The following is a 57,671-nucleotide window of genomic DNA, read 5'->3' as shown; positions in this document are numbered from 1 at the left end:
CCGCGGGAACGAATGCGGCCGAAGAGCCAGATGATCAATTAATACAAGTTCGTTTTGCTGCTGGAGTTACGGTTCCAATTAATGTGAAGGCAGAGGATCTTTTTGGTTCGAATGGCGATGCGGATAATTTATTTAAAGTGTTGAAGGACATAAAAAATGCATTAACTCCTGCCGGGAATATGGCGAATTTACAGACTGCGTATCAAAATCTTAGTACAAGATATGATAAGATTATTAATCTTCGCTCAGAGGTAGGGGCAAGAGTAAACCGCGTTGATCTCATTGACCAGCGGTTACAGGATTTGAATTTTAATCTTACGTCTCTTCAGAGTAAAACGGAAGATACGGATATGGCGGAAACAATCATGAAATATAATCAGGAAGAGGCAGTGTATCAGGCTTCTTTGTCTACAGGAGCCAAAATTATTTCTCCAACCCTTATTGATTACTTGAGATAGGGGGTGCACATTTGAACAACTTGCGGTTATCAATTCACCAAACTTTTGCTTCGATTGGAATCGATGCGGAGCCTGCAACACAGGAGATGAGGCTTCCGAGAGGTGAACAACTGATTGAGCAACCAGCAGCCAAGATGAACTTTGAATCAACCAATTCGCAGTTATCAATAGATTCCTCTCAGGCATGGCATGCGTTAGGTAAAGGGCCAAATTTAGAGTGGAGTAGTGCAATTTATAGTCAAATGAAATCGGTGTTTTTACAGAACCTTGCTCGCCAAGTAGAGGAAGGCAAACGAATGTCTAACATTACAAATCCTCGAAGCGCGTTTGCTGATTTGGCTCAAGATGCACTTTTCCGTGACAATTTGGTTGATTATCAGGTTGCTGAACCTAGTTATAATAATGTGAAACTGGAGTTTGCCCCAGGAGATGTTAGCACTGACATTGAAGCCTCGCCTGTAGTTATAGAATATACTCCCCATAAGGCGGAGATCGAGGCTTACCGAGGCAAATTGGATATTTACCTGAGACAAAGGAATTCGATATCTATAGAAGTATCTACGTATGACTTGTATAAATAATAATGCTATAGCGAAAGCTATAGCATTATTATTTATACAGTTAAAAAGAGTGCCACATGTGATTGGAGGCTTCACACGATGATCCACCAAGCATTACAAAATATGAGAATTGATTTGGCCAACAGTATAATTGGATTTGAACATTTGAAGTATTTCAAGCTAGAGGGGATTAATGAAGAAAGTCCTTACGCGATGTTAAATAGTGATGAGGACGAAGGGATCGGCTTTGTTGTTGTATCTCCTTTCGATACATACCCTGAATACGAATTCAGGATTAATGATGAAGTGTTAGAAAATTTGAATATTAAGCAACCTGAAGATGTAGCCGTATATTCAATCGTTACTGTTAAACAGCCCTTTTCGAAATCAACAATGAATTTAGTCGCACCAATTGTTATTAATGTGTCTCGAGGGGAAGGGAGACAGGTGATATTAAACCATACCGATTACAAAATTAATGCAGAGCTTTTCCCCCTAAGAAACGGAGAGGAAAAAACGTGCTAATTCTAAGTCGTAAGCGTGGTCAATCCATTGTGATTAATCAGAATATCGAAATATTCGTTACAGCCATAGAAGGCGAACAAGTGAAGATTGGGATATCAGCTCCAAAAGAGTATAGTATTGTTCGAAAAGAAGTTGTGGAAGACGTAAAGCAATCCAATAAGAATGCGGTTTCGACAAAAGATGACATAAGTCGTTTGAAAAATTGGGTAGAAAGTCATAAGTTTGATTAAAATTTCGGGAAAATAATTCGATTATCTATAAACTTAATCGAAGGACACGCCGATATAGTATTTGTAGGGTAGAAATCCTGCTCCACATGGAAGTGGACAATACAAATCAGGGAGGAAACAAACAATGATTATCAACCACAATCTTAACGCAATGAACTCACACCGCAACTTGGTACTTAACAACATCCAACAAGGCAAGTCGAGCGAAAAGCTTTCTTCCGGCTACCGCATCAACCGCGCTGCTGACGACGCTGCAGGCCTCTCGATCTCCGAGAAAATGCGCGCTCAAATCAAATCGATGAACCAAGGTATGCGCAACGCGCAAGATGGTATTTCGATGGTACAAGCGGCTGAGGGCGCTATGAACGAAGTATCCGACATGCTGACTCGCATGAAAGAACTTTCGGTTCAAGCAGCAAACGGCACGTATAACTCCACGGACATCGCTGCTATGGACTCCGAGTACCAAAAACTTAACACTGCAATCAGTGACATCGCTACTAACTTCCAATTCAACGGTATCACGCTGTTGGGTGGCGCTAGCAATGTAACGATTCAAACGGGTGGCGGCGCAGCTGATCAAGTTGTAGTTGACTTCACGAACGCTAACATCTCGAGCCTTGGTTTGACGGGCTTGACGGACAATGCTCAAGCAGTAACTGAAGGCGCATTGATCGATACGGCTATCGAGACTGTTAATACAGCTCGTTCGACGCTGGGCGCATTCCAAAACCAACTGGAGCATGTATACAACAACGTAGGCGTAAATGCTGAGAACCTCCAGGCGGCAGAATCCCGTATCCGTGACACGGACATGGCTGCTGAAATGATGAAGTACACGAAATTCAACATCTTGCAACAAGCATCGACTGCGATGCTCGCACAAGCAAACCAAGCGCCACAAGGCGTTCTGCAATTGCTGCGTTAATTTACAAAAAAAAGAAGAGGCCCACATTATGTGTGGGTCTCTTCTTTTTGTAAGGAGTGTTACTCTGTGAAAATCAGCGTCTGTATGATTGTTAAAAATGAACAGGAACAAATCGAACGTGCTCTTGCCAGCATTCCTGATCATTATGAGATTATTGTTATCGACACAGGCTCGACGGATCGTACGATTGAAATTGCTTTGAAGTATCATGCTGTAGTACATAGGTTGGAGTGGAAAAATCATTTTGCGGAAGCAAGAAATTTCTCCATTAGTAAAGCTACAGGTGAGTATATATTTATTTTGGATGCCGATGAAGAGATGGATTCGGATACACAACAAAATATAGAACGGTTTATCGAACTCCATAAGGGCCGGGCGGCCTCTGTTATGATACATAATGAATCGGAAACCGAGCCAACGAGACACCGGGCTGTGCGATTATTTCCGAATAATTCAAACTATAAGTTTGCAGGTTCAGTGCATGAGCAATTAACCAATCAGGGAAAACAAGTTGAGTATTTGAACAGCTCAATTACGATAAAGCACTATGGTTATTTGAAACAATCATATGATGATAAAAAGAAGTTTGAAAGGTATGTAAAGCTGTACGAGGAATCTTTGCGTAATAATGAAAATGATGGTTATATGCTGTATCAACTTGGGAAGTTATATTATTCGACGGGAAAATATCGCGAAGCATATGATCCACTCATGAAGGCGGTTAACCTTCAGCAACTCGACAAAATGTATTATCCTCCGCTTTTAGTAATGTTCGGATACACGCTCAAAGAACTGGGTATGGCTAAGAACGCTTACGAGTTTGTTTCTTCCGTTAGTGAACGTTATTCACAATACCCGGATCTTGCTTTCTTGAAGGGAATTCTTGCGATGGAGGCTGGGTTTTTCGATCAGATTGAACCTGCTTACAAGAAGGCGTTAGAGATCGGTGACACTGATATTTATACGACAGTCGTAGGATGCGGCACTTATAGGGCAGCTCATAATTTAGCTGTTTTTTATGAAGTTACAAACAACTTAGACTCCGCTAAATACTGGTATAGTGAAGCAATTCGTTACGATTTTGAGCCTTCCGTTAAAAGGCTAATGGAACTTTCAAAAAAGACTAAATAAAGGCAATATATAATTCGATATATATTATATATAGTAAATTCAGAGGGAGTGGGACGAATATGCCAATGAGACTGACAGGTCTAACCTCAGGACTCGATACAGAATCGATGGTTCGAGAATTAATTAAAGCTGAAAAGATGCCGGTAGATAAACTGTTGCAGAAGAAGCAAACGATTCAATGGAAAATGGATGATTATAAGTCAATGAATCTGAAGTTATCTTCATTCAGGGATTCGTTGTCTACGGCAAGGTTTTCAGGTGATTGGTCTAAATCTTCATCCGGAGTTCCTTTAACTGACGATGAGATTGTTGCAAAAGTAAAAGAAATGGCTAGTAAATACAACGATATGGTTTCCTCACTCAATACGGAATTGGATGAAGAGAAGTATCGAGATTACCAACCGCTTACTTCAGATCAAAAGGCTGCCATGAGTGAATCGGATATTAGCAATTGGGAAGCGAAAGCAAAGAGTGGTTCGTTGCGCAATGATGATGTGTTGGGCCGCGCAGTCAAAGATCTTCGAGGTTTAACATCTACTAAGCTTATCGGCAGCGACGTTAACACAAGCTTCGACACGTTGACGGAGATTGGCATCACTACTCCAGCCTATATGAAAGGGTCTGCTGACAACGGCAAGCTAATCGTGAACGAGACCAAGCTAAGGGCGGCACTTGCCACTAATCGTGACGATGTAATTGCTATGTTCTCCCGTCAAGATGCAGGGGCTGAGAGTGGAAAAGGGATTTTCCAACGTGCATATGAGATTGCAGACAAGGCAATCACCTCGATTACGCGTAAGCTCTATGGCGGTCTTACGACGGCAGAAAGCCTTTCACAACAAATCGGAAAGATTGACAGTAAGGTTACAGATATGAATGAGCGGATTTCAAAGCGTGAAGATTATTACTATAGAATGTTCTCAAACATGGAGAAGGCGATTGCGAATAGCAATGCCCAAATCTCGTGGCTTCAAAGCCAATTAGGGTAAAGATCCCAAGAAAGTAGAATTGGAGATGAGAAGGGGTATGGAGATAACTCAGAAGAGTCCCTCCGCGATCAGTACGACAAATCAAGAATCCAGACCTTATATTCAGGTAGCAGGGGCATACAACGAACTGAAAGAAAAGAGCAAATCCCAACTTCTGACCGTAAGCGAAAAAGCATTGGTTAGTGCAATTGACAAAGCCAATAAAGCGGTAAGCGGGACACCTCATGAGTTCAACTACAAGTATCACGAGGGTTCCGGTCATGTTATCGTACAAATTTTGAATAAAGAAACGCATGAAATTATTCATGAAATCCCATCAGAAAAGTTTATTGAACTCGTTGAAAAACTTCAAGAGCTGACAGTAGGTGCAATAATCGACGAGAAGAGGTGACATGCCGTAATGCTACAAGCACAAGCGAATTATGCAAATACACAAATACAGACGGCATCTCCTGGGGAATTAACATTACTATTGTACAACGGTTGCATTAAATTTATTAAAAAAGCACTTCAATCCATGGAGAATCAGAATGTTCATGGAAAGCATGAAAACTTCATTAAGGCACAAAACATTATTGATGAGCTTCAGTCGACTTTGAACATGGAATATGAGCTGTCGAACGGTTTGTTTCAGTTATACACGTATATTCAGGAGAAACTGTCATTTGCCAACGTAAAGATGGATCGGGCAGCTGCTGAGGAATGTATCCAGTTAATATCTGAATTAAGGGATACATGGTTAGAAGCGTTAAAGAGTTTGAAGCGCGGGGGAATAACAACATCATGAGCACTGAACATTCTATGAGAAATCATTTTACCCGATTGCAAGAAATGATCGACATCATTCATACGCTAAATCTAGAAGAAGAAGCAGACGTTAGTTTGCTTCTTTCTCTTCAGTCTGAACAAAAAAAGTTACTCGAACAGATTGTGTTGCATTCTTTATCGGCATCAGAAATGGAAGTTTTGAAAGATCTATTAGAACAGGAACGTGAATTGAATGTTAGATTATCTAGTGAAATGAATAAACTTAATAATCATATGACATTAATTCGTAAAGCTAAACAATCCAAATCGGCTTATCAAAACGATTTTTCGACCTATATGGGAGCGTTTATAGATTCACAAGAATAAATTTAGTAAAATAGTAACAGATTTTTGTAGAAACAAATTGAAACTGCATTACTTTTTTCATATAATATAAGTAACAAAGGCACACTTCCATACATTTAAATACTTGGCAAAGCTATAGAAATATAGTGACGCAAAGCTATGGGTCTTCGCACATTTTAGTGAAAGATCGCCAGGTTGCCCATTACTGTGGTAACAAACAATAGTAATCTACTATTGTTTTTATTTTTGAAAATAGTATAGGAGGTCTAGTATGCGGACATTGAAAAGGTATTTTGCATTAATTGTCACCATGAGTCTAGTTCTCGGATTAATGGTACAAGCACCACTAGTAAATGCAGCTGTGAATGACTACGTATCGGTAACAAAAACTGTAAATCCAACAACGATTACGACGGAGGATGAAGCTGAAGTAACGCTTAATGTAACTGGTATTCCGCCAGCAAACGTTGTCGTGCCAAATGACGTTGTACTCATTATCGACAAATCAGGAAGTATGGCTCCGAGCTATAACAATGGCGAGGACAAAATGTTAAATGCAAAAGAAGCTGCCAAAGGATTTGTTGATCTGATGGATCTGACAAAACATCGCGTTGCTATAGTGGATTTCTCTTCCAGCAACATGATTGGCAATCTTCCGTTTACGACGAATCCGACAGAAGCGAAAAACTACATTGACACCATCAATGCAAATGGATCGACGGCAACAGGCGATGCGATCGACTCTGCTATTGCCTTGCTTGCTAACCACAGACCTGAAGCACAACCAGTCATTGTAATTATGACGGATGGAGATGCTACCCAGCCTTCAACGGATCCTTATGGATATGCGAAACAAAAAGCATTACTCGCAAAAGATAATGGAATTATTTTCTACACGATTGCATTGTTGAAATCGACTGACGATCCGGTAACTAGTGGCCCGAACATCTTGCTGAAAGAAATGGCTACTACTTCGGATCACCATCACTTCGTTCTAGGTTCCACTGGTTTGAGCCAAATTTACGCTGCCATTGTTAAAGAAATCGGTATGGCAAGCGCATACGACGTGACGGTAACGGACAACGTGGATCCAAACTTCGAGATCGTACCTGGCTCGTATGATAACAACATTCCTAAACCGACTGTTACAGGTAACACGTTAGTATGGGATTTCAATGAGTTGAAGAATAGTACGCTTTCTTTCAAGTACAAAATTCGTCCAGTAGATAAAACGAAATCGGGTACTTTCCCAGTTTCAACAGCAACATCTAAGATTACGTACAAAGATTATGCAGGGGGAGCTCGGTACAAACTGATTCCGAGTGTTAACCTTACAGTGAAACTGCCGGCTCCGCAGATCACATCAATTATCCAACCTTTCGGTCACCCAGATGGCGGAGAGACGGTTACAATTAACGGTAAAAACTTCTTTAATGGAGCTACTGTTACGTTTGGTACTGTTGCAGCTACGAACGTTTCGGTTGTAAACTCTACTACGATTACGGCAACGGTACCTGCTGGTAAGCAGGGAACTGTTGATGTAACTGTGAAAAATCCGGATACTCAAAAGGCAATCGGACAATACCAGTACAAAACTGATCCAATTGTAACGAGCATTACGCCAGCGAATGGTGCACTAGACGGCGGTAATACAGTCATCATACAAGGTAACTATATGATGAAAGGTTTGACCGTTAAGTTCGGTGATAATACTGCAGCCGTTACGATGTATTCCAATCAAACGTATATTAAAGTAACGGCACCTAAGGGCGCAGCTGCTGGTCCGGTAGACGTAACGATCTTGAATCCTGATGAAACAAGCAAGATTGTTGATGACGGTTATACTTATAATGAACCGCCAAAAACAGACCCAGAAGTACTGTCAATTACACCTAATACAGGTGTAGTAACAGGTGGGGACATTGCTTATGTTGATGGGAAGAATTTCAAAAACGGGTTACAAGTACTCGTAGGCGGCAAGAGCGCAGCAACTACGTACGTTTCGACAACTCGATTGAAAGTGACGATTCCAGCTGGTGATCAAGCAGGTGCAGTTGACGTATCTGTCGTGGACGCTGAGGGTAAAACCTATACGCTGGCAGGAGCATACACGTATACAGCTATTGTTTATCCGATCCCTACTATCACAGCAGTAACGCCGAATACAGGACTTTTGGCTGGCGGCAATATCGTTTATGTAGATGGTGGCAACTTCACGAACATTACGAAAGTGTCGATCGGCGGTAAAGATGCTCCGACGACTTATGTAAGTGCAACGCGAGTTAAGGCGACGGTTCCAGCTGGCGACAATGTCGGCAAGGTTAATGTCAAAGTTACAACGGGAACAGCGGAGGCTGAACTTGCAGCAGCTTATGAGTATACTGTTCCAGTAATTGACCAGATTACAATAACGTCGTTAACACCAAACACTGGTTTGTTAGCTGGTGGCACAATTGTATATATCGATGGTGTTAATTTCAAATCGGGAGCTAAAGTAGCATTTGGCTCAAACATTGTAAGCAGCAGCTATGTTAGTTCTACGCGTATTAAAGTAACGACCCCGGCAGCTGTAACGCCTGGTAAAGTAGACGTAACAGTAACGAATACTGATGGCGGCACGGGTTCACTGGCTCAAGGTTTCGAATATACAGCAGCTTTACCTACGATTACGGGCATGACGCCAAACCATGCTAGCAAAGCTGGCGGGGACATTATCTATGTGGATGGTACCAACTTTGATAACACAGCTACGGTAACGATTAACGGCAATAGTGCGGCAGTTACATTGGTAAATGCAACTCGCTTGAAAGTTACAGTACCTGCAAACGCGACGATTGGTGATGTTCCTCTCGTTGTAACGTTATCCAATGGTTTGAGCGTGACGGCGACGTTTACGTATGACAATGGATTGGTGGCGCCTGCTCCGATACTGACTAGTATGACAGCTACTAGTGGTACTGCTGCTGGCGGTAATATTATTTATATTGATGGTAAGAACTTTGTTAATAAACCGAAAGTGTACTTCGGTTCCACGCAAGTGGTGACCGTGACATTTGTAAGTGCGACGAGGGTTAAAGTAACGGTTCCAGCTGGAGTATCGGGTCCAGTAGACGTGAAAGTAGTAAATCCTGATGGTCAAGAAAGCAATACGCTCACTTACACGTACAATTAATAGACAGTATTAGAACAAGAAGACGCCCACATCCGTTTGGATGGGGCGTCTTCTTGTTTCATTAAGATAACTTGTTGGGATAGAGAGTAGAGATATTCGGAAAAGTCTCAATGGGCATTTTATTGATTCGATCATGATATCTTGAGTTGTTGCAATGTTCTAACAAGAGACCGACCGCTCCTGAATTGGACTGCGACTCAATGATGATGCTTAGCATATCGAAAGCGTCATCTATATTGTCATGATGCAAGCCCCATTCCGCAAGGGTAAGGAGCGCGTCAGAATCTAGTGCCTGTTCTTCTAGCAAGAGAAGCAATAATTCTAGTGCATGTTCGATATGGCCGGAATTGTAAAGCAAGTTCGCCAGGGCATTTAGCACGGGTGAATTAGCAGTCTTCTGTAAAAGTTCGTAATAAACGTCATATTGTTGCATTTTCCAAAGTTGCAAGAGCAACTCTGCATACCATCCCTCTTGGCCTGGAAGTTTTGTCAAATCAATCGGTCTATTGCTTAAAAGTTGCTGTAGCTCTAAAACCCATGTTATAGCATCATCTGAAATGTAAGATGGATTTAAATATTGATTATCATTTAGTGTAATCGCAGCTAAAACAGCTATAGAAACCGGGATACTAGATTTAGAACCGCTGGTTTGAAGAGTTGAGGAAGAATCCGGAAAAAGAACGCGATCTAGAATTGCATCTTCTTCACTCCATTGAATAGGGAACGAACTAACATTTTTTCGATAGTAAGCCGCTATGTCTCTATTGCCGGTCTGTAATGCGATTTTGAAAAGCATAACCTGATTCAATGGAATCGAGTTAGGATAGATCAGACCCAAGTCCTCAATGATGTTGGTAATTGTCGCAATATGACCCCAATGTTCTAGACAGACCTTAAGTAGTGAGTAGTTGGCAGGCTGTTGCTGAAGTGCTTGTATCCAATAAGAAACAGCTTGTTCGAAGTTGCCTTGGCGTCTATAAATATCAGCTAGAGCTTGCATAGGAAGGGTTGTCCCAAACGACGGTTGGATGACCCAATAAGGGGTGTTACCGGCTTGTTTAAATATATCTAGGCATTTAGAAAAATGAAGGGCAGCTTCTTTTCTAAAGCCTAATTTTTCTAATAGGACTCCTCGAAGACAATGGTAATCCGCTTTTTGGGGATAGAGCTTAACACCTTGCTCGATATGGCGACTTGCTTCATTATATAGTTCCAGCTGTAATTCAGTTGCAATCAATCTATCGAGTAAATGGTTAAACCAGGTATCGGTCGTTTTTGTCCCTTCATAAGATACAATATAACATTGGTGAGCATTGTGATGTTCATGTATATTGGCATATTCATTGCCAAGAACGAAGTTATAATAGGGATCATTCTTTTTCTCAGCCTGAAGCTGCATCAATATGGACATGTTTCGTTCCGATTTATTTTTAGTTGTTACTGTCTGTTTTGTATATCCGGTATGGAAAATATGGAACGAGTATGAAACCCAGTTAATTGGAATATCAGTGGAAATTAATTGCTCGTGAATCGGTTCCACATAATGAATGCAAGGATGATTAACAAACAACCTAGCGCCTGTTGATTCCATGATTTGACTGAAATCTGTTTCGTTGCTCATGAAATTATTTATTGTTAGAACGATGCCCGCAGGTATACTTTTATCGAACTGAGACAGAAATGATTTTAATTTATCATGATCCTCGGATTGAATGTATTCATCGGCATCTAATACAAGGATCCAATCGCTTGTGGCGTGGCGTATAGATTCGTTTCTTGCCGCTGCAAAATTATTCATCCAAGTGAATGAAAAGACATTACTTGTATATTGAAGTGCAATGTCAATAGTATTATCGGTGGAACCAGTGTCGACAACTACGATTTCATCTACCAATCCTTTGACGCTGTCCAGGCAACGTTTTAAAGAAGGAGCTTCATTTTTGACTATCATACATAGGGAAATGGATGGCTGCATGGTTCCTCCGGTCATTAAATAAGTATGTTTATTTATATATATCGGATCAAATCTGTCATTCGATTAAACGAATTCGAGAGAGCGACCGATATTTTAATTAAGACACAACTTTGAATTAAGAGGAGTCGTAATTGATGATTGATGCTAAACAGGTACTTAGTCAAGCTGAGCAATTGCTAGGGAAGAACGATGTGCTCGCTGCTGAAAAATATATTCAAATAATAGGGCATCAAGATACTGCAGCGATAGCTTGTTTTCGATTGGGTGAAATATGTAATCGTATGGGGGATGCTCCTACATCATATGCTTATCACACAAAAGCTTTTCAATTAAATCCATCCTTCTCAAAACTTTTGGTTAAAGATGAACATCCATCACACAGTTATTCTTACAAAAAACCTGATAAGGAGATCGTTGTACCATTTTGCCCATTATGTGGAGGAGATGGCACCCCGCATTCGGCATACAATACGGTGACTTCACTGGATTATATTCCTGGCTTTGATCCTATTCGGCTCTGGATGCATTGTGAACAATGTCATCATCTTTATGCAAGTCGATATCCAGAAAATCTTGGTGAGCTACTGTCGGGATCTGCTTTTGAATTCAATTTGAATCCCAAAACACATTTACTCCCGACAATCGGTAATATCGTGATGAACTTGAGTCAACATGTACAAGGTCCTAGATTACTGGAGGTAGGAGTAGGCGCAGGGGAGTTTTCCGCTGTAGCTAAGGAGTATTTATTTGACGTAACGGGGTTGGATATTCGACCTAAGTACGCTCAAGCTGTTTCTGAAATGTTGAATATTCCCGTATATACGGATGATTTTCAACAATATCGAACAGATGATAAATATGACCTTATCGCTATGGGCGACGTTATCGAGCATATGAGTGATCCGGTGGGCGCAATAAGCAAAGCCCGAGAATTACTGTCTGATCACGGTGTATTATGGATTTCAACACCGAATTATGAAAGTGCATTCTCTATGATAAAGAAGGATTCCGATCCGATGTGGCGGATTATCGAGCATCTTAATTACTTTTCTTTCCGTTCATTGAGCATTACGCTCAACCGTCTGGGCTTTAAAGTTGTCCAGTATAGCATATCCGGGCATTATAATGGTTCGATGGAAGTCACGGCAATCAAAGAATAAAAGAAAAAAGCGACCTCATCGTATCAATGAGGTCGCTTATTTTCATTTAACCAATTATTGTACCGTTACATTCACAGTCGTGATCGTTTGGAATCCTACCGCATCAGTTGCTGTAATTTTAACAGTGTAGACTCCAGAAGTGGCGGCAACGTTTGTTGACTTTGTGCCGTTCCAAGTTATGGAGTAACTTCCCGAATCTTGTTGCACGTTCGATTGCAGTGTACGAACGAGTGCGTTAGCCGACGTATAGACAGCTATTGTTACTTTACTTGATTCGGAGACCGTGTATCCGATCGTTGTGCTGCCCCCAACTGCAATAGTAGAAGGGGATGTAGTGATACCCGTAATCGAAGGTGCCGTTTTGTCAGTTTCAATTGTACCACTCGCTTCTTCTGAAGCATGGCCTTCAACGTCAACTGCATTAATTTTGTACGTATAGATTCCATCCTCAACTACAACCCCAGCATCATTCTTGCCATTCCAAAGTACGGACTTAGCTCCTGCTGTCGTAGATGCATTGTACAGCGTACGTACGAGCGTATCCTCTGAATCATAGATCAGGACGGATACAATAGCATCCTCGGAAACAGTGTACTTGATCGTTGCATTCGTTGTGCCTGTCGCCTTCAGCACAGCTGGAGTACCGCTCACAGCGGTAAGGCGTGGGGCGCCAGTTTCGATGTCGAAAGCAGTCGATTGCGTTGAACTAAATCCTACAGCGTCAGTGGTGGTAACTTTCACTGTGTAGGAACCATCCGGTGCAAATGCCGTCGTGGAGATCTTTCCATCCCAATCGAGCGTTTGATTGCCAGATTCGGTTACTTTGCTGCTCCAAATCGTTTTAACCGCCACATTCTTGCTGTTCACAATAGTAACAGTTGTTTTGCCAGCCTCGGATAATGCAAAGTTAACGTGCAAATTGTTGCTTCCCGTTGGTGCGAAGACGGAAGGGGATGCAGCCAGACCGCTAATGACAGGTGTTGTTTTGTCTGTCACGATTGTACCGGTCGCTTCGGCTGTCAGTCCTGTGCCGTCCTCTACGAGAATCCGATACGTGTAGGTTCCATCCTCAACAAGCGCCCCGGCATCATTCTTACCATTCCAAGTGATAGATTTAGCGCCTGTCGTTTGTGATTGCGCATTCGCTAGCGTGCGAATCGTACTTCCGTTGCCGTCAACAATGACAATGGATGCTGTCACCGGTTCTGAATTCGTATATTTAATCGTTGCATTAGCTGTTCCTGTTACTTTGAAAGGATTAGGCGTTGCGCTGACGGCTGTAATCTTTGGAGCACCTGATTCCAATGTGAATGGCACGGTGCTCGTTGCAATAAGTCCGACGGCATCGGTCGTTGTTACCTTTAATGTATACGTTCCGTCTGGAGCGAATGCAGTTGCGGATGTTTTGCCGTCCCAAGTAACAGACTGACTGCCAGCCGTAGTTGCGATATTACTTGCGAATGTTTTAATCGTTGCATTGCTGCTGTTGACAAGTGCAACTGTCGTTTTGCCTGCTTCAGACAATGAGTAATTAAATGTAATCGTGTTATTTCCGTTAGGCTCGAATAATGAAGTCGATGCTGTTAGTCCGTTGATAACAGGCGCAGTCGTGTCGACCGTTACAGTTCCTGATGCTTCGTTATGGAAACCTATGCCCTCTGCAATCTCGATGTCAGCGGATATGCGATAGCTGTAGACGCCGTCAGGGACGATAGCGCCGTTATCATTCTTACCGTTCCATGCTACTGACTTAGCTCCCATCGTTTGAGCTTGTTTGTTGACGATTGTCCGGACGACGATACCGTTCGCGTCACGTACCTGAACAGTAACTGCGGCGTCATCGCCAAGCGTATATTTCAGAGCAGTAGTACTCGTGCCCGTCGGCTTGAAGGGGCTAACGGAAGCGCTGACGGCAGTCAGGTTTGGACCTGTATAGTTCACATAGCTAATTTGTTCGATTTTTGTCGTATGGCCTGCTGGATCTTTTGCCTCGAGGCGATAGATGTATTTACCCGGAATCCGGATGCCTAGATCAGTATCCATGTCGAGGAAGAGCAACGTATGATTGCCTGCCTGTTGAAGCTCATTCGATGTAAACGTGTATACAAGCTTGTTCAAGTTATTGTAGGCGGTTAGAGATACGTAGCTTTCTTCTGATAAGTCATAGGTATAGCCGTATTTGTGACCTTGGTCTAACGGGCCTGCAATTAAGTTGTTGAAAGCTGGCGCTTCGCGGTCGATAGTAATCGTTTCATAAGCTCGTTGGAAACCCAAACCTGTTGCACTTGCATCTAGTTCGATTTGGTATTCGCCGGAAGGTACGAGTTGGTTAGCCGTGTTTTTACCGTTCCAAGTGAACGTGTTTGTTCCTGCTTTTTTGGCGAGATTGGTCATGACGGTCTTCACGAGATTCATAGATGAATCATAAATGTTTACGGAAACGTTAGCTGCGACATCCAAAGAGAACGTAACAGTGGTGGTGTTGGAACCAGTAGGGCCAAATGGATCAGCCGAGACCTGATTCACACGCAGTCCCAGCGTATTAGCGTTTGGATCCGCATTTATGGCAGCATTGACGTCAATGAGCCCGTAACCGAAAGTGTTGTCGCGTCCTGCCGTTCCAAGATCGATAGTTGTCGTTTCTAAAAGTCGAGTCAATTCCGAAGTAGAAAGCTCCGGATGGCTGTTCCACACAAGTGCGGCGCCGCCAGCAACGACAGGCGAAGCCATAGACGTCCCCTGCTTATATTCATAGCCGCCGCCTGGGACAGTGCTAAGGATTTCGGTGCCTGGTGCGGAAATATCTACGGTCGTACCATAGTTGGAGAACGATGCCTTAGCATTATTCGTGTCCGTAGCTACGACGCTAAGGACGTTAGCGAGCGCAGCTGGGTAGCTTGCTGCCGAGGAATTGTTATTACCCGCAGCGGCAACAACTAGAACCCCCATGCTATTAGCGTAATTAACGGCATCTTGCATCGCTTGCGAGTAGCTTGAGAAGCCGAGGCTCATATTGATGATTTTGGCGCCGTGATCGGTTGCCCATTGAATGGCTTCGATAACATCAAGAGAAGAGCCAGTCCCTCCATCATTCATGGCTTTTAGCGGCATGATGGCGCTCGACGGGGCGATTCCCGAAATGCCTTGACCGTTGTTCATGGAGGCGGCGATAATTCCGGATACATGTGTGCCGTGACTATGGATGTCTTCTGTGTTGGTCGTATTGTCGATTGTGTTGTAACCAGGTATCAAGTTAGCAATTAGATCAGGATGATCGGAATCCACTCCTGTATCAATAACGGCAACGATCATGCCCGAACTTCCGGTTGTCGTGTTCCAAGCTTGATCTGCTTTAATTCGAGGCGCATACCATTGTTCGGCATATCTTGGATCGGAAGGTGTTTCAAGTATCGTTCCGATATAGTTCGGCTCTGCGTACTCAACGCGGTTGTCAGCCAGAAGCTTGGGCAGTTCTGATGCAACGGTAGCTCCCGGTGCCAGTTCGATTGTCGATACGTTAATTGAGTCAGAATCTGCTTCTGTTGAAACGTCGCCGTCGATGAGTTCGGCTACCGCATCAGGGTTAACGCCTTCTTTGAACTTAACGATCAACTCACCTTCTACATAAGGCTGGGTAGAAGCGAGAATATTTGCGGTGTTGTTCTCTAGTGCTTCACCGTACGCGGCTGGAGCGACAGCCATACATTGCGTTACTAGCAATGCGGCGAATGCTAGTTTCCAATGACGTGTCTTTAGACCCATGAATTAAACCCTCCTATATCGTAATGATAGGAATATCGGTTAATAGAGGGGATAAGTTGAGATAAGCTGGGAAAAACACTGAAGATAATTACTTCTAAAGTCCTAATAATTCTCAATGTATCCGTTTTCAAAAAAATGTTTGACAATTATATGAAGTCGCGTTATATTCGATTTGTGGGCCTTACTACAAGGCGATTCACAGCATTTGAAGATGAAGGGAATGTTATGCATGCAGGGTAAAGTAAAATGGTTTAACGCAGAAAAAGGATACGGTTTCATCGAGACGGAACAAGGTGGCGACGTATTCGTTCACTTCTCCGCTATCCAAGCTGATGGCTTCAAAACGCTGGAAGAAGGCCAAGCGGTCGAATTCGACATCGTCGAAGGCGCACGTGGTCCACAAGCTGCTAACGTTACTAAACTGTAATCATTCGGCTTAATTTGAAGCCAACATCATAGAAGGTGTCAACACCAGACATGAGACTAACCCCGGGAAACCGGGGTTTTTCATGTTTTAGATCGACTTGGGGTTCGACAAAAGTACGCGTTCTATTACAGTGATTACAGACAATTCTATTGATTTCAACAAAATATCAGAAAATTCACAAATAACTGAAAATAAAGATGTTCGACAGCCTGACCCTGTGATATAATAAGAACAAGTAAAGGAGGAGTGCCCTATGAAATACAATATTCGAGGTCAACACATCCAAGTGACGGAAGCGCTTCGCGAATACGTCGAGAAGAAGACTAGCCGCCTAGAAAAGTATTTTGAAGCACCAGAAACCTCCGAAACGAATGTTACCCTATCGGTAACCAAAGGATATCATGCAGTTGAGGTATCGATACCGCTGACGGGTGCCATGCTGCGGGCTGAAGTGAAGAGCGAGGATATGTACGCTTCGATCGACGCGGTAGTGGACAAACTGGAACGTCAAATTCGTAAACACAAAACTAGAGTGAATCGCAAAATCCGTAACGAAAGCGGCATACGTACATTCTTCAAGGAGTCGGGATCAACCGTCCGAGTATTAGATGAAGAGGAGGACTTCGAGGTAGTCCGCACGAAGCAGTTCACGTTCAAACCGATGGATGTGGAGGAAGCGATTTTACAAATGAATATGGTTGGGCATAATTTCTTCGTCTTTGCCAACTCTGACACGAAGGAAGTGAATGTCGTCTACAAGCGTAGCGACGGTAAATACGGGCTCATCGAGCAGCGTTAACGCTCTTTACGCACCAACAACTATCCCATTGAATATGGCAGCCCCTTTTCCGCTGGAGAAGGGGCTTTATTGCGTCTGAAAAAAATAGTAATAAATTCCCACTTGCCATCCGATATACAATTATACACAAGGGGGAGGTTTCCAGATGAGAAAATTTATTAAAACTAAGGGAGTCATCGCGCTAGTCTGTTTATTAACTGCGATATTAGTACAGGCAACTTCAGCGGCGGCTTCGACTACGCTATTCTCGCAAGGACAAGGCTATGCGCAAGGAGCATATGATTTGAACGCTCAACAGCCGTTGGCAACGAGCTGGAATCGAAATTCGAGGTTTGCTGGGGTTAATGCTAATCTAAATACCAAGTGGACTTATGCGATTGGGAATACGAATTATTCACCAACGATTGGCGCTGATGGCACGATATATATCGCGAATATGGCATCGAGCAGTTCACAGTTGTATGCTTTAAACCCAGATGGTTCTTTGAAATGGTCAAATAGTACCCAGTATGCCGCTACAACATCGCCTATTATCGGACAGGACGGAACGATATATGTTGGGGCAGGTCAGCGATTGGTTGCAATTAATTCGAACGGGGCAGACGTATTCACCTCGCTGATTGGGAAACCGATAAGCGGAATAGCTATTGATCATAACGGTAACCTTATTATTTCTTGCAGGAATGGATATATATTGTCCTTTAATCCAACGCAACAATCGATACAATGGACAACCTATCTTAACGTTAACGACTTATCTGCACCGGCAATTGCTGAAGATGGCACCATCTTCGCTCAAGCTATGGATGGACGTATCGAAATAATTGCGCTCCATGCAGACGGCACGTCCTATTGGAGAAATACATTGTCGACCAAGTTGTCAACCGCAACAGAATCTATTTACTACACGGCTCCGCCAATTGATAAATATGGCAACGTCTATGCGATTGGACGCAATGAGGCGATTTTATATTCCGTAGGTCATGATGGCACCTTGAATTGGACATATCCGGTTGGTGATCTCGTATTTACCTTCCCGGTTATTGATGAGCAAAGAGAGACTATTTACATTGGCAATTCAAATGCGCAAGCGGAATTTACGGCATTGAACATGGACGGAACGGTCAAGTGGAAATTAAACACGGGTGTGAGTATTTATACGACTCCAATCGTGGACAGTCAAGGACTGATTTATTTTTGGGGCCCTGCTGCAATCAAAGTTGTAACTCCCGAAGGTTCGCTTAAAAGTTCATATAATACGGTGGGCCGGTTTGATTTATCCATCGGCAGCGATGGTACGCTTTATATGAGCGATGGTCCGACTGGCATGCTCCGCGCAATTGGGGGGACGATCGATAACCTAACACCGCCGAGCGCGCAGCAAGGATTGCAAGCAGAGTATTTTAATAATGAAGACCTAACGGATCTCAAAACGACGAGAGTAGATCAGCAGATTGATTTCAACTGGGGAATGACTGTCCCGGACGCATTGATCGATCCGGAAACCTACTCGGTTCGTTGGACGGGAAAGATTCAACCCTTGTATACGGACACTTACAATTTTCACGCATTAACAGATGATGGCGTAAGGCTTTGGATCGATGGGCAGTTAATTATTGATCGTTGGCAGACTAACAGCGTTTCGGAATTTACTGGCACGATTGCACTTGTCGCCGGACAGAAGTATGATATTAAAATGGAATATTTCAATGGGCCTAGGAACGGTTTCGTTCAACTGCAATGGTCGAGTCAGTCTCAGGCTAAGGAAGTTATACCAGCGAATGCGTTTACCCTTAATTAATATTGAACGTTAGATCATAATCGACAAATAACTGTAAGATTGGCTGCTCTAGGAACTAGGGCAGCTTTCTGTTTATGTACGGATGTTATTGGAAAGCGAATTGTATACATTGCGACAAAGTGTTCAAACTGTTACAATTTAGGCATTGAGAGAAAGCGTACCCGCCCTCATATGAATCCGTATGATGACTGGCGGCGACTGGCAAGATGACGTATTTGAATACGGGGTACGATGAAAGGTAGGGCGGTTGCTGATGCTCGGATTAGTGAAGAAAATATTTGGCGATGCGAACGAACGTGAAGTTAAACGGTTGATGCGTACGGTCGAACAAATTAACGCAATAGAGCCGCAGTTCACGGGACTGTCGGACGAAGCGCTGCGTGCGAAGACGCAGGAGTTCAAGGAGCGCCTTGCGAAGGGCGAAGAGATCGATGATATCTTGCCAGAAGCATTTGCTACGGTTCGCGAAGCAGCGAAGCGTACGCTGGGCATGCGTCACTTTGACGTACAGCTGATTGGCGGCATGGTGCTGCATGACGGCAAAATCGCAGAGATGAAAACCGGTGAAGGTAAGACGCTGGTTGGTACGCTACCTGTTTATTTGAACGCATTGCTCGGCAGAGGCGTTCACGTTATCACAGTCAATGATTACCTTGCGCAGCGGGATAGCCAGCTCATGGGACAAGTATACGAGTTCCTCGGCCTGACGGTCGGCTGCAACCTGCACGGCTTGACGCATGCTGAGAAGCAAGAAGCTTATGCTTGCGACATCACGTATGGCACGAACAACGAATACGGCTTCGATTATTTGCGCGACAATATGGTTCTTTATAAGGAACAAATGGTTCAACGTCCGCTGTACTTCGCCATCATTGACGAAGTGGACTCGATTCTGATTGACGAGGCGCGTACGCCGCTCATCATTTCGGGTCAGGCGGCGAAGTCGACGGAGATGTATTTTGCTGCTGACCGTTTCGTTAGCCGCATGAAGCAAGACGAGGACTTTACGATCGACATTAAGCTTCGCAACGTAACGTTGACGGAAGCGGGCGTCGAGAAAGCAGAGCGCGCTTTTGGCATCGATAACTTATATGATCATGCGCATGTTCTCTTGAACCACCACATTCAGCAAGCGCTGAAGGCTACCTTCATTATGCGCCGCGATGTGGATTATGTTGTACAGGACGATGAAGTTGTTATCGTCGACGAATTCACAGGTCGTCTGATGGCTGGACGTCGTTACAGCGATGGCCTGCACCAAGCGATCGAAGCGAAGGAACAAATCAAAGTACAGAACGAAAGCATGACGCTGGCGACGATTACGTTCCAGAACTACTTCCGTATGTACCGCAAGCTCGCGGGCATGACGGGTACGGCAAAGACGGAAGAAGAAGAGTTCAAGAAGATCTACGGACTCGAGGTTGTCCAAATTCCGACGAACCGTACGAACATCCGCCAGGACTCCCCGGACGTGGTTTACAAGTCGGAGAACGGCAAGTTCAAGGCGGTAGTCGAGGAAATCGTCAAACGTCACGCGAACAACCAGCCAGTGCTCGTGGGTACCGTATCGATTGAGAATTCGGAGCGCGTCTCCGAGATGCTTAAGAAACGTGGAATTACGCACAAAGTACTGAACGCGAAGTATCATGCCGAAGAGGCGGAGATCATTTCGCGCGCTGGCCAAGCGGGAGCGGTTACGATCGCAACGAACATGGCTGGCCGCGGTACGGATATTTTGCTCGGCGAGGAAGTTCCGGAAACAGGCGGTCTGCACATTATCGGCACGGAGCGCCATGAGAGCCGCCGGATCGATAACCAGCTGCGCGGTCGTGCGGGACGTCAAGGCGACCCAGGCTCGTCCCAGTTCTATCTGTCGCTCGAGGATGAGCTTATGCGTCGCTTTGGCGCCGAGAACATCATGGGCATGATGGAGCGTCTTGGCTTCGATGAGGATCAACCGATCGAGAGCCGGATGATCTCCCGTGCGGTAGAGTCGGCTCAGAAGCGCGTCGAGGGCAACAACTTCGATATGCGTAAAGTCGTCCTGCAGTATGACGATGTAATGAACCAGCAGCGCGAAATCATTTATAAACAACGCCGCGAAGTATTGGAGTCCGAGAACATTCGCCAAATCGCGACGGATATGATCAAGCCGGTCGTTGAGCGGATCGTGGAAGCGCATTGCGAAGGCGACATTCCGGAAGAGTGGGATCTGCAGGCAATCGTTGATTACGCGCACGGCAACTTGTTGAAGGAAGACACGCTCACGAAAGACGAGCTATGGGGCAAGGAGAAAGAAGAGATCATCGAGCTGCTGTTCGATAAAGTGCAACAGCTGTACGATGAGCGTGAAGAGCTGATCGGCGAAGAAACGATGCGCGAGTTCGAGAAGGTTGTCGTACTCCGTGCGGTAGACTCCAAGTGGATGGATCACATCGATGCGATGGATCAGCTTCGCCAAGGTATCCACCTTCGTGCATACGGCGGTACGGATCCGCTGCGTGAATACCAATTCGAAGGCTTCGAGATGTTCAAGGAAATGATCGAGAACATCCAAGAAGAGATTACGAAGTATATTATGAAGGCGCATGTCGAGAATAATCTTGAGCGCCAGGAAGTGGCGAAGGGCCAGACGGAATCGGGCGGCAGCGGCGAACCAGCGGCGAAGCGTCCAGTCCAGAAGGATGAGGCGGAGCGCATCGGCCGCAACGATCCATGTCCTTGCGGCAGCGGCAAGAAATATAAGCTGTGCCACGGCAAGTAAGCAATATTACTAGCAATACGGCGAGTTAATGGTAGGCGGACGCGTTCGAGGCATTCGGCGCGGTCCGCCTCTCTTTTCACGTCCAGCGCCTATGCGGCATAACGTGTAGGACGGGAACATACAGATTGAGGTGAAGCGATAACCATGGTGGACATTAAGGTGAAACAAGACCTTCGTGAGATGGCGAAGCGACTCCAAGAGCTCAGGGGGTCTCTTTGACTTAGATCTTAAGCAAGAGATCATTGCCAACTTCGAGGAGAAGATGACGGCGCCCGACTTCTGGGACGATAACGATAAAGCGCAAGCCGTTATTTCAGAGATGAATGCGGTCAAGTCAACGGTAGAGAAGTACGAGAAGCTCGCAGGGGATCATGATGATCTGTCCACGATGCTGGAGATGGTGGAGGAAGAGGGCGACGATTCGTTCGAATCCGAGCTCACAGAAGGCGTAGAATCACTTGTGAAGCGTATCAGCGACTTTGAGCTGACCTTGCTGTTGAACCAGCCGTACGACAAGCTGAACGCGATTCTAGAGCTTCACCCAGGCGCTGGCGGCACCGAGTCGCAGGACTGGGGCCAGATGCTCTACCGGATGTATACGCGATGGGCGGAGAAGAGCGGCTTCAAGGTTGAGCTGCTTGATTATTTGCCAGGTGATGAAGCGGGTATTAAGAGCGTTACGATTTCGATCAAAGGCTATAACGCCTATGGCTATCTGAAGGCGGAGAAAGGCGTGCATCGCCTCGTCCGCATCTCGCCGTTCGATTCATCGGGCCGCCGCCATACGTCGTTCGTGTCGTGCGACGTCATGCCGGAGATTGAGGACGATATCGAGATTGAGATTCGGACTGAGGACCTGAAGGTCGATACGTATCGCGCCAGCGGTGCGGGCGGCCAGCACGTCAACAAGACGGAGTCTGCGATCCGGATTACGCACATCCCTTCGGGCATCATCGTAGCCTGCCAGACGCAGCGCTCTCAGATCCAGAACCGCGAGCAAGCGATGAAGATGCTCCGTTCCAAGCTGTATGAGCGTAAGATCGAGGAGCAGCAAAAGCATCTCGCTGAGATTCGCGGCGAGCAATCCGACATTGCATGGGGGAGCCAGATTCGCTCCTACGTCTTCCACCCGTACAGTATGGTCAAGGATCATCGTACATCGGTGGAGACGGGCAACGTTGGCGCGGTGATGGACGGCGACCTCGATGCGTTTATCGACGGATATTTGCGGAGCCAGATTCGGCACGAATAGCCGGTTTAGTTAGCTTACCCTGTCTGGCTTTCAGCCTATGGCAGGGTATTTTTATTACGCCGCGTGGCAATAAGCACGAAAAATGTATATATGGGAGTAAAGAGGAGGGGAACAAATGAACAGCGTATTTGAGATAAAAATCTTACATCAATACTGGCTTGGCGATCGGGAGTCCGACTTGTGTTCAAGGCTGCTCCAGAAGTATTGTTAACTCCTCCTCCTCTTGAGTCAAATGGAACACATCATTTGGGCCTGCCCCCGGGCAGGCTCTTTTCATTCCCCCACTTATACTCCCCCTTCATTTAAGCGATACTAACCCCAGGCAGCTCGCCGCTTCCATCTCCGCCAATATCCGTTCGCCGCGCCGGCCGTACGAATACAATAGTAACCAAGTAAGCGCATCATCGATAAAATTAACGAACGATCACCCTACATACAGCACTCACCACACCCAGCACGAGGAGGCATCTCACCATGAATCGACCCGCATCGGCCAGACCCTCGCGTCAGCGGCGCCGGATCGGCACGCCTTCAAGCCCCCGCGCGCAAGCGGCTTGGGGCATTGCCATGCTGCTCGCGGGCGCCTTCATCATCGCCGCGAGCTTCAATTTATTCCTCGTCCCGAACGGCATCGCCTCCGGCGGCGTTTCGGGCCTCTCGATCATCGTGAAGCAGACGCTGGGCATCCAGCCTGCATTCACGCAGTGGACGATCAACATCCCGCTCTTCTTCGCGGGATTATGGCTGCTCGGGCGTCGCTTCGCCGCCAAAACGCTGCTCGGCTCCGTTGTGCTGCCGCTATTCGTGCTGCTCACGGCGCATTGGCCGCCGCCGACGGACAATCCGCTGCTCGCTGCCGTCTATGGCGGAGTAGGCGTCGGCCTTGGGCTCGGCCTCGTGTTCCGCGGCCGCGGATCGACCGGCGGAACCGACCTCGCCGCGCAAATCCTGCACAAATACACGGGCATCTCGCTCGGTCTCACGGTCGTTATTTTCGACGGCCTCGTTATTGCGCTGGCGGGCATTCTCATCTCGCCCGAAAATGCGCTGTACGCGCTCATCGCCTTGTTCGTCACAAGCAAAACGATCGATCTTATCCAGACCGGCCTTGCGCTTTCGAAAGTTGCCTTCATTATAAGCGATCGGACGGAGGAGCTCGCGGATGCGGTGCTGACCGATCTGGACCGCGGGCTCACCGAGCTGGATGCGCATGGCGGTTACACCGGGCAGCGTCGAACGGTGTTGATGGTCGTCGTCAGTCAGAACGAGGTGCCCAAGCTGAAGGCGCTCGTCCGGTCGGTTGACCCGGGCGCGTTCGTCATCATCAGCCAGACGACAGAGGTGCTCGGCCAAGGCTTCAAGGTCGAATAATCGGCGGTAGCGATGACACCCCGACAAACCTCGACAACCCGCATAGCGGCGCGGAAAATGCCGCTTTTTCGTCGTTGTATTTATATAAATATGGATGTATAATAATACGAAGTTAATCACGAAACGATCATTTCCACTTTAGGGTGGAATCATGTACAATGGGTAATTAGGGAAAATAAAAATGCAGAAAATCTGCTTCTATAACGGATGGGAGAGACGTTTATGAGCACGAATAAAGTGAACGCAGCCATCGTCGGTTCGACCGGCTACGGCGGCGTGGAATTGATCCGGCTGTTGGCCAGCCACCCGTACGTTGAAGTGACATCGGTTATTTCGTCTTCGAGCGAAGGGACGCCAATCGCAGAAGGTTATCCGCATCTGACAGAGATCCGTACGGACCTGCTCGACGGCGTCGACCCGCAAGCGATTCGCGCCAAAGCGGACGTTGTTTTTCTAGCAACGCCAGCTGGCATTGCTGCGAAGCTCGTACCTGACCTGCTCGAAGCAGGCTTGAAGGTTATTGATATTTCCGGAGACTTCCGGTTGAAATCCCCTGCCCTCTATGAGCAGTGGTATAAAAAAACGCCTGCAGACGAAAATCTTCTCGCGCAAGCGGTCTATGGCCTTGCTGAAGTATACGGCGACCGCGTAGCGGACGTTGACTTGATTTCGAACCCAGGCTGCTTCCCGACGGCATCGCTGCTTGGTCTGATCCCGGCAGTAGCGGCTGGCTGGATTGACCCGGCGACGATCATCATCGATGCGAAGTCCGGCGTTTCCGGCGCAGGCCGCGGCGCTAGCCTCGGCACGCACTATTCGGAGCTGAACGAGAACTTCCGCGCTTACAAAATCAACAAGCATCAGCACATTCCAGAAATCGAGCAAGTGCTGACCGACATCGTCGGCAAGCCGGTAACGACGACGTTCACGACGCATCTCGTTCCGATGACGCGCGGCATCATGTCCACCATGTACGCGACCGTCATTGGCGGGCGTACGGATAAAGACTTCGTCGAGCTATACAGCCAGTACTACGAGGGCCGCAAATTCGTTCGCGTTCGCCCAGAAGGCAAATGGCCAATGACGAAGGAAGTATGGGGCTCCAACTACTGCGACATCGGCTTCTCGGTCGACGAGCGGACAGGCCGCGTGACGATCGTGTCGGTCATCGACAATCTCGTCAAAGGCGCAGCCGGCCAAGCGATCCAGAACTTGAACCTGATGATGGGCTGGGACGAAACGCTCGGTCTCCAGTTCGTACCGGTTTATCCATAAGTAACGTTGCGAACGGATACGTTCAGCAACAATATTGCGTTCCGCGCAAGCGGGCAGCGCGTCGCGTCAATTCAGTTCATGAAGGCGACTTCGCAGCTCAGAGAGCAGCCGAAGAGCCCATCCAACATATACGCAAGTTCAAAGCGAGACATGGCTTTATGCAGTTAGTGTCGGCGGTAAGCGGAGCGGGCGAATATGTTCTGTAGAAACGAAGTGGTCGCCTTTGTCCCCGGATTGTTCCCGAACAGGGAACTTATATAAATCCAGACAATCTGGGGACAACAGCGATCGGAAGAATATATTCGCACGCGCAGCGCCTCCCGCCCTTAACAAGCATCCGCCATTCTCCTTTGAACACAAAGGAGAACACCATGGCACAAGGAATCGGACAACCCGCAGCATACGAAGTCGTAGCGGACGGACACGTCACGACGCCGCGCGGCTTCCAAGCAGGCGGCCTGCATTGCGGCTTGAAAAAAACAACGCGCCACGACCTGGGCGCGATTATTTGTGAAGTGCCGGCATCGGCTGCCGGCGTTTACACGACGAACGTGTTCCAAGCGGCGCCAATCCGCGTCACGAAGGACAGCATTGGCGAGGAAGGGCTGCTGCGCGGCATTATCGTGAACAGCGGCAACGCCAACGCATGCACAGGCGAGCAAGGCGATGCTGACGCCTACGAGATGCGTGCGAAGTTCGCGGAAGCAATCGGCGTTCCGGCGGCTCATATCGCTGTCGCATCGACGGGCGTCATCGGCGAGAACCTGAAGATGGACTGCGTGCGCGACGGCATCAGCAAGCTGTCGACGAATCTGGCAGGCGGCGCGCAAGCAGCGGCTGATTTTAGCCAAGCGATTCTGACGACAGATCTGGTTGAAAAAACGGTATGCGTACGCCTTGAGCTGGATGGACAAGTCGTTCACATCGCGGGCGCGGCTAAGGGCTCCGGCATGATTCACCCGAACATGGCGACGATGCTCGGCTTTGTTACGACGGACGCGGCGATTGGCAGCGAAGAGCTGACGCAATTGCTTCGCCGAGCGACGGACCTGACGTTCAACATGATCACGGTCGACGGCGATACGAGCACGAACGATATGCTGGTAGCGATGGCGAGCGGCCTCGCGGGCAATAAGGCGCTGACGCCTGCCCATGCAGGCTGGGACGCTTTTGCAGCTGGCTTGCGTTATGTGTGCGAAGTGCTCGCGAAGGCGATCGCACGCGACGGCGAAGGCGCGACGAAGCTCGTCGAGGTGCAAGTGCGCGGCGCGGTGAGCGACGATGCAGCTCAAGCGATTGCGAAGACGGTCATCGGCTCCTCGCTCGTGAAATCCGCCGTATTCGGCGCGGATGCGAACTGGGGACGTATTATTGCGGCCGTCGGACGCGCGGGGCAACCGGTTAACCCGAACACGGTCGACATCCGTTTGGGCGATATCGTGACGCTGGAGCAATCCCGTCCGATCGGCTTTGACGAGGATGCTGCTCTTGCTTATCTGAAGGGCGATACCGTCGTGATCGGCGTGGACCTGCATATGGGTGAAGGTGCGGCAACGGCTTGGGGCTGCGACCTGACGTACGATTATGTGCGCATCAATGCCGCTTACCGGACGTAAGCGCAGAACGGGGAGAACGGACAACTTATGGAACAGCGGTTTGTAATGAAATGTGGCGGCAGTACGCTCGCGGCGCTGCCGGACAGCTTTTTTGCGGAGCTGAGGGAGCTTCAGCAGTCGGGCGTTCGTCCGGTTATCGTGCACGGCGGCGGACCTGCCATTAATGATACGCTTGGCAAGCTCGGCATCGAGTCGGAGTTCGTGAACGGCTTGCGCAAGACGAATGACCAAGTGCTCGACGTCGTCGAGATGGTGCTGGCGGGACGGATTAACAAGGAAATCGTACGTAAAATTCAGCATAACGGCGCCAAGGCGCTCGGACTGTCGGGCGTAGACGGCAAGCTGATTCAGGCGAAGCCGGTTGCGAACAGTGCCGAAATCGGCTTTGTCGGCGATGTGACGGACGTGAACGCCGCAGTTATCGAAGGCGTTATGGCGATGGGCTACATTCCAGTTATCGCGCCGATCGGCATCGACGATGCCGCGCAGCGGTACAACATCAACGCAGACACGGCGGCGGGCGCAGTTGCATCGCATCTGGGCGTCGAGCGGATGATCGTTGTTACGGACGTGCCGGGCATTATGAACGGCGAGAAGGTTGTGCTTCCGACGGTAACGGTGGAGCAGATTGAGGCGATGATCGCGAGCGGCGAAATCTACGGCGGCATGATTCCGAAGGTTCGCGCAGCGATTCAATGCATTCAAGGTCGCGTGAGCGAGGTTGTAATCGTCAAAGGCGAAGAGCCGGGCGTATTGACGCGCGCGGTGCTCGAAGGCAACGTAGGCACGCGGATCGTGCGCTAAGGCGGGATGAGTGAGCGCTTGCGAACGATAGCGTTTTGATTATTTTAGGCAAGAGAGAGGGGTAGTTCAGATGAGCGAAGCGGTGAAGCAAGCCGCAGCAGCGGGCGGGCAACAGAATGGACAAGCAGGCGTAACAGACGCGCTGCTCCCGACGTATGCAAGATTTCCGATCTCGCTCGTGAAGGGCGAAGGAAGCTGGGTATGGGATGATCAAGGTGCCAAATACCTCGACTTCGTAAGCGGCATTGCCGTTACGAATCTGGGCCATGCGCCGAAGCGAGTGAAGGAAGCGCTCGTGAAGCAGCTCGACGAGCTGTGGCATGTGTCGAACCTGTTCCGCATTCCGAATCAGGAGGATGCAGCGCGCCTCATTACGGCGAACAGCAGCGCGGATGCGGTATTCTTCTGCAACTCCGGCGCGGAAGCGAACGAGGCGGCAATCAAGCTGGCACGCCGTTATCAGCAGCTGGTGCTGGGCAATGGCCGTTATGAAATCGTAACGTTCGCGCAGTCATTCCACGGACGGACGCTGGCAACGCTGACGGCGACGGGGCAAGAGAAGGTGAAGGAAGGCTTCGCGCCTTTGCCAGAAGGGTTCAAATACATTCCGCTGCATGACCTGACGGCGCTGGAAGCGGCGGTTACGGACAAAACGGCGGCTGTTATGCTGGAGATCGTTCAAGCGGAAGGCGGCGTGCTGCCAGTCGATCCGGCTTATCTGCACCGTCTCGTGAAGCTTTGCCGCGAGCGCGGCGTGCTGCTGATCGTCGACGAGATTCAGACGGGCATGGGACGTACGGGCAAGCTGTTCGCGCATGAGCACTATGGCATTGAGCCGGACATCTTTACGATGGCTAAAGGGCTCGGAAGCGGCTTCCCAGTCGGCGCGATGGGTTGTAAGGAGCAGCTTCGCGAAGCGTTCGGGCCAGGAAGCCACGGCTCGACCTTCGGCGGAACGCCGATTGCGACAGCAGCGGTTAAGGCGACGCTGGAGACGGTGCTCGAGGAAAATCTGCCGGAGCGTGCAGCGCAGCAGGGCGAGTACCTGATGGAGCAGCTTCGCGCGAAGCTGAAGCATAGCGATTTTGTGAAGGATGTGCGCGGGCTCGGATTGCTCATCGGCATTGAGTGTGCGGAGCCGGTCGGCTCGATCATTACGGAAGCGCAGGGCAAAGGACTGCTCGTGCTCTCCGCTGGACCGAACGTATTGCGCCTGCTGCCGAACTTGCTCGTTACCAAAGAGGAAATCGACCAAGCGGTTGCAATCCTAGCAGAGCTGCTAAACGGCCGCTAAGGCAGAGACTTACTATATAAGAAGTAGGGGGGACCATTCATGCAGCATACGTTGAATGAAGAACTGGCTCTTTCGCTCAAAGGCCGCGACTTTCTTGCACTGGCGGATTACTCGCCGGAAGAGGTTCGTTACCTGATCGATCTGGCCATCGATATTAAGAAGAAGCAAAAAGCAGGTGAAGTGTACCAGCCGCTGAAGGGCAAAACGCTCGGCATGGTGTTCGAGAAGTCTTCGACGCGCACGCGCGTTTCGTTCGAAGTCGGTATCTACCAATTGGGCGGCCAAGGGCTCTTCTTAAGCCGTAATGACCTGCAGATCGGCCGCGGCGAGCCGATTTGGGATACGGGCCAAGTGCTGTCGCGTTACCTCGACGGCATCATGATCCGTACGTTCGCGCATAAGATCGTCATCGACCTGGCGCGCAGCTCAACGGTTCCAGTCATCAACGGCCTGACGGATGCGGCGCATCCTTGCCAAGCGTTGTGCGACTACCAGACGGTTCTCGAGCATAAAGGCCGCCTTGAAGGGCTGAAAATTGCTTACATTGGCGATGGCAACAACATGACGCACTCGCTGCTCATGGGCGCTGCCAAGCTCGGCATGAACATGTCCGTCGCGTCGCCGGAAGGCTACGAGGCAGATCCAGACATCGTCGCACAGACGAAGGCTGTAGCTGCGGGCACAGGCTCGCAAATCCATGTATGCCGCGATCCGCGTGAAGCGATCGAAGGCGCGGACATCGTTTACTCCGACGTATGGGCTAGCATGGGCTTTGAGGCGGAGCAGAAGGAACGCGAAATCGCGTTCGCGAACTATCAGGTGAACGAGGAGCTCGTGAAGTACGCGAAGAGCGACTACCTGTTCATGCATTGCCTGCCGGCGCATCGCGGCGAAGAAGTGAGCGAGGGCGTCATCGACGGCAAGCACTCGATCATTTATGACCAAGCAGAGAATCGTCTGCACGCGCAGAAAGCGATCATGGCTGCAATTATGTAAGCCTGTTAACCTATAGATTTCAGATTTCAACGACATTATCGATCATAGAGGAGCGTTAGCAATCATGGCAAAAGAAAAAATCGTGCTTGCCTACTCGGGCGGCTTGGACACATCGGTTATTTTGAAATGGCTCAAAGAAACATACGACGCGGAAATCATCGCGTTCACGGCGGATATCGGCCAGAAGGAAGAGCTCGACGGCCTTGAGGCCAAAGCTCTTGCAACCGGCGCATCAAAAGTATACATCGACGATCTGACGGAAGAGTTCGCAAGCGACTTCATCTACCCAATGTTCCAAGCAGGCGCGCTGTATGAAGGCCAATACCTGCTCGGCACGTCCATCGCGCGTCCGCTCATCGCGAAGCGCATGGTTGAGATCGCTCGCGCAGAAGGCGCTACGGCTATCGCGCACGGCGCAACAGGCAAGGGCAACGACCAAGTTCGTTTCGAACTGACGGCTGCCGCGCTCGCACCGGAAATTCAAGTCATCGCGCCATGGCGCAACGAGGAGTTCCGCGCGCAATTCCCAGGCCGCGCAGAGATGATCGCTTACGCGGAGAAGCATGGCATTCCGGTAACGGCATCGGCATCGAAGCCTTACTCCACGGACCGCAACCTGCTGCACATCAGCTTTGAGAGCGGCATGCTGGAAGATCCTTGGTTCGATCCAAGCGCCGATTCGTGCAAAGATATGTACGTATTGAGCGTATCGCCAGAGGACGCGCCAGATCAATCCGAGTACGTTGAACTGACGTTCGAGCAAGGCAACTGCGTCGCGCTGAACGGCGAGCGCCTGAGCCCGCTGGGCGTAATGGACAAGCTCAACGAGCTTGGCGGCAAACACGGCATCGGCCGTGTCGACATGGTTGAGAACCGCTTTGTCGGCATGAAGAGCCGCGGCGTATACGAGACGCCGGGCGGCACGATCCTGTTCACGGCTCATCGCAAAATGGAGTCGCTCACGATGGACCGCGACGTGATGCATCTGCGTGACGGCTTGATCGCGAAATATGCTACGCTCGTTTACAACGGCTTCTGGTTCGCGCCAGAGCGCCTTGCGCTGCAAGCATTGGTACAAGAAAGCCAGAAGAACGTGACCGGCGTCGTTCGCCTGAAGCTATATAAAGGCAATGTCATCGGCGCTGGCGTACAAAGCCCAGTGAGCTTGTACAACCCTGACATTGCGACGATGGAAGCGGACCCTACGCAAGCGTACGATCAAGGCGATGCAACGGGCTTCATCCGCCTGAACGCGCTGCGCCTGAAAGTTTCTTCCGGCGTTGAACAAAACAACAAGTAAACCATATCCCGCGTGGGCGACTTATCTGACCGCGCGGATTTGAGATACGCTATAGGCACGAAACAGGAATAAGGGTCGAAATCGACGACTCTTATTTCTGTGTATAAGGACGAAGAGGAGTGTTACAACGTGAGTAAATTGTGGGGCGGACGTTTTACGAAAAAAACCGACCAACTGGTTGAGGAATATACGGCTTCCATTACGTTTGACAAAGAGCTGGCGGAGGAAGACGTGCAAGGCAGTTTGGCGCATGTTACGATGCTCGGCAAGCAAGGCATCCTGCCTGCTGACGATGTGGATACGATCAAGGACGGCCTGCACCGCGTGCTCCAGCGCATCAAACGGGGCGACTGGGAATATGCCATTGCGGACGAAGATATTCACATGAACATCGAGAAGGCACTGATCGACGATGTCGGTCCGGTTGGTGGCAAGCTTCATACGGGACGCAGCCGCAATGACCAAGTGGCAACCGACATGCACTTGTACCTGCGCAAGCGTGTCGTTGAGTTCGTTGATCTGCTGCACAAGCTGCAATCGGCGCTCATCGAGCAAGCGAAAGCGAACATCGATACGATTATTCCTGGTTACACGCATCTGCAGCGCGCGCAGCCGATTCTGTTCGCTCATCATCTGATGGCTTACGTTTCGATGTTCGGCCGTGATGCGGAGCGTTTGCAAGACAGCTACAAGCGCATCAACACGCTGCCGCTCGGCGCAGGCGCACTCGCGGGCACGACGTTCCCGATCGACCGCCATTTTGTTGCCAAGCAGCTCGGCTTCGATCGCGTCTATGAGAACAGTCTGGACGCAGTAAGCGACCGTGACTTCATTCTCGAATTCCTGTCCCATGCATCGATTATCATGATGCATCTATCCCGCCTGTCGGAGGAGCTGATCCTCTGGTCGAGCACGGAGTTCCATTTTGTCGAGCTGGATGACGCCTTCTGCACAGGCAGCAGCATTATGCCGCAGAAGAAAAACCCGGACGTTCCGGAGCTTGTGCGCGGCAAAACAGGCCGTGTGTACGGCAACCTCGTGGGCCTGTTGACAGTGCTCAAGTCGCTTCCGCTCGCCTACAACAAGGACATGCAGGAAGATAAAGAGGGCATGTTCGATACGGTTCGCACGCTGCAAGGCGCGCTTCAATTGTTCGCTCCGATGATCGCGACGATGAAGGTGAACAAGGACACGATGCGTCAAGCCGTGAACCAGGACTTCTCGAACGCAACGGACATCGCGGATTTCCTCGTAGGCAAAGGCCTGCCATTCCGCCAAGCGCATGAAGTGATCGGCAAAACGGTGCTGTACTGCATCCAGCAGGGCAAATATTTGCTCGACCTGACGCTGGAAGAGTTCAAGCAGTTCTCGCCGTTGTTCGATGACCGCATCTACTCGGTGCTGCAGCCAGAGAACGTTGTGAACGCCCGTAACGTATACGGCGGTACGGCGACGCCTCAAGTGACGGAAGCGATCGCACGCGCTGAGCGCGAGCTGGACGCAACCGCAGCTTGGGTAACGGAATTCGTGGAGAAAAGCCGCTAGTTATGAAGAACGCTTTGCCATTTGGGCAGAGCGTTCTTTTTATCTATATAAGAAAAAAATAGACCGCGCCGTGCAATCGCACGGCCGCCGTCTATTCGCAGAAGAGCCCAACAATTTCGATCCTTCGTTCTATGTGAGGTCCCTTTTATGCTTGATCTCATCGCATCATGCAGCTTATGCGCCCACGCCATCCTCGATGATGGCATCGTCAGGCTCATTGCCTTTAGGTGCTCCAGGGCCTTTGCCATTCTGGGGCGCTGTATCTTTGCTCACGCCAACCGTAGTTGGCTGCGCTTTATATGTGTCGCGGGAGATGCGCTTGCGCGAAACCTCGACGCCGTCTTTGAAGTACGTGCGATAAGTCTCGACGATATAGCCGACTTTGCCCTGCTGCAGAATAAGGCGGCCGCCTGCTGGCACCTGATCGCTGACGACCTCTTTGACCGCAGGCTCAATCGTTTTGACTTTGACCGATTCGATATCATACCGGACATTTTCCGGCAGCGTCCCGAACAGCTTAACGGTCAGCTTCCGATTCTCGACGACGGTGCGAATGATAAGATGCTTGCCGGTTGAGTTGCGGAATCGGAAGTTAATCGCGCCGTCCGCGAAGGTCGCGTCCTGCCCGATTGGCAAGTAGGAGACGGGGAGGGAGTGATTGCGCCGCTCCACGATATCGATGCCTGCCCGAATAACGGCATTGTATAACGTGCTGGATACTTGGCAGATGCCGCCGCCGACTCCCGGGACAAGCTTGCCGTTTTGAATGACTGGCGCTTCGCGATAGCCTACATTTTTCTCGGTTGCCGAGACGATCTTGCGATAATCGAATACTTCGTCAGGTGCGAGCACCACATTGTTAAGCGTCTTGGCAGTCGCCGTAACGTTATAAGCACGGCCTGAAGCGCTGGAGGCAAAATCCGTCGTGAAGGACATGATCATCCGGTCGATGCCTTCCGCCTTTAGCTTCTCCAGCGTCACTTCCGGCTCGACGGTTTTGATCGGAAGCTGAACCTCCAGCTTTTGCTGCGCGATCTTGGCGATGTCGGCCGGACTAGCTGGCGGCTTGGATTGACTGTTTTTTGCCCATTGATCAATCTTGGCCTGTATCGTATCGCGGTCTACCCGATAGGCGACCTGATGCGGCGTATAGACGACGCGGTCGTTAGACGTAATTGTGCGAGTCGCATTCGTCGCTACGCTGTGCTCCAGCCAGCCCCATTCCTTCTTTAAGGTATTCGTCAATACGGTCGAATCAGCGGCGAAGCTGATATGAAGCTCTGATTGAAAATCACGCCGGTAGCGGGCACGCTCGATGATCGAACCATCGTGAAGCTTCTCCAGCGCCGCTACCGCATCCTTCACATTAATGGAATACCCGAGCTCCTTCAACGTCCAGACGCGGTCATCGCCGCCTTGATCATTCGCTTTGACGATCGCCTGCTGCTGCTCCCAATTGGTCGCGTACTGCGACAAGGCAGCGACTGCCTCGTCGATATCCATTCCGCCGATTGGAATGCCAGCAGCCTTCACGCCTTGGGGGACGTCTGTTCCTTTGGCGTACATCCATACCGCTCCCCAACCGACCGAGGCGAGCAGCAGTAAGCCTAACACAACCGTAACTACGATGTGCATTCGTTTCATTCGTCGTTATGCCCTCCTCTAATCGCTTCCGCCTAAGCTTAAGCCCAAGCCCACTTGAACAACATATGCAGACATGCGGCGCAAACTTGCTAATTGTTCATCAATCGTTTCTTGCTAGTTGCATTTTTTCGTTTGCAAGCAGCTTATACGGGCGCCATGTAACGCCCTTGATGCATGATGGGGTCAAAGCGTCGTCCCGTTTGCTTCAGCACATAGATGGAATTGCCCTCCGCACCGTACCACTCCAGCCCCAGCGCATACCCGCTAGCCGATTTGGCCGAGACGATCACGCGGAATTGGCTCGCGTCGATGACGCCGCCGTCATCGACGCGCCAAGTTGAATTTGGATCGTCATTGCCGGACAGAGGGAGCAGGATGGTCGTATCAGGCGTGACTAATGCGATCCCCGCCAGCGGATTCTCGCCTTTGCGGGGCTCATATTGCACGACCGCCACGGCGGTATTCTGGCTGATCGTCCCGATGCGTTCATGTTTAACGACCTTGCGCTGCCTTACCGCCTCGATTCGTTTGACGATGGCTGCGGTCAGCTTTTCGCCATTAGCAGGCTTATAGGCCAAGAACTTATAACTGGACCATGCATCCGTAGTGGAGAGGATGCAGGTCTGGTTTGCGGCCGCTTTGCCGTCCCATTTGGTATAAAACAATGCCCCGGCTTCATGGGCGAAGTTTGCTGCTGTCTGGCGTCCGGTACCTTGGTCGTCACCCTCTTGATAGCCGGAATGCACGATCGCGAAAGGTTTGTTCGGCTCGCAGATCGTTCGCGTATACCGCTCCGCGTCGTCCGTCTTCGTTAAGCCGAGGCTGAGGAGCATCGTCCCCTTATTATTCGCGTAAGCGATATCCAGATTGCTCGCTTGCAATAAATCTTTGGCTGGCGCCGGCTTGCTGTTCGCCGCATCAACGCTGGCAGGCACTGACGCCACTAGCAAGAGTGCGCAGCACGCAGCCAAGCTTTGCATTCGAAGCTTCCCCCGCATCATCCATTCCTCCCAATTGTTAGTTGAAACTAATGACGCTCGGACGAACCCGGAAGTTACGGCGGCAGAGCCCATTTTCAGTTAAAGTTTTCCTAAAGACTACAGCTGTTCGCAAGCGAAGGCTTTTTCCTGAAGGATGAATCTGTGAATTCCAGATTCGACCATTATTTTATCGTGCTTTTGTCGAATGCCATTTGCATTAGAATTGTTAAAAAAGGTGGAAAAGGACGGTTTTATAGAGGATTTCGCTTCTTCCTGTCGAAATAGTTGTGCTGACTACTTACAGGATGTGATAACGTGATCGAAATGCAGGATGTATGGAAGACGTATGCAGACGGCACGCACGCGCTTCGTGGCGTATCGGTACAAATAGATCGTAATGACTTTGTATACCTCGTCGGACCTTCCGGCGCAGGCAAATCCACGTTTATGAAGCTGATCTATCGGGAGGAAATTCCGACCAAAGGGCAGATCTCGGTGAACGGCTTTAATATAGGCAAGCTGAAACCTCGCAAAATTCCTTATGTGCGTCGCAACATCGGCGTTATTTTTCAAGATTTCCGGCTGCTTCCCAAAATGTCCGTCTACGAAAATATCGCTTTTGCGATGGAGGTTATTGAAGCGCCCCGCCGCCATATGCGCAAGCGAACGATGGAAGTGATTGAGATGGTCGGGCTTAAAGGCAAGCATAACAGCCTGCCATCCCAGCTGTCAGGCGGCGAGCAGCAGCGCGTTGCGATCGCTCGGGCGATTATCAACAACCCGTCCGTTATCGTTGCAGATGAGCCGACGGGCAACCTCGACCCTGAAACCTCATGGGGCATTATGAACTTGCTTGAAGAAATCAATTTTCGCGGCGCGACCATCATTATGGCCACGCATAACCGCGAGATCGTAAACTCGCTTCGCAAGCGCGTCATCGCCATCGAGAACGGGACAATCGTACGCGATGAGGTAAGAGGGGAGTACGGTTATGAAAATTAGGACCCTGTTAAGACATTTGCGAGAAGGGGTCAAGAACGTAGCGCGCAACGGCTGGATGTCGTTCGCCTCGGTCGCTTCTATTTTTATCTCGCTTTTTATTCTCGGCGTGTTTCTCCTCTTGTCGCTTAACGTGAGCCACTTTGCGGATCAGGTAGAAAGCCAGGTGCAGATCCGGGTGTTTCTTCAGGTGGACGTAGACAAGGCGGTCGTAGACAAGCTGAATAACGATATCGGCAATATGCCGGATGTGAAGAGTATTGTTTTCGTATCCAAGGATGCAGGGCTGGAAAATCTTCGTAAGAGCCTGGGGAAAGACGGTAAGGCCTTGCTTGAAGGATTCGATAAGACGAACAATCCGTTGCCGGACTCCTTCACGATTGAGGTGTTCGAGCCGAAGACGATTGCCGCCGTGGCGGATAAGATCGAGGCGATTAACAATTCGGACCCGCTGAAGCCGATCGCGAACGTGAAATATGGCCAAGGCACGGTTGAGAAAATATTCAAAATCACTTCCGCGCTTCGCACCTTTGGCTTCATTGTCGTCATCGGGCTTGCGGTTACGGCTATGTTCCTCATATCGAACACAATCAAAATGACGATTATCCACCGCAGGCGCGAGATCGGCATCATGAAGCTGGTTGGCGCAACGAACGGCTTTATCCGGTGGCCATTTTTCGTAGAGGGCGCCATTATCGGCTTTGGGGCCTCGTTGCTGACACTAGGCGCGCTGCTGTATGGCTATTGGAAAATTTCGCAGAGCAACCAGTTCGATCTGGTGCTCTCCATGATTACGTTAGTGAAATTCCAAGACGTCGTATTTTTGTTGACGGTCGTCATCGTAGGGCTCGGGACGCTGATCGGCGTTTGGGGCAGCACCATTTCAGTACGCAAGTATTTGAAAGTGTAGGTGAACGAGAACGTGAAGAGGTCTGGAACATGGAAAAAAACGATAGTGGCGCTGACAGCGCTGCTAATGACGGCTACCGTTTGGCAGGCTAGCTCCCAAGCGCCAGAGATTGAGGCATCCTCCAAGGTCAACGAGATTAATAAGCAATTGGCCACGATCAAGAAGCAGGCGAGCGAGGCGGCGAACGCGCGCAAGTCTGCGGAGCAGCAGAGCAAGGAAGTGCTTGCGCTGAAGAACGAGGCGGCGACGTCAGTTAATGAGATTTTGCAGCAGATGGATGATATCGGGCAGCAAATGAATGGCGTGCAGCAGCAAATCAATCAGACCGAGGACGATCTGATGGCTGCGGGCGAGCAGCTCGAAGCGGCGGAGGATCGCGTAACGCAACGTGCGCGGATGCTTCAATCGCGTATTCGAATTATGTACCAGAACGGTACGGTTTCGTATTTGGATGTTCTTATGAGCGCGACGAGCTTTACTGATTTTATCGACCGGTTCGATGCGCTGCAATCGATTGTGAACCAGGACAAGAACATCCTGGAGGAGCATAAGAAGGATAAGGCGCTCATCGCCAAAGCGAAGGCGGAGGTTGAGCAGAACCTTAAGGATGTCAAAGGGATGTACGAGAAGCTGGATGCATACCAAGGCGTGCTCGTAGTCAAAGAGAAAAAGAAAGAAACGATGATCGCGCAATATAACAAGCAAATGGAAGAGCTTGAGGATATTAGCGAGGAGCAGGAGCAGCTGCTGATCGATCTGGCGAAGAAAACGGCTGAGCTGGAGCGCAAGAAACGCGAAGCGCAGAAGAAGCAGACGGTATTCTACACAGGCGGCAAGCTTGGGATTCCGCTGAAGGATGCTTATCGTGTCAGCTCGGGCTTCGGCTACCGCATTCATCCGATTTATCATACGAAGAAGCTCCATGCAGGCATTGATTTCGCAGCCCCTGCGGGGACGAATATTTATGCAGCGGAATCAGGCGTTGTCATTACGGCGGGCTGGACAAGCGGATACGGCAACACCGTTATTTTGGATCATGGCAATGGATTGTGGACGTTATACGGCCATATTCGGACAGGCGGCATTAAAGTGAAGGTAGGCGAGAACGTGAAGCGCGGCGAGAAAATCGCCGAGGTTGGCTCGACCGGCAACTCTACGGGCAACCATCTTCACTTTGAGGTGCGCATCAACGGCACGCCGAAGGATCCTTCGAGTTATTTGAAATAACGCAATCATCGATCGATTATACGAGAATGGGAGCGGAGTCACGAGAGTGGCTCCTTTCCTTATATCTGAGAATTTGCCAAATAAAACGGGAAGGCTTGTCATATACTACTAGTTGTGTTGAAACGGGCGCCCATGAAGCGGGGTCCGAACAACGGAGATGGAAAGACAAGGTGGTGACGACATGCATTTCAAAGCGCGTACCGTAGCGGCTTTTATGGCTGTTACAATGGTGATATCCGTGCTCGGGACGTTGATGGTGACGGAGAGTTGGTTTGTGAAGCGAATGGGCGGCGTGCCGGCCGGAAGCGAACCGGCTGCTGCTGAGGGGCTTAGCGGCAAGGAAGAGGCGAAGCTCGGCGCAGTCATGAATTTGATCGAAAACAAATATTACAAAGAAGTCGATCGCGAGGACGTCGTTAACGGCGCGATTGCCGGCATGATGACATCGCTTGGCGACCCTTACTCCGTCTATATGGAGAAGGATACGGCAAAGCATTTCTCGGAATCGATTGACGGCTCATTCTCGGGCATCGGTGCGGAAGTTACGCTGGAGAATGGTAAAGTTGTCGTCATCTCGGCGATCAAGGGCTCTCCTGCGGAGCGTGCAGGCATGCAGCCGAAGGATATTCTGCTATCGGTGAACGGAGATAAGCTGGAGGGACTGCAGCTCAACGATGCAGTAGCCAAGATTCGCGGTCCGAGAGGGACGAAGGCGAAACTCGAAATTCAACGTACAGGCACGCTGAAGCCGATTCGGCTGGAGCTTGTCCGCGACGATATTGACGTGGAGACGGTATACGGCTCAATGAAGACTGGCAACGTCGGTCTCATTGAAATTCGCCAGTTTTCGATGAATACCGGCGAACGTTTCGCGCAAGAGCTGGAGAAGCTGGAGAGCCAAGGGATGAAAGGGCTCGTGATCGACGTACGAAACAATCCGGGGGGTGTTCTTCCGGTCGTGCTTTCGATCATTGAACCATTTATTGCGAAAGGCAAAACACTCGTTCAGGTGGAGGACCGCAGCGGGAAGCGGGAGAAAACCGTGTCCAAGGGCGAAGGGCGTTCCTATCCGATCGCGGTGCTGACGAACGAAGGCAGCGCAAGCGCTTCGGAAATTCTTGCGGGTGCATTGCAAGAGTCCGCGGGCGCTGTTCTGATCGGCACGAAGACGTTTGGCAAAGGGACGGTTCAAGTCAGCTACGATAAGACACTCGGTGACGGCAGTATGGTCAAAATGACGATTGCCAAGTGGCTGACGCCGAACGGCACGTGGGTACATCAGAAAGGTATTTCGCCGAACATCGAAATTGCCCCTCCTGATGTATACAAAGCAGCGCGCTTGTCCCGCTCGTCCGAGCTGCGCAAAGATCAACTAGGCGACGATGTTCGCAGCCTGCAGCAGATGCTGAAGGCGCTGGGTTATAAAGTGGACCGTAGCGATGGCTACTTTAGCGCGGTGACTGATCAAGCGGTTCGCCAATTCCAGCAAGCGTCAGATCTGCCGGTGAACGGGGTTGTGAACAATGCAACAGCCGACGCTATTGAGAAAGAGGTTGTAGCGTGGATTCGCGACACGAAGCATGATGTACAGCTCAACAAAGCGCTGGATGTTGTCCAGCAAAAGCTGAGCAAAGCGGCAAGCTAGTGGAGGGACGGCGTAGCTGTAGAATGCGTGCGATACTTTCGGCGCGCGTTGTGCAGCATTGCATGATGCGGCTCGGTCAAAACAATACATCTATAGCTGCCGATATGTACGATTAATCCGCGAATATGGTTTTAAGCAGAGGGACGCTCCTACTGAGCGTCCCTTTTCTATGTGCTAGCCGAGCATCGGGGTGTCAAAAAGCGGCTATTGTCCGTGCGGCATCGGGGGCAGGAATATCGTTACAAATGTCGAATTTAGTAAAGGTCGACTTTGCCTATTTGAGCGGAGCGGCCTTTATTCGGTTGACAGCGTAAATCAGTCCGGAGGAGATGATCACTTGGATGCAGCAATGGAGTGGCTGCGATTAATTGGAGACGGTGTGCTTCATGCGGTTGCACAGCCGTTTTATTATATTGCTTTGCTATTAATTGCACTTGTTTATATACGCGGAACGACGATGGAACGCCGGTTGTTCCATGTTCGGCTGCATGCGTGGCCGCTGCTGCTTATTAGAACGATTGCGGCGGGCTTGGTTGCGGGAGCAATATTATCTGGATTGTCCATTCTTATTGGCGCGTCTTTAACAACGGAAGCTGCTCTATGGCTCTGGGGAACGGCAGGTGTTCTTGCCCTTATTCGCGTTCGCTATTTATGCTTCGCCTATGCAGCGGGTGTGCTCGGTTTGCTGCAATGGTTGAACACATTCATGCAAACCGATGAACGCAGCGATTGGCTAGGGGATATGGCTGCTTCGCTGGCTGCGATCGATATGCCGGCAGTGCTGCTGCTAGTCGCGCTGCTTCATGGCGCGGAAGCGCTTCTTGTGCGCCGTCAAGGCTCTAAGTTTGCGACGCCTCTGTTTATGGAAGGCAAGCGAGGAAAGCTGATCGGCGCGTACCGCATGCAAGGCTACTGGGCAGTGCCGCTGCTGCTGCTCGTGCCGACGGGCGGAGGCGGCGTGCAGTTGCCATGGATGCCGCTGCTGCCTTGGTTATCCGGCGAGTCGGCAGGCTCGAATGCGATGGGCTGGTCATTTGCAGCGGTGCCGATGGTAATCGGGTTTACGGAATGGACGCGTTCGCAATTGCCTGAGCATAAGGCGCGGCATGCGGCCAAATCGCTGCTTTGGTACAGTATCGCGGTTGTGCTGCTTGCGCTTGCGGCAGCGTGGCTGCCAGCGTTATTGCCTGTTGCGGCATTCGGAGCGCTCGTGCTCCATGAGCTGCTGATTTGGCTGAGCAATCGGAAGGAAACCGAAGCGACGCCGATTTTTGTCCATGATGACCGCGGACTGATGATACTCGGCGTCGTTCCGGGAACGCCGGCTGCACTGATGGGGCTGCAGAGCGGAGAAATGCTGCACAAAGTGAATGGCATGCGCGTGAGAACGAAAGAGCAGCTGTATGACGCCTTGCACCGCAATTCGGCATTTTGCAAGCTGGAGGTGCTGAATCGGGAAGGGCAGCAGCGCTTTATCCAACGGGCGCGATATGCGGGGGAACATCATCAGCTTGGTGTTATACTGGCACCGGACGATCACGCCGAATATTATGCGGAGCCGTCGCCGGGCTCGCTGCTGGAGCTGTTCCTTCGCGGGCGGGCGGCGAACCGCCGCGAATCATCATTCAGCGCATCGCAGCAGGCAGGCGCAGCGGCGATGGAGCAAGCGGCTGCCCTTGCGCTTCCGGCAGGAGCGGGCGAATTGCCAAACGTGCCGAGTGATGAGCAGTTGTTGCTGCAAACAAGTGAGGGAGCGGGCTCGGAGACAGTGGCGTCGGATGGCCAAGAACTGGTGCCCCGCATGCCTTCCCGTAGCTCGCGTCATAAGGGGTAGCGAGTTAGTTCGCTACATTTGTCCATATAGATCCGAGAAACCTCCATACTCAAATGAACAATGGGATGCCATAATGAACTCATCATTATGCGCATTCTTTTTTTGTGAGGATTCACAATAGGGAGGGTGCTGCTACCTTAGCTGAAAAGGGGATACCTTCGTGACGATTCAATATGATGCTGCCAGACAGCTGTTTCATTTGCAGTCCCGTTCGACGAGTTATGCTTTCGAGCTTATCGAGGGACAGTATCCTTCCCATGTGTATTGGGGTCGCCGCATTCGTGGCAATCAGCTGCATACGCTGAATAGCCGCCAAGAGCGAGCGTCATTCTCGCCGAATCCATTGCCGAATCGGCATGAAATCTCGTTTGATACGATGCCGCATGAATATCCAGGCTACGGGAACTCGGATTTCCGTACGCCAGCATTTGAGATTCAGTATGCGAATGGTACGACCGTTACCGATCTTCGTTATGAGTCCCACGAAATTGTACAGGGAAAACTGGCGCTCGCCGGGCTGCCTGCTACCTATGTTGAGTCGGACTCGGAAGCGGAAACGCTTCATGTTATGCTGCGCGATAGCCTGTCAGGAATTGCTGTAAAGCTGACGTATACGGTATTTAATGAGCTGGATGCTATCACTCGCTCAGTATCGTTTGTGAATGAAGGTGTAGATGCGGTAATGCTAAAGCGGGTTCTATCGATGAGCGTTGATTTCCAGCATGACCGTTACGATATGCTTCATTTGTCCGGTGCTTGGTCGCGAGAGCGTGACGTGTTCCGTCGTGCTCTCCGCCCAGGCATGCAATCGATCGAAAGCCGCCGCGGCTCCAGCAGCCATATGCAAAACCCGTTCGTAGCTATGCTCGAACATGGTGCGACCGAAGATTGTGGTGATGTATACGGTGTAAGCTTCGTATATTCGGGCAGCTTTATTGGCGGCGTAGAGGTCGACCAATTCCGAACGGCGCGCCTATTTATGGGCATTAATCCATTCGACTTCAGCTGGAAGCTGGAAGCGGGAGAGGAGTTCCAAGCGCCAGAGGTCGTGCTTGTTTACTCGCCGGATGGACTCGGCGGCATGTCGCGCATTTATCATGAGCTGTATCGCACGCGCTTGTGCCGAGGAGTTTACCGTGACGCGACCCGTCCAGTGCTCGTGAATAACTGGGAAGCGACTTATTTTAACTTTAATGCAGATAAGCTTGAAGCTATTGCAGAGGTTGGCAGCGAGCTGGGCATGGAGCTGTTTGTATTGGATGACGGGTGGTTTGGCAAACGGGATAGCGACAACAGCTCGCTAGGCGATTGGTTCGTTGATGAGCGCAAGCTGCCGGGCGGCTTGAAGGATGTAGCCAGCCGGATTAATAAGCGTGGCATGCAATTCGGACTCTGGTTTGAGCCGGAGATGATTTCGCCGAATAGCGAGCTATACCGCAAGCATCCTGACTGGTGTCTGCATGTACCGAACCGTTATCGCACGCAGGGGCGGAATCAGCTCGTGTTGGATCTGAGCCGTACGGATGTGCAGCAATACCTGATCGATACGGTATCGGATGTGCTGAAGAGCGCGCCAATTACGTACGTCAAATGGGATATGAACCGCAACATGACGGAGATCGGCTCAGCGCTGCTGCCAGCGGATCGCCAGCGTGAGACGGCGCATCGATATATGCTTGGCTTGTACCATGTACTGGAGGAAATTACGACTGCGTTTCCGGATGTGTTGTTCGAAAGCTGCTCTGGCGGCGGCGGGCGCTTCGATCCAGGTATGCTGTGCTACATGCCTCAAACATGGACGAGTGACAACACGGACGCGATTTCTCGTCTTCGTATCCAGTACGGTACAAGCATTGTTTATCCGATCAGCGCGATGGGCGCGCATGTGTCGGAAGCTCCGAACCATCAGGTTGGGCGCATCACGTCGCTTGAGACGCGAGGCCATGTCGCGATGTCCGGCAACTTCGGCTACGAGCTGGATTTGACCAAGTTCACGGAGGAAGAGAAGGTCATCGTGAAAGATCAGATCAAATCGTACAAAACGCTTCGCGGCCTTATTCAATTCGGGGATTTCTACCGCCTGCTCAGCCCGTTCGAGGGCAATCAGACGGCATGGATGTCCGTGTCCAAAGATAAACGCGAGGCAATGGCGGTTTATGTGCAAGTGCTCAACGAACCGAACTCGCCATTCGGGCGAATCAAGCTTAAGGGCTTGAGCTCGGCGCTCGATTATCGTCTGGTTGGCACGGATCGCGTATACGGCGGGGATGAATTGATGTATGCGGGGATTGCAATGCCGCTCTTCCATCACGACTTTGCAAGCGTGCTGCTGCATTTCGTTGTTGAATAATGATAAGCTTCAGGCTGCACAGTTGATCATATACATGCAGCCTGTGAGGCTTATGCTCATTGCCGAAGGACAGCGCTTATGCCTGTGCTTCGGCTTTTTTTATTGAGAGATTGGGCTGTAAGCTACGCCATCAATCATCATCAAACAATCTGAGTCGACGAATTCAGTGGTTGTTGTCATCCTGGCGGGGAAACGATTATGTTCAAAATAGCTGTAAATGGCTTGCTCCATTTCTGGCAAGTTCGTTATGTCTTTTAGATATACATGTATCTTAACGAGTTGTTCCAAAGAAACATTGCATTGCAAGAGCGTCTTTTGAAGCTGATCGAACGCATCATGAAGCTGTTGGGCGAACGTCTCTCCGAACCCTCGATGCAAACCTAAAAATACATACTCTCCCGCTACGACTGCTGATGAATAGCTGTAGGGTGTTGGAATAAGGGTTACCATTGTTGAACGGCTCCTTTGAAAATCATAATCGTCACGCTGAGTTGATTATAGAACATACGTTCCTATTATGCAATATTTTCTTGGAATATAAAATATGCGAAATAACACACATTTTTGACGTGGTGCATCTTCCCCCATTAAAAAAACGATCTTAATGGATTTTCAGAGCCAATCGTCTGACTATTCAGTGGGGGCTGTTTTGGTGAATTAGTAGCGTCCAATAGCGTTTTTTGTGCTTACCTGCATCCTCATTCTTGAAAGTTCACCCCGTGTTTGCAATCGGCTGGTCTCCCTCATTTACACACTTCCACAGCTGCATCCGCCATTGAATCCTCATGCACATGAAATATACCCTTATGCGGCTTCCGCCCAACCCCAACCCCAACCCCAACCCCAACCCCAACCCCAACCCCAACCCCAACCCCAACCCCAACCCCAACCCCACCTTTTAACCCCGAAACAACCGGCTGTTTCACTCTCTGTTTTTCATTGCTGTCCGCGGCCCTCGTCCCATCCTGTTCACATTTTGTTCGATTGACGGCGCTTGGTTTGTTTTGGTATAGTTCAACAGTAGAACTATTCTACATTGCAACTATTCGATAATCGAACAACCTAAGAATTAACGATACAAAAAGGAGCAAAAACAATGGACAGAGAACGATTGCAGCAGACCATCGACCGCTATATTGCCGCTTCCTTTACGGTAAACCGCAGGCTGAGCGCGATGATCCGGGACGTGCTTCCCGATGGCATTACAGCGGAACAAAGCGCGACGCTGCGTTACCTGCGCGAGAATGGTCGTTCGACTTCGTCGGAGCTTGCGGACATTTTCTGCGTCGGCAAAAGCTCGATCACGGCGATCATCACGCGGCTGTTCGACAAGCATCTGATTGAACGCGTACCGGATGAGAAGGATCGCCGAGTGACGTATTTGGTGCTGACGCCTGAAGGGGAGCAGATGACGAGGCTGTTTGACAGCAAGCTGGAGGAGCTGCTGGGGCAGTATTTGATTCATTTTGACAACAAGGAAGCAAAAGCGTTCATCGAGACGTATGAGAAGCTCGCTGCGGTACTCGTTCACACCTAGAACCAGCTGGATGACACATAGATAGAGGGAGAGAGGGATAGGAAAACGATGAGAACGATATTGAAGCTCAAATGGCTGGTGCTCGTCCTGTGGCTGGCCGTTGCTGCCGCATTGATGGTGACCGCTCCCAATATGGAGCAGCTTGTAAGGGATAAGGGCCAGGTGGATGTGCCGGACGGCTACAATTCCTCGAATGCAGCGAAGCTGCTGGAGGGCCTAAGCGGTGAGAGCGTAACTGAAGCCGAGAGTGATAACAAAAACAAAGCGGAATCCACCGTACTCGTATTCCACAGGGAAGGCGGGCTGACCGCGGATGACTTGACGCAAGCTGAGCAAGCGGTACGGAAGCTGAAGCAAGACGGGTCTGCTATTGGCGTAACTTCGGTTACGACGCATTTTGAGACGAAGGAATTGGCGGATCAGCTGGTCTCCAAAGACAAATCCACCGTGCTCGCGCTCGTGAAGGTTGAACCGAACGGTCGTACGCCAAAGGAAATGCAAGAAGGGCTGTACGATGCGATTGATTCGACGAAGGTCGATCACTATTTCACCGGCGGTTGGGTCATAGGCGAGGATGTCGTGCAGAGCTCGCAGGAAGGGCTCAAAAAGACGGAGCTGATCACGGTCGGCTTTATCTTGATTATTCTGTTCCTTGTATTCCGTTCGGCGGTTGCGCCGCTCGTGCCGCTGCTGGCGGTCGGCTTTAGTTACTTAGTTTCTCAGTCGGTCGTTGCATACTTGGTCGAATATGCGGATTTCCCGCTATCGAATTTCACGCAAATTTTCATGGTGGCCGTCCTATTCGGCATCGGCACTGACTATTGCATTCTGTTGATCAGCCGGTACAAAGAGGAGCTTGTGCATCTCGGCGACCGGACAGAAGCGATTGTTGCAACATACCGCACGGCAGGGCGTACCGTCCTCTTCTCGGGACTCGCGGTGCTCGTCGGCTTTGCCTCGATCGGCTTCTCGACATTCGTCCTGTACCGCTCGGCGGTTGCCGTTGCGGTCGGCGTAGCCGTCATGCTGCTTGCGCTGTTCACGCTCGTGCCTTTCTTCTTGGCGGTGTTTGGCAAAGCGTTGTTCTGGCCGGCAAAAGGGTCGCTGGAGCATAAGCCGTCACGCCTGTGGGGCGCGGTTGGCGCCTTCTCCTTGAAGCGTCCGCTCTGGGCGCTCGCGATTTTGGCCGTCATAACCGTACCGTTTCTAACTGCCTATAAAGGATCGATTTCGTTTAACTCCTTGGATGAAATCGGAGATAAATATGATTCGGTCAAAGCGTTTAATTTGATCGCGGACGGCTTTGGGCCGGGCGAGACGCTTCCTACCTCGGTCGTTATCAAGTCCGATAAGCCAATGGATTCGAACGATGGCTTGGCGACTGTCGAACAGGTAAGCCGCGAGCTGTCGAAGGTTGAAGGCGTCAAAGTCGTTCGCAGCGCGACGAGACCGACGGGCGATGCGCCGGAAGGCTTCCTCGTAGCTGATCAGGTTGGAACCGTCAGCGACGGGCTGGGTAAAAGCGGAGATGGGCTGAGCGCCATTGGAGACGGCTTGTCCGAAGCGAGTCAGTCGTTGAGCGCGAATGCGCCAAAGCTGGAGGAAGCGGCAGATGGCGCAGGCAAGCTCGTAGCGGGAACAGCTGAGCTGAAGTCTGGCGTTACAGCGCTTAGCGGCGGCTTGAAGCAAATTCAGCAAGGCATGGTGGATGGCTCCGCTGGAGCAACTCAGCTGAAGAAGGGGCTGGAAGAAGCGCGCAAGAGCGCGGATAAGCTCGCGACAGCAGCTTCGCAGCTGCAAGCCAGCTACACGCAGTTGAACACGGGGCTTGGGAAGCTTAGCGGCGCGTATGCAGCTATTGCAGCTGAACAAAGCAAGCTGTCTGATGGGCTCAAAGCCGTCGGCACAGACCTTGGTGGATTGGCGGATAAATATCCGGAGCTGCAAAGCGACGCGGCATATCTCAAGGCGGTCGGCGCCGTTAACAAGCTGCAAGGCGACGCTTCCTCGTTGAGCACGCAGATGGCGCAGCTAAACGGTCAATTGAGCGGCATCACGGGCGGGCTGACCAAGGCGAATGCTGGCTTGAAGCAGTCAGCGGAGGGCCAAGAGGCGTTGGCGGCAGGCTTGAAATCGCTAGTTGCCGGCATAACGAAGCTGCAAGCTGGCCTTGATAAAGCAGCGCAGGGACAGGGTCAGATCGTAGCGAAGCTTCCTGGCGTCACGACAGGCCTGGATCAGCTGTCCAGCGGGCAGAAGGAGCTGCAGACGGGCTTCACTGAGTTGAATGGCCAACTGGCGCAGCTGACTGGCGGATTGGACAAAAGCGTAAACGGCTTGAAGCAAGTGACCGACGGGCTAGGCTCTGCGCAAGGTTATTTGACCGAGCTGTCAGATTCCCCTAATAAGCAAATGACAGGCTGGTTCGTGCCGGCGCAAGCGTCCAAGGACGCGCAGTTTGATCAAGCGCTGGACGCCTATATGTCGCCGGATCGCAAGACGGTTAAGTTTGATGTTATTTTCGCGGGGAACCCGTATGAGTTGTCTACGATGGATCAGATTGATGCGGTCAAAGCTGCGGTCGGACGAGGGCTGGATGGCACGGCGTATGCATCCGCGGAATTTGCAGTGGGCGGCGTCACCAGCGTCAACCACGATTTGAACGGCATTTCGGATAGCGACTATGCCAAAACGGTGATGTTCATGCTGATCGGAATCGGCATCATTCTCATTCTGTTGTTCCGTTCCATCGTTATGCCGCTTTATATGATTGCTTCATTAATGCTGACCTTCTACACGTCGATGGCTGTCGCGGAAGTTATATTCGTTCGCTGGCTCGGCTACTCGGGCATTAGCTGGGCGGTGCCGTTCTTCGGCTTTGTCATGCTCGTAGCGCTTGGCATCGACTATAGCATTTTCCTCATGGATCGGTTCAAAGAATACCGCCACCTTTCCCCATCCGAAGCGATTCTGGAGGCGATGCGTCGCATGGGAACCGTTATTATGTCGGCGGCAGTCATTCTTGGCGGTACGTTCGCGGCTATGCTGCCTTCCGGCGTCATGTCGCTGCTGCAGATCGCAACGATTGTATTATGCGGACTGTTCATGTACGCGCTCATCATGCTCCCGTTGTTTATCCCTGTCATGGTGCGGATGTTTGGCGAGGCAAACTACTGGCCGTTCATGCGCCGCGCGGAGCGGGATAGCAGCAGCGTGGGCCAAACGGTGTATGTCAGCGGGCGATCAAGCGGCAAGCCGCATGATGCTTCGCATTAATTTGATAGTATAGTACAAAAAAAGGGGATGTTCCAAAAGCCGCGACGGCTAGGGACATCCTTTTTGTTGCGCTGTGCAAAGTGGGGTGGTCGAGAGGCAGTCGGCCTGCTGCTCATTGCAATTCGTACAATAGAAGCAACTTAAGCGTCAGAAGTCGAGAGGTATCATTGTAATTTGCGCAGTGAGAAAGGTGGCATCTTATTCGCCGCCGAACAGACGACTGTTTCTGGAGAAGCGTCCGCAGTCGGGAACAAATGAAAGACGGTCCGAAAAGTCTCGATCAGACTTTTGGGACCGCCTCTTTTTGCTATAAGACAGGGAAATGAGATTACTGTTTCGAAGCAAGGCTGCTCGACGTGCTATGCCGCAAGATCGTGATTTCAACGCGCCGATTGCGCGAGCGGTTCGCGTCCGTCGTATTCGGCGCGATAGGCCGCGTGTCGCCGTAGCCTGCGATTTGGAACTTGGTCGGCTCAAGCTGCGCTATCTCGGTGAAATAGCGCAGCACCGACAGCGAGCGTCCTGCGGACAATGCCCAGTTGTCTCGGAACTCGCCGCCCGGCTGAATCGGCAAGTTATCCGTATGTCCTTCGATGCTGATCGGATGATCCAGCTTCACGAACAGGCTTGATAGCTTGTCCAGGATGGGGCGAGCCGCTTTTTTGAGATCCGCTTTGCCTAAGTCGAACAGGAACTGATCGCTTAGCCGGATGGAGACGCCTTGCTCCTCGTTGGTGACGAACACCTTCTCCTCAAGCTTGTTGTTCTTAATATACGCTTGAATAATCGCAAATACGTTCTCAAGCTCTTGATTTTTCCGCTTTTCCTCTTCCAGCGCCGCGTTCGGCTTCTCCTCTGGCGGTTTGACGGGGGCGGGCTTTATGGAAGGATCGAGGGCGCCGGTGACGCCGTTGCCGCCTTCGATGACGGAGTCAGCTTTACGGAACTCGAATTGGAGCGACTGCGCAAGCACCTCGTATTTTTTGGAATCGACTTGGCTCATCGCATATAGGATGACGAAAAAAATCATAAGCAGCGTAATCAGATCAGCATAAGTAATCAGCCAACGATCCTGATTGTCCGCCGTCAAGCCTTTGCGCCTACGCCCGCTGCGTCTCATAGACAGGCACCTTCTCTCTGCGGCGTTCGCCAGGCTCCAGCTGCAGCAGCGCGGACAGCTTTTTGCGGATCAGCTGCGGATTTTCGCCCGCCTGTACAGACAGGATGCCCTCAAGAATGAGTTCCATAAGCAGCGTTTGCTCAGCGGCTTGCGCCTTGATTTTCGTGCCTAGCGGCAAATACACGATGTTCGCGCTTGCTACGCCGTAAAGCGTTGCGGTAAATGCCACTGCGATCGAATGACCGAGCGATGAAGGATCGGACAGGTTGCTGAGCACGCGGATGAGACCCATGACGGTTCCGATAATGCCCATCGTTGGCGCGTAGCCGCCAGCAGACTCCAGCATTTTGGCTTGCTGCTCCCACTTGCGTTCCGCGGAGTCGATTTCCAATGTCAGAATCCCCTTGGTCAGCTCGGGATCCGTTCCGTCGATCACCATTTGCAAGCCATCGCGCATGTAAACGTTGTCGAGTTCGGGCAAGGAGCGTTCGAGCGCCAGCACGCCTTCGCGGCGGGCAACCATCGCCATGTCGACGAGCTGGTCAATGACCTCTTCAGGCTTCTGCGTTTGTTTCGTAAAAGCGAATCGCAGCGCAGCGGGGAGCTGTCGCAATTTGCTGTAGGGGAAGCTGACCGCGACGGCGGCGAAGGTGCCTCCGAACACGATAATGGCGGCGGTGAGCTGAAGCAGTCCGCTGAACTGTCCGCCCTCCAGCAGAAATCCGCCGATCAAGGCGACGAGCCCCGCGGCGATGCCGATAATCGTTGTCAAATCCATGTGAACAATCACGTCCTTCTTCTATTGTTGATGCGTATATATTCAAATTGCATCGGGAACTGGAAACCGATATAATGAACAAATGGGAACACACATTCGAGTCGAAAATTGTCATATTCGATGGCGTTTTCCTCATTCTGTCTATTTTATCGGGTCGAATGGGCATAAAGTTGAATAGGACTTCTATCATAGATATCAATCGGGAAGAGTGGAGGGCGGATGAATGGCGGACAAGGAACGACCGGAGCAAACGTTTAAGCTTTTATCGGATTATAAGCCGCAAGGCGACCAGCCGGGGGCAATCAGGGAGCTGGTAGAGGGGATTGATAACGGTCTTCGCTATCAGACTTTACTAGGCGCGACCGGCACCGGCAAGACCTATACAATTGCGAATACGATCGCCAAGCTGAATCGGCCGACGCTCGTCATCGCGCACAACAAAACGCTGGCGGCGCAGCTGTGCAGCGAGTTTCAAGAGTTTTTTCCGGAAAATGCGGTCTCCTACTTCGTCAGCTACTACGACTACTTTCAACCGGAAGCTTATATTCCTTCAACGGATACGTACATCGAGAAGGATTCGAGCATTAACGACGAGATCGACAAGCTGCGTCACTCGGCGACGAGCTCGTTGTTTGAACGGCGGGATGTCATCGTCGTCGCGAGCGTATCGTGCATTTACGGTCTCGGTTCTCCGACGGAGTACGGCAGCCTCGTGCTGTCGCTTCGCGTAGGGATGGAGAAGCCGCGCGATGCGATTTTGCATAAACTTGTCGACATTCAATATCAACGCAATGACATTAACTTTATTCGCGGCACGTTCCGCGTGCGCGGTGACATTATTGAGATTTTCCCCGTAGCGAACAATGAGCGCGCCATTCGGGTTGAGCTGTTCGGCGACGAGATCGAACGGATTACGGAGATCGACGTGTTGACGGGCGAGATTCTGGGCGAGCGCGACCATATCGCGATTTTCCCGGCGTCTCACTTCGTTACGCAGGAAGAGACGATGAAGCGGGCGCTCGTGAACATTGAGCGGGAGCTGGAAGAGCGGCTGGCTGAGCTTCGCGGCCAAAACAAGCTGCTGGAGGCGCAGCGGCTGGAGCAGCGGACGCGCTACGACATCGAGATGATGCAGGAGATGGGCTTCTGCTCTGGCATCGAGAACTATTCGGGGCCGCTGACCTTCCGCGAACGCGGCGCTACGCCATACACGCTGATGGATTATTTCCCGGACGACATGCTGATCGTTATTGACGAGTCTCATGTGACGCTGCCGCAAATCAGAGCGATGTACAATGGCGACCGCGCACGTAAGGAAGTGCTTGTGGAGCATGGCTTCCGCCTGCCGTCCGCGATGGACAATCGCCCGCTGCGCTTCGAGGAGTTCGAAGAGAAGGCGGGGCAAATGATTTACGTATCGGCTACGCCGGGCCCTTACGAGCTGGAGCATTGCCCGACAATGGTCGAGCAGATTATTCGCCCGACAGGTCTGGTCGATCCAATCATTGAAGTTCGTCCAACCAAAGGGCAGATCGATGACATGCTCGGCGAGATTCGCGCCCGCATTGCGAAGGATGAGCGCGTGCTGGTTACGACGCTGACCAAGAAGATGGCGGAGGACCTGACCGATTATTTGAAGGATGTCGGAATCAAGGTCCGTTATATGCACTCCGATATTAAGACGCTGGAACGGATGCAAATTTTGCGCGATCTACGTCTGGGCACCTTCCATGTGCTCGTCGGCATTAATCTGCTGCGAGAAGGGCTTGATTTGCCGGAGGTTACGCTTGTTACGATTTTGGATGCGGATAAGGAAGGCTTCCTGCGCTCCGAGCGTTCGCTCATTCAGACAATCGGCCGGGCAGCGCGCAACAGTGAAGGCCGGGTTATTATGTACGGCGACAAGATTACGGACTCGATGGATAAAGCGATCAAGGAGACGGAGCGCCGCCGTTCGATTCAATTGGCCTACAATGAGAAGCATGGCATTACGCCGCAGACGATTCGCAAGAAAATCCATAGCGTTATCGAGGCGACCAAGGTAGCGGAGCAGAAGGCGGACTACCTGACGGGCGTGAACGCGGGCGGCAAGATGTCGAAGAAGGACCGCCAATCCGTCATTCAGCGCCTGGAGGCGGAGATGAAGGATGCAGCGAAAAATCTGCAATTCGAACGCGCTGCGGAGCTTCGCGACGCCTTGCTGGAGCTGCGGGCGGAGAACGGATAATGATAGCTTTCATTTCGCGTTTTAATAGAGAAAGGTGGAGCTGGAGTGGCAAGCGATCGTATTGTTGTTAAGGGCGCCCGCGCTCACAATTTGAAAAATATCGACGTGACGATTCCGCGTGACAAATTCGTCGTATTGACGGGGTTAAGCGGCTCCGGTAAGTCATCCCTGGCGTTCGATACGATTTATGCGGAAGGCCAACGCCGTTATGTCGAGTCGTTGTCCGCATACGCTCGTCAATTTCTCGGGCAAATGGAAAAGCCGGATGTCGACTCCATTGACGGGCTGTCCCCGGCGATTTCGATCGATCAGAAGACGACGAGCCGCAATCCGCGCTCGACGGTTGGTACCGTAACGGAGATTTATGATTATTTGCGTTTGCTGTTCGCGCGCGTCGGCAAGCCGCATTGCCCGGAGCATGGCATTGAAATTGCCTCGCAAACGGTGGAACAGATGGTTGACCGGGTGATGGAGTATCCGGAGCGGACGCGTCTGCAGATTTTGGCGCCGATCGTATCAGGCCGTAAAGGCGAGCATACGAAGCTGCTGCAGGAAGTGCAGAAGCAAGGCTTCGTTCGCGTGCGAATTGATGGCGAGCCGCGTGAGCTGGGCAATGAAGAAATTGTGTTGGAGAAAAACAAGAAGCATTCCATCGAGGTTGTCGTTGACCGTATTGTCGTGAAGTCCGATGTTCACAGCCGGCTTGCGGACTCGATTGAAACCGCGTTGAAGCTTGGAGAGGGCCGAGTGATCATTGATGTGATCGATCAGGAGGAGCTGATGTTCAGCTCCAATCTCGCTTGTCCGGAATGCGGCTTCAGCATTGATGAGCTTGCGCCGCGCATGTTCTCGTTTAACAGCCCTTACGGCGCTTGCCCGGATTGCGATGGTTTAGGCGCGAAGATGCTGGTCGATCCAGATCTGCTTGTCTCCGACCCGTCTAAATCGATTGAAAACGGAGCATTCGAGGCATGGGCGGGAAGCACGTCGACGTACTATCCGCAATTTCTTGCGGCGGTATGCCACCACTACAAAATTCCGCGCGATGTGCCAGTGGGCGAGTTGGATGCCGAGCAGATGAAGAAGCTGTTGTATGGCACCGGCGGCGAACTGGTGAAATTCAAGTACGAGAATGATTTCGGCCACAGGAAAGAAGCGCTGGTTGCGTTCGAAGGAATCGTCAACAATCTGGAGCGCCGTTATCGGGATACAAGCTCTGATTTCATGCGCGAGGTGATCGAGGGTTACATGAGCGCCAAACCGTGCAGCGGCTGCAAAGGCCAGCGCCTTCGCAAGGAAACGCTTGCTGTTACAGTTGATAAGCACAATATCGCTTATGTGACCTCTTTATCGATCGGCGAAGCGCAGCGCTTCTTCGATTCGATTCAATTGAATGAGAAGGATCGGATGATCGCCCAGCTCATTCTGAAAGAAATCAATGGTCGTCTCGGATTTCTCGTTAACGTCGGCCTCGAATATTTGTCGCTTAGCCGCGCGGCGGGCACGTTGTCTGGCGGCGAAGCGCAGCGCATTCGACTGGCGACGCAGATTGGTTCCAGTTTGATGGGTGTCCTGTATATTTTGGACGAGCCAAGCATTGGCTTGCATCAACGCGACAACGACAAGCTCATTCAAACGCTGGAGCATATGCGCAACCTTGGCAATACGCTTATCGTCGTCGAGCATGATGAGGATACGATGCTTGCAGCGGATTATATTATCGATATCGGGCCAGGAGCTGGCATTCACGGCGGGCATGTCGTATCGCAAGGTACGCCAGAGGAAGTGATGGCAGATGAGAACTCGCTCACAGGCGCTTATTTGAGCGGTCGGAAGTTCATCGAAGTGCCGCTGGAGCGGCGTCCAACCTCTGATAAGTGGCTTGAGATTCGAGGCGCCAAAGAAAACAATTTGCGGGGCTTGAACGTGAAGATTCCGCTTGGCGTCTTTACAGCCGTAACCGGAGTATCGGGCTCCGGCAAATCGACGCTCGTCAATGAGATTCTCTACAAGACGCTGGCGCGTGATTTGAACAAGGCGAAGGTACGGCCAGGTGAGCACAAGGAAATTCGCGGGCTGGAACATATCGAGAAAGTGATCGATATCGACCAATCGCCGATCGGCCGTACGCCGCGTTCGAATCCGGCGACCTACACGGGTGTGTTTGATGACATTCGCGACGTTTTTGCCAATACGAATGAAGCGAAGGTTCGCGGTTACAAGAAAGGCCGATTCAGCTTTAACGTAAAGGGCGGACGTTGTGAAGCGTGCCGGGGAGACGGCATTATTAAGATCGAGATGCACTTCCTGCCTGACGTATACGTGCCTTGCGAGATCTGTAAGGGTAACCGATACAACCGCGAGACGCTTGAAGTGAAGTATAAAGGGAAGAATATTTCAGAAGTATTAGCACTGACGATCGAGGATTCTGTGGAGTTCTTCCGCAACATCCCGCGCATTCACCGGAAGATGCAGACGCTATTCGATGTAGGGCTTGGTTATATGAAGCTCGGCCAAGCGGCGACGACACTATCTGGCGGCGAGGCGCAGCGGGTGAAGCTTGCAGCTGAGCTGTACCGTCGAAGCACGGGCAAGACGATCTACATTTTGGATGAGCCGACGACAGGCTTGCATGTGGATGATATCGATCGTTTGCTGCAAGTGCTTCATCGGTTGGTGGAGAGCGGTGAGTCCGTGCTTGTCATCGAGCATAATCTGGACGTCATCAAGACGGCTGATTATCTGATCGATCTCGGCCCAGAGGGTGGCAGCGGTGGCGGAACAATCGTCGCTACGGGTAAACCGGAAGCTGTCGTGAAGGTAGAAGGCTCATACACGGGCCGGTATCTCAAACCGATTCTTGAGCGTGATCGTGAGCGAACCGTCAAACGTCGTGAAACGGATGAACGCGTTGCTGCTGCTGCAACAGCAGAATCCTAAATCCCCCTTAGCGGGAACAAGCCCACCTGCCAGCGAAATATGGCGAGTGGGCTTGTTGCATTTGCCAGTTATGCGAATGCTCCATGCAGATTGTCCATACGCTCCATGAGCATGATTCATACTATAACAAGAAGGGAGAACGAGGCAGGGGAGAGGATAGGGCGTGAATAAAACCAAATGGAGAAGGAAGAAGAATAGATGCAACGGACCAAGCCGTTATCAACGCGAAGGGCAACATGTTCGGTCCAAGCAGCATATGGGCTTTCGTCGGTGGCTGGCATCGATCAAAGGGAATGAAGCGACTTTTTATATGACTTATCCGAATAATGCGGAGTGGAATGCCAAAGTGTTCAAAGGCGTCATCGTCAGCACGGGGCGAGATCGTATCGTCATCCAAGAGGAGGCGACGGGCAAACAATTTCTGCTGCTTTATCGCAATTTGGATTACGTAGAGATCGATATTCTATTCGATTAACGAAAAGGGAATTTAAGTGTTTATTATGTGCAGTAATTCCTCTGATTATATTGAACGATTTTGAGGAAAAATGGTGACAAAGTTGTTACGGTTAACCGCTTGGACTTGCAAGGAAAGGCAGCAACCGCTAACATAGGAATATGATAGGTGAAGTGTGACGAAAAGGAGGTCATCCCATGTATCTTGCGGAAGAAGCGGCAAAGGCTGCAGCCACGACTAGCAATATCAACACGTTCGACTGGTTTATGCTCGCATTCACGGTACTAATCGCAATCGGCTTGGTCCGACTGTTGATGGTTAGACCGAAGAAAAACATTTTCGCAATCGGATTCGCGACGGTATCTCTTGCCGTGTTTGCATTCTCCGATTACGTTATGATTACGGAGAGCTGGATGAAATAAGGCCGAACGGTCTACATATGGTGCAACCATAGTGGGGTCTAGCACGAAATAATACAAAAAGCGCGCGTACATCGGTACGCG

General features: G+C 50.5%; 44 protein-coding genes and 1 riboswitch (1 of these 45 running past the window's edge). Of the genes, 37 read left to right on the top strand and 7 right to left on the bottom strand.

The window, feature by feature from the left end; all coding sequences use genetic code 11:
- From flgL to PAECUDRAFT_RS20175, 11 genes are all read left to right on the top strand, one after another.
- Positions 1 to 458 carry the 3' portion of a flagellar hook-associated protein FlgL gene (flgL, locus tag PAECUDRAFT_RS20225; RefSeq protein ID WP_006040006.1) on the top strand. The gene continues 451 nt to the left of window position 1, outside the view, so 458 of the gene's 909 nt are visible here — the last part of the coding sequence; its start codon lies beyond the left edge, outside the window; it ends in the stop codon at positions 456 to 458.
- A gap of 11 nt (positions 459 to 469) precedes the next feature.
- Positions 470 to 1,039 (top strand): DUF6470 family protein, encoded by a 570-nt coding sequence (locus tag PAECUDRAFT_RS20220; protein ID WP_006040005.1) that lies wholly within the window; start codon positions 470 to 472, stop codon positions 1,037 to 1,039.
- Positions 1,040 to 1,117: 78 nt separating this feature from the next.
- The gene (gene fliW, locus PAECUDRAFT_RS20215; protein ID WP_006040004.1) at positions 1,118 to 1,543 is read left to right on the top strand and encodes a flagellar assembly protein FliW; all 426 of its coding nucleotides are present in this window, start codon (positions 1,118 to 1,120) and stop codon (positions 1,541 to 1,543) included.
- Positions 1,537 to 1,773: a carbon storage regulator CsrA gene (csrA, locus tag PAECUDRAFT_RS20210; protein ID WP_006040003.1), complete on the top strand. Its 237-nt coding sequence runs from the start codon at positions 1,537 to 1,539 to the stop codon at positions 1,771 to 1,773. The genes fliW and csrA overlap by 7 nt, the downstream gene beginning before the upstream one ends.
- A 124-nt stretch (positions 1,774 to 1,897) precedes the next feature.
- On the top strand, positions 1,898 to 2,701 hold the full coding sequence (locus PAECUDRAFT_RS20205; RefSeq protein ID WP_006040002.1) for a flagellin N-terminal helical domain-containing protein: 804 nt from the start codon (positions 1,898 to 1,900) through the stop codon (positions 2,699 to 2,701).
- Between the two features lie 66 nt (positions 2,702 to 2,767).
- Positions 2,768 to 3,832, top strand: coding sequence for a glycosyltransferase (locus PAECUDRAFT_RS20200; RefSeq protein ID WP_040713574.1), 1,065 nt, complete (start codon positions 2,768 to 2,770; stop codon positions 3,830 to 3,832).
- A 59-nt stretch (positions 3,833 to 3,891) separates the two neighbouring features.
- A complete protein-coding gene (gene fliD / locus PAECUDRAFT_RS20195) occupies positions 3,892 to 4,821 on the top strand; it encodes a flagellar filament capping protein FliD (protein ID WP_006040000.1) in 930 nt (309 codons plus the stop codon).
- A 37-nt stretch (positions 4,822 to 4,858) separates the two neighbouring features.
- Positions 4,859 to 5,212, top strand: coding sequence for a flagellar protein FlaG (locus PAECUDRAFT_RS20190; RefSeq protein ID WP_006039999.1), 354 nt, complete (start codon positions 4,859 to 4,861; stop codon positions 5,210 to 5,212).
- Between the two features lie 9 nt (positions 5,213 to 5,221).
- On the top strand, positions 5,222 to 5,608 hold the full coding sequence (gene fliS, locus PAECUDRAFT_RS20185; protein ID WP_006039998.1) for a flagellar export chaperone FliS: 387 nt from the start codon (positions 5,222 to 5,224) through the stop codon (positions 5,606 to 5,608).
- Entirely contained in the window at positions 5,605 to 5,955 is a 351-nt protein-coding gene (locus PAECUDRAFT_RS20180) for a hypothetical protein (RefSeq protein WP_040713572.1), read from the top strand. The genes fliS and PAECUDRAFT_RS20180 overlap by 4 nt, the downstream gene beginning before the upstream one ends.
- Before the next feature lie 95 nt (positions 5,956 to 6,050).
- Positions 6,051 to 6,137: riboswitch (cyclic di-GMP riboswitch) on the top strand.
- A gap of 68 nt (positions 6,138 to 6,205) precedes the next feature.
- The gene (locus PAECUDRAFT_RS20175) at positions 6,206 to 9,106 is read left to right on the top strand and encodes an IPT/TIG domain-containing protein (RefSeq protein WP_006039996.1); all 2,901 of its coding nucleotides are present in this window, start codon (positions 6,206 to 6,208) and stop codon (positions 9,104 to 9,106) included.
- Positions 9,107 to 9,167: 61 nt separating this feature from the next.
- Here the strand turns inward: PAECUDRAFT_RS20175 and PAECUDRAFT_RS20170 are convergent, their stop codons facing one another.
- A complete protein-coding gene (locus tag PAECUDRAFT_RS20170) occupies positions 9,168 to 11,081 on the bottom strand; it encodes a glycosyltransferase (protein WP_006039995.1) in 1,914 nt (637 codons plus the stop codon).
- Between the two features lie 134 nt (positions 11,082 to 11,215).
- On the opposite strand from PAECUDRAFT_RS20170, the gene PAECUDRAFT_RS20165 reads away from it, so the two are divergent.
- Complete coding sequence (locus tag PAECUDRAFT_RS20165) at positions 11,216 to 12,241, top strand: class I SAM-dependent methyltransferase (RefSeq protein WP_006039994.1); 1,026 nt, start codon at positions 11,216 to 11,218, stop codon at positions 12,239 to 12,241.
- Between the two features lie 54 nt (positions 12,242 to 12,295).
- On the opposite strand, the gene PAECUDRAFT_RS24945 is transcribed toward PAECUDRAFT_RS20165, so the two are convergent.
- Positions 12,296 to 16,003, bottom strand: coding sequence for a FlgD immunoglobulin-like domain containing protein (locus PAECUDRAFT_RS24945; protein ID WP_006039993.1), 3,708 nt, complete (start codon positions 16,001 to 16,003; stop codon positions 12,296 to 12,298).
- 229 nt (positions 16,004 to 16,232) lie between these two features.
- Between PAECUDRAFT_RS24945 and PAECUDRAFT_RS20155 the strand changes: the two genes are divergently transcribed.
- The 13 genes from PAECUDRAFT_RS20155 (at position 16,233) to argH (ending at position 33,247) form a co-directional block, all read left to right on the top strand.
- On the top strand, positions 16,233 to 16,430 hold the full coding sequence (locus PAECUDRAFT_RS20155) for a cold shock domain-containing protein (RefSeq protein WP_006039992.1): 198 nt from the start codon (positions 16,233 to 16,235) through the stop codon (positions 16,428 to 16,430).
- A gap of 253 nt (positions 16,431 to 16,683) precedes the next feature.
- Positions 16,684 to 17,229 carry a ribosome hibernation-promoting factor, HPF/YfiA family gene (hpf, locus tag PAECUDRAFT_RS20150; RefSeq protein WP_006039991.1) on the top strand — a complete coding sequence of 182 codons (546 nt, stop codon included), beginning with the start codon at positions 16,684 to 16,686 and terminating at the stop codon, positions 17,227 to 17,229.
- A gap of 145 nt (positions 17,230 to 17,374) precedes the next feature.
- A complete protein-coding gene (locus PAECUDRAFT_RS20145; protein WP_006039990.1) occupies positions 17,375 to 19,030 on the top strand; it encodes a PA14 domain-containing protein in 1,656 nt (551 codons plus the stop codon).
- A 253-nt stretch (positions 19,031 to 19,283) separates the two neighbouring features.
- Positions 19,284 to 21,794, top strand: a complete 2,511-nt coding sequence (secA, locus tag PAECUDRAFT_RS20140) for a preprotein translocase subunit SecA (protein ID WP_006039989.1) — start codon at positions 19,284 to 19,286, stop codon at positions 21,792 to 21,794.
- Between the two features lie 144 nt (positions 21,795 to 21,938).
- A protein-coding gene (gene prfB, locus PAECUDRAFT_RS20135) for a peptide chain release factor 2 (RefSeq protein ID WP_144266606.1) occupies positions 21,939 to 23,046 on the top strand; the annotation gives its coding sequence in 2 pieces (ribosomal slippage) (positions 21,939 to 22,010 and positions 22,012 to 23,046; 1,107 coding nt in all).
- 474 nt (positions 23,047 to 23,520) lie between these two features.
- Positions 23,521 to 24,417, top strand: coding sequence for a YitT family protein (locus PAECUDRAFT_RS20130; protein WP_006039986.1), 897 nt, complete (start codon positions 23,521 to 23,523; stop codon positions 24,415 to 24,417).
- 222 nt (positions 24,418 to 24,639) lie between these two features.
- Positions 24,640 to 25,692, top strand: a complete 1,053-nt coding sequence (gene argC / locus PAECUDRAFT_RS20125) for an N-acetyl-gamma-glutamyl-phosphate reductase (RefSeq protein ID WP_006039985.1) — start codon at positions 24,640 to 24,642, stop codon at positions 25,690 to 25,692.
- A gap of 371 nt (positions 25,693 to 26,063) precedes the next feature.
- A complete protein-coding gene (gene argJ, locus PAECUDRAFT_RS20120) occupies positions 26,064 to 27,308 on the top strand; it encodes a bifunctional ornithine acetyltransferase/N-acetylglutamate synthase (protein WP_006039984.1) in 1,245 nt (414 codons plus the stop codon).
- A gap of 27 nt (positions 27,309 to 27,335) precedes the next feature.
- A complete protein-coding gene (gene argB / locus PAECUDRAFT_RS20115; protein ID WP_006039983.1) occupies positions 27,336 to 28,112 on the top strand; it encodes an acetylglutamate kinase in 777 nt (258 codons plus the stop codon).
- 70 nt (positions 28,113 to 28,182) lie between these two features.
- Positions 28,183 to 29,406, top strand: a complete 1,224-nt coding sequence (locus PAECUDRAFT_RS20110) for an acetylornithine transaminase (RefSeq protein ID WP_006039982.1) — start codon at positions 28,183 to 28,185, stop codon at positions 29,404 to 29,406.
- Between the two features lie 39 nt (positions 29,407 to 29,445).
- Positions 29,446 to 30,402, top strand: coding sequence for an ornithine carbamoyltransferase (argF, locus tag PAECUDRAFT_RS20105; RefSeq protein WP_006039981.1), 957 nt, complete (start codon positions 29,446 to 29,448; stop codon positions 30,400 to 30,402).
- A gap of 64 nt (positions 30,403 to 30,466) precedes the next feature.
- Positions 30,467 to 31,702: an argininosuccinate synthase gene (locus PAECUDRAFT_RS20100; RefSeq protein ID WP_006039980.1), complete on the top strand. Its 1,236-nt coding sequence runs from the start codon at positions 30,467 to 30,469 to the stop codon at positions 31,700 to 31,702.
- A 129-nt stretch (positions 31,703 to 31,831) separates the two neighbouring features.
- Positions 31,832 to 33,247 carry an argininosuccinate lyase gene (gene argH / locus PAECUDRAFT_RS20095; RefSeq protein WP_006039979.1) on the top strand — a complete coding sequence of 472 codons (1,416 nt, stop codon included), beginning with the start codon at positions 31,832 to 31,834 and terminating at the stop codon, positions 33,245 to 33,247.
- Positions 33,248 to 33,421: 174 nt separating this feature from the next.
- On the opposite strand, the gene PAECUDRAFT_RS20090 is transcribed toward argH, so the two are convergent.
- Entirely contained in the window at positions 33,422 to 34,891 is a 1,470-nt protein-coding gene (locus PAECUDRAFT_RS20090) for a VanW family protein (protein ID WP_006039978.1), read from the bottom strand.
- Positions 34,892 to 35,034: 143 nt separating this feature from the next.
- Positions 35,035 to 35,892: a hypothetical protein gene (locus PAECUDRAFT_RS20085; RefSeq protein WP_006039977.1), complete on the bottom strand. Its 858-nt coding sequence runs from the start codon at positions 35,890 to 35,892 to the stop codon at positions 35,035 to 35,037.
- A gap of 294 nt (positions 35,893 to 36,186) precedes the next feature.
- Here PAECUDRAFT_RS20085 and ftsE point away from each other — a divergent pair, with 294 nt between their 5' ends.
- From ftsE to PAECUDRAFT_RS20055, 6 genes are all read left to right on the top strand, one after another.
- Positions 36,187 to 36,873 carry a cell division ATP-binding protein FtsE gene (gene ftsE / locus PAECUDRAFT_RS20080; protein ID WP_006039976.1) on the top strand — a complete coding sequence of 229 codons (687 nt, stop codon included), beginning with the start codon at positions 36,187 to 36,189 and terminating at the stop codon, positions 36,871 to 36,873.
- Complete coding sequence (ftsX, locus tag PAECUDRAFT_RS20075; protein WP_006039975.1) at positions 36,863 to 37,780, top strand: permease-like cell division protein FtsX; 918 nt, start codon at positions 36,863 to 36,865, stop codon at positions 37,778 to 37,780. The genes ftsE and ftsX overlap by 11 nt, the downstream gene beginning before the upstream one ends.
- Positions 37,781 to 37,792: 12 nt before the next feature.
- On the top strand, positions 37,793 to 39,007 hold the full coding sequence (locus PAECUDRAFT_RS20070; RefSeq protein WP_006039974.1) for a murein hydrolase activator EnvC family protein: 1,215 nt from the start codon (positions 37,793 to 37,795) through the stop codon (positions 39,005 to 39,007).
- A 181-nt stretch (positions 39,008 to 39,188) separates the two neighbouring features.
- Positions 39,189 to 40,652, top strand: a complete 1,464-nt coding sequence (locus PAECUDRAFT_RS20065; RefSeq protein WP_006039973.1) for a S41 family peptidase — start codon at positions 39,189 to 39,191, stop codon at positions 40,650 to 40,652.
- A gap of 337 nt (positions 40,653 to 40,989) precedes the next feature.
- Positions 40,990 to 42,486, top strand: a complete 1,497-nt coding sequence (locus tag PAECUDRAFT_RS20060; protein WP_006039972.1) for a PDZ domain-containing protein — start codon at positions 40,990 to 40,992, stop codon at positions 42,484 to 42,486.
- Positions 42,487 to 42,646: 160 nt separating this feature from the next.
- Positions 42,647 to 44,836: an alpha-galactosidase gene (locus PAECUDRAFT_RS20055; RefSeq protein ID WP_006039971.1), complete on the top strand. Its 2,190-nt coding sequence runs from the start codon at positions 42,647 to 42,649 to the stop codon at positions 44,834 to 44,836.
- 99 nt (positions 44,837 to 44,935) lie between these two features.
- Here PAECUDRAFT_RS20055 and PAECUDRAFT_RS20050 read toward each other — a convergent pair whose 3' ends face one another.
- Positions 44,936 to 45,286 (bottom strand): RidA family protein, encoded by a 351-nt coding sequence (locus tag PAECUDRAFT_RS20050; RefSeq protein WP_006039970.1) that lies wholly within the window; start codon positions 45,284 to 45,286, stop codon positions 44,936 to 44,938.
- Between the two features lie 646 nt (positions 45,287 to 45,932).
- Here PAECUDRAFT_RS20050 and PAECUDRAFT_RS20040 point away from each other — a divergent pair.
- The gene (locus PAECUDRAFT_RS20040) at positions 45,933 to 46,373 is read left to right on the top strand and encodes a MarR family winged helix-turn-helix transcriptional regulator (RefSeq protein ID WP_006039969.1); all 441 of its coding nucleotides are present in this window, start codon (positions 45,933 to 45,935) and stop codon (positions 46,371 to 46,373) included.
- Positions 46,374 to 46,421: 48 nt separating this feature from the next.
- On the top strand, positions 46,422 to 49,649 hold the full coding sequence (locus PAECUDRAFT_RS20035) for an MMPL family transporter (protein WP_006039968.1): 3,228 nt from the start codon (positions 46,422 to 46,424) through the stop codon (positions 49,647 to 49,649).
- Positions 49,650 to 49,977: 328 nt separating this feature from the next.
- On the opposite strand, the gene PAECUDRAFT_RS20030 is transcribed toward PAECUDRAFT_RS20035, so the two are convergent.
- A complete protein-coding gene (locus tag PAECUDRAFT_RS20030; protein WP_006039967.1) occupies positions 49,978 to 50,769 on the bottom strand; it encodes a flagellar motor protein MotB in 792 nt (263 codons plus the stop codon).
- Complete coding sequence (locus PAECUDRAFT_RS20025; protein ID WP_006039966.1) at positions 50,750 to 51,547, bottom strand: flagellar motor protein; 798 nt, start codon at positions 51,545 to 51,547, stop codon at positions 50,750 to 50,752. Before PAECUDRAFT_RS20025 ends, PAECUDRAFT_RS20030 begins: the two co-directional genes overlap by 20 nt.
- Before the next feature lie 223 nt (positions 51,548 to 51,770).
- Here PAECUDRAFT_RS20025 and uvrB point away from each other — a divergent pair, with 223 nt between their 5' ends.
- From uvrB to PAECUDRAFT_RS20005, 4 genes are all read left to right on the top strand, one after another.
- Complete coding sequence (gene uvrB / locus PAECUDRAFT_RS20020; protein WP_006039965.1) at positions 51,771 to 53,774, top strand: excinuclease ABC subunit UvrB; 2,004 nt, start codon at positions 51,771 to 51,773, stop codon at positions 53,772 to 53,774.
- Between the two features lie 45 nt (positions 53,775 to 53,819).
- Positions 53,820 to 56,714 (top strand): excinuclease ABC subunit UvrA, encoded by a 2,895-nt coding sequence (uvrA, locus tag PAECUDRAFT_RS20015; RefSeq protein ID WP_006039964.1) that lies wholly within the window; start codon positions 53,820 to 53,822, stop codon positions 56,712 to 56,714.
- A 163-nt stretch (positions 56,715 to 56,877) separates the two neighbouring features.
- A complete protein-coding gene (locus PAECUDRAFT_RS26755) occupies positions 56,878 to 57,189 on the top strand; it encodes a spore coat protein GerQ (protein WP_006039963.1) in 312 nt (103 codons plus the stop codon).
- Between the two features lie 176 nt (positions 57,190 to 57,365).
- Positions 57,366 to 57,590 (top strand): hypothetical protein, encoded by a 225-nt coding sequence (locus PAECUDRAFT_RS20005; RefSeq protein ID WP_006039962.1) that lies wholly within the window; start codon positions 57,366 to 57,368, stop codon positions 57,588 to 57,590.
- The last annotated feature ends 81 nt before the right edge of the window (positions 57,591 to 57,671 follow it).

This window comes from Paenibacillus curdlanolyticus YK9, from assembly GCF_000179615.1.
Classification (GTDB): domain Bacteria; phylum Bacillota; class Bacilli; order Paenibacillales; family Paenibacillaceae; genus Paenibacillus_T; species Paenibacillus_T curdlanolyticus.
Note: the sequence above shows the minus strand (reverse complement) of the source record. Positions and strands in the feature narration are given on the sequence as shown.

Coding starts and splice junctions, on each gene's coding strand:
- fliW (WP_006040004.1), top strand. CDS start 1,118: ATGATCCACCAAGCATTACAAAATATGAGAATTGATTTGGCCAACAGT.
- PAECUDRAFT_RS20205 (WP_006040002.1), top strand. CDS start 1,898: ATGATTATCAACCACAATCTTAACGCAATGAACTCACACCGCAACTTG.
- fliD (WP_006040000.1), top strand. CDS start 3,892: ATGCCAATGAGACTGACAGGTCTAACCTCAGGACTCGATACAGAATCG.
- PAECUDRAFT_RS20190 (WP_006039999.1), top strand. CDS start 4,859: ATGGAGATAACTCAGAAGAGTCCCTCCGCGATCAGTACGACAAATCAA.
- fliS (WP_006039998.1), top strand. CDS start 5,222: ATGCTACAAGCACAAGCGAATTATGCAAATACACAAATACAGACGGCA.
- PAECUDRAFT_RS20180 (WP_040713572.1), top strand. CDS start 5,605: ATGAGCACTGAACATTCTATGAGAAATCATTTTACCCGATTGCAAGAA.
- PAECUDRAFT_RS20175 (WP_006039996.1), top strand. CDS start 6,206: ATGCGGACATTGAAAAGGTATTTTGCATTAATTGTCACCATGAGTCTA.
- PAECUDRAFT_RS20170 (WP_006039995.1), bottom strand. CDS start 11,081: ATGCAGCCATCCATTTCCCTATGTATGATAGTCAAAAATGAAGCTCCT.
- PAECUDRAFT_RS20165 (WP_006039994.1), top strand. CDS start 11,216: ATGATTGATGCTAAACAGGTACTTAGTCAAGCTGAGCAATTGCTAGGG.
- PAECUDRAFT_RS24945 (WP_006039993.1), bottom strand. CDS start 16,003: ATGGGTCTAAAGACACGTCATTGGAAACTAGCATTCGCCGCATTGCTA.
- PAECUDRAFT_RS20155 (WP_006039992.1), top strand. CDS start 16,233: ATGCAGGGTAAAGTAAAATGGTTTAACGCAGAAAAAGGATACGGTTTC.
- hpf (WP_006039991.1), top strand. CDS start 16,684: ATGAAATACAATATTCGAGGTCAACACATCCAAGTGACGGAAGCGCTT.
- PAECUDRAFT_RS20145 (WP_006039990.1), top strand. CDS start 17,375: ATGAGAAAATTTATTAAAACTAAGGGAGTCATCGCGCTAGTCTGTTTA.
- secA (WP_006039989.1), top strand. CDS start 19,284: ATGCTCGGATTAGTGAAGAAAATATTTGGCGATGCGAACGAACGTGAA.
- PAECUDRAFT_RS20130 (WP_006039986.1), top strand. CDS start 23,521: ATGAATCGACCCGCATCGGCCAGACCCTCGCGTCAGCGGCGCCGGATC.
- argC (WP_006039985.1), top strand. CDS start 24,640: ATGAGCACGAATAAAGTGAACGCAGCCATCGTCGGTTCGACCGGCTAC.
- argJ (WP_006039984.1), top strand. CDS start 26,064: ATGGCACAAGGAATCGGACAACCCGCAGCATACGAAGTCGTAGCGGAC.
- argB (WP_006039983.1), top strand. CDS start 27,336: ATGGAACAGCGGTTTGTAATGAAATGTGGCGGCAGTACGCTCGCGGCG.
- PAECUDRAFT_RS20110 (WP_006039982.1), top strand. CDS start 28,183: ATGAGCGAAGCGGTGAAGCAAGCCGCAGCAGCGGGCGGGCAACAGAAT.
- argF (WP_006039981.1), top strand. CDS start 29,446: ATGCAGCATACGTTGAATGAAGAACTGGCTCTTTCGCTCAAAGGCCGC.
- PAECUDRAFT_RS20100 (WP_006039980.1), top strand. CDS start 30,467: ATGGCAAAAGAAAAAATCGTGCTTGCCTACTCGGGCGGCTTGGACACA.
- PAECUDRAFT_RS20090 (WP_006039978.1), bottom strand. CDS start 34,891: ATGAAACGAATGCACATCGTAGTTACGGTTGTGTTAGGCTTACTGCTG.
- PAECUDRAFT_RS20085 (WP_006039977.1), bottom strand. CDS start 35,892: ATGATGCGGGGGAAGCTTCGAATGCAAAGCTTGGCTGCGTGCTGCGCA.
- ftsX (WP_006039975.1), top strand. CDS start 36,863: ATGAAAATTAGGACCCTGTTAAGACATTTGCGAGAAGGGGTCAAGAAC.
- PAECUDRAFT_RS20065 (WP_006039973.1), top strand. CDS start 39,189: ATGCATTTCAAAGCGCGTACCGTAGCGGCTTTTATGGCTGTTACAATG.
- PAECUDRAFT_RS20050 (WP_006039970.1), bottom strand. CDS start 45,286: ATGGTAACCCTTATTCCAACACCCTACAGCTATTCATCAGCAGTCGTA.
- PAECUDRAFT_RS20040 (WP_006039969.1), top strand. CDS start 45,933: ATGGACAGAGAACGATTGCAGCAGACCATCGACCGCTATATTGCCGCT.
- PAECUDRAFT_RS20035 (WP_006039968.1), top strand. CDS start 46,422: ATGAGAACGATATTGAAGCTCAAATGGCTGGTGCTCGTCCTGTGGCTG.
- PAECUDRAFT_RS20030 (WP_006039967.1), bottom strand. CDS start 50,769: ATGAGACGCAGCGGGCGTAGGCGCAAAGGCTTGACGGCGGACAATCAG.
- PAECUDRAFT_RS20025 (WP_006039966.1), bottom strand. CDS start 51,547: ATGGATTTGACAACGATTATCGGCATCGCCGCGGGGCTCGTCGCCTTG.
- uvrB (WP_006039965.1), top strand. CDS start 51,771: ATGGCGGACAAGGAACGACCGGAGCAAACGTTTAAGCTTTTATCGGAT.
- PAECUDRAFT_RS20005 (WP_006039962.1), top strand. CDS start 57,366: ATGTATCTTGCGGAAGAAGCGGCAAAGGCTGCAGCCACGACTAGCAAT.